Source organism: Microbulbifer elongatus (assembly GCF_021165935.1).
Lineage (GTDB): Bacteria > Pseudomonadota > Gammaproteobacteria > Pseudomonadales > Cellvibrionaceae > Microbulbifer > Microbulbifer elongatus.
Map to the genome: position 1 here is coordinate 3,685,514 of NZ_CP088953.1, position 57,671 is coordinate 3,743,184.

General features: G+C 57.9%; 41 protein-coding genes and 3 tRNA genes (2 of these 44 running past the window's edge). 18 read left to right on the top strand and 26 right to left on the bottom strand.

Annotation, left to right across the window (positions count from 1 at the left end):
* On the top strand, window positions 1–261 hold the end of the coding sequence (locus tag LRR79_RS15220) for a succinylglutamate desuccinylase/aspartoacylase domain-containing protein (RefSeq protein WP_231758022.1). Its footprint begins 1,242 nt before the window's first position; only the last 261 of its 1,503 coding nucleotides appear in the window; its start codon lies off the left edge, out of view; the stop codon is at window positions 259–261.
* Window positions 262–300: 39 nt separating this feature from the next.
* Here LRR79_RS15220 and LRR79_RS15225 read toward each other — a convergent pair whose 3' ends face one another.
* Window positions 301–1,173, bottom strand: a complete 873-nt coding sequence (locus LRR79_RS15225) for a cation diffusion facilitator family transporter (RefSeq protein WP_231758023.1) — start codon at window positions 1,171–1,173, stop codon at window positions 301–303.
* A gap of 185 nt (window positions 1,174–1,358) precedes the next feature.
* Between LRR79_RS15225 and LRR79_RS15230 the strand changes: the two genes are divergently transcribed.
* Both LRR79_RS15230 and LRR79_RS15235 read left to right on the top strand, forming a co-directional pair.
* Window positions 1,359–1,898 (top strand): RNA polymerase sigma factor, encoded by a 540-nt coding sequence (locus LRR79_RS15230; protein WP_231758024.1) that lies wholly within the window; start codon window positions 1,359–1,361, stop codon window positions 1,896–1,898.
* Between the two features lie 32 nt (window positions 1,899–1,930).
* Window positions 1,931–2,920, top strand: coding sequence for a FecR family protein (locus tag LRR79_RS15235; RefSeq protein ID WP_231758025.1), 990 nt, complete (start codon window positions 1,931–1,933; stop codon window positions 2,918–2,920).
* A 7-nt stretch (window positions 2,921–2,927) separates the two neighbouring features.
* Here LRR79_RS15235 and LRR79_RS15240 read toward each other — a convergent pair whose 3' ends face one another.
* From LRR79_RS15240 to hemA, 8 genes are all read right to left on the bottom strand, one after another.
* Entirely contained in the window at window positions 2,928–5,783 is a 2,856-nt protein-coding gene (locus tag LRR79_RS15240) for a TonB-dependent receptor domain-containing protein (protein ID WP_231758026.1), read from the bottom strand.
* A 245-nt stretch (window positions 5,784–6,028) separates the two neighbouring features.
* Window positions 6,029–6,592 carry a hypothetical protein gene (locus LRR79_RS15245; RefSeq protein ID WP_231758027.1) on the bottom strand — a complete coding sequence of 188 codons (564 nt, stop codon included), beginning with the start codon at window positions 6,590–6,592 and terminating at the stop codon, window positions 6,029–6,031.
* Window positions 6,593–6,787: 195 nt separating this feature from the next.
* Window positions 6,788–8,044 (bottom strand): hypothetical protein, encoded by a 1,257-nt coding sequence (locus LRR79_RS15250; protein ID WP_231758028.1) that lies wholly within the window; start codon window positions 8,042–8,044, stop codon window positions 6,788–6,790.
* A gap of 391 nt (window positions 8,045–8,435) precedes the next feature.
* Complete coding sequence (locus LRR79_RS15255) at window positions 8,436–12,818, bottom strand: P-loop NTPase family protein (protein ID WP_231758029.1); 4,383 nt, start codon at window positions 12,816–12,818, stop codon at window positions 8,436–8,438.
* Window positions 12,819–12,889: 71 nt separating this feature from the next.
* Window positions 12,890–16,171, bottom strand: a complete 3,282-nt coding sequence (locus tag LRR79_RS15260) for a TonB-dependent receptor (RefSeq protein WP_231758030.1) — start codon at window positions 16,169–16,171, stop codon at window positions 12,890–12,892.
* A gap of 310 nt (window positions 16,172–16,481) precedes the next feature.
* Window positions 16,482–17,306 carry a peptide chain release factor N(5)-glutamine methyltransferase gene (gene prmC, locus LRR79_RS15265; RefSeq protein ID WP_231758031.1) on the bottom strand — a complete coding sequence of 275 codons (825 nt, stop codon included), beginning with the start codon at window positions 17,304–17,306 and terminating at the stop codon, window positions 16,482–16,484.
* Between the two features lie 5 nt (window positions 17,307–17,311).
* The gene (gene prfA, locus LRR79_RS15270) at window positions 17,312–18,397 is read right to left on the bottom strand and encodes a peptide chain release factor 1 (protein ID WP_231758032.1); all 1,086 of its coding nucleotides are present in this window, start codon (window positions 18,395–18,397) and stop codon (window positions 17,312–17,314) included.
* A complete protein-coding gene (gene hemA, locus LRR79_RS15275) occupies window positions 18,397–19,701 on the bottom strand; it encodes a glutamyl-tRNA reductase (RefSeq protein WP_231758033.1) in 1,305 nt (434 codons plus the stop codon). Before hemA ends, prfA begins: the two co-directional genes overlap by 1 nt.
* A gap of 421 nt (window positions 19,702–20,122) precedes the next feature.
* Between hemA and LRR79_RS15280 the strand changes: the two genes are divergently transcribed.
* From LRR79_RS15280 to LRR79_RS15330, 11 genes are all read left to right on the top strand, one after another.
* Entirely contained in the window at window positions 20,123–22,012 is a 1,890-nt protein-coding gene (locus tag LRR79_RS15280; RefSeq protein ID WP_231758034.1) for a tetratricopeptide repeat protein, read from the top strand.
* A complete protein-coding gene (gene lolB / locus LRR79_RS15285; RefSeq protein ID WP_231758035.1) occupies window positions 21,996–22,667 on the top strand; it encodes a lipoprotein insertase outer membrane protein LolB in 672 nt (223 codons plus the stop codon). Before LRR79_RS15280 ends, lolB begins: the two co-directional genes overlap by 17 nt.
* A gap of 139 nt (window positions 22,668–22,806) precedes the next feature.
* Complete coding sequence (gene ispE, locus LRR79_RS15290) at window positions 22,807–23,649, top strand: 4-(cytidine 5'-diphospho)-2-C-methyl-D-erythritol kinase (RefSeq protein ID WP_231758036.1); 843 nt, start codon at window positions 22,807–22,809, stop codon at window positions 23,647–23,649.
* A 21-nt stretch (window positions 23,650–23,670) separates the two neighbouring features.
* A tRNA-Gln gene (locus LRR79_RS15295) sits at window positions 23,671–23,745 on the top strand.
* Window positions 23,746–23,955: 210 nt separating this feature from the next.
* Complete coding sequence (locus LRR79_RS15300; protein ID WP_269455117.1) at window positions 23,956–24,888, top strand: ribose-phosphate pyrophosphokinase; 933 nt, start codon at window positions 23,956–23,958, stop codon at window positions 24,886–24,888.
* A 270-nt stretch (window positions 24,889–25,158) separates the two neighbouring features.
* Window positions 25,159–25,788, top strand: a complete 630-nt coding sequence (locus tag LRR79_RS15305) for a 50S ribosomal protein L25/general stress protein Ctc (protein ID WP_231758038.1) — start codon at window positions 25,159–25,161, stop codon at window positions 25,786–25,788.
* Window positions 25,789–25,820: 32 nt separating this feature from the next.
* Window positions 25,821–26,438, top strand: coding sequence for an aminoacyl-tRNA hydrolase (gene pth / locus LRR79_RS15310; protein ID WP_231758039.1), 618 nt, complete (start codon window positions 25,821–25,823; stop codon window positions 26,436–26,438).
* A gap of 68 nt (window positions 26,439–26,506) precedes the next feature.
* A complete protein-coding gene (gene ychF, locus LRR79_RS15315; RefSeq protein ID WP_231758040.1) occupies window positions 26,507–27,598 on the top strand; it encodes a redox-regulated ATPase YchF in 1,092 nt (363 codons plus the stop codon).
* 117 nt (window positions 27,599–27,715) lie between these two features.
* The gene (locus LRR79_RS15320) at window positions 27,716–28,630 is read left to right on the top strand and encodes a DMT family transporter (RefSeq protein ID WP_231758041.1); all 915 of its coding nucleotides are present in this window, start codon (window positions 27,716–27,718) and stop codon (window positions 28,628–28,630) included.
* Between the two features lie 127 nt (window positions 28,631–28,757).
* Window positions 28,758–28,834, top strand: a tRNA-Met gene (locus tag LRR79_RS15325).
* A 39-nt stretch (window positions 28,835–28,873) separates the two neighbouring features.
* Window positions 28,874–28,948: transfer RNA gene (locus LRR79_RS15330), tRNA-Gln, on the top strand.
* A gap of 74 nt (window positions 28,949–29,022) precedes the next feature.
* Here LRR79_RS15330 and LRR79_RS15335 read toward each other — a convergent pair.
* The 11 genes from LRR79_RS15335 to pgi all read right to left on the bottom strand — a co-directional run bounded on the left by LRR79_RS15335 (window position 29,023) and on the right by pgi (window position 44,480).
* Entirely contained in the window at window positions 29,023–30,060 is a 1,038-nt protein-coding gene (locus tag LRR79_RS15335; protein WP_231758042.1) for a sulfite exporter TauE/SafE family protein, read from the bottom strand.
* Window positions 30,061–30,157: 97 nt separating this feature from the next.
* Complete coding sequence (locus LRR79_RS15340) at window positions 30,158–30,874, bottom strand: SapC family protein (protein WP_231758043.1); 717 nt, start codon at window positions 30,872–30,874, stop codon at window positions 30,158–30,160.
* A 145-nt stretch (window positions 30,875–31,019) separates the two neighbouring features.
* On the bottom strand, window positions 31,020–32,054 hold the full coding sequence (locus LRR79_RS15345; RefSeq protein ID WP_231758044.1) for a cupin-like domain-containing protein: 1,035 nt from the start codon (window positions 32,052–32,054) through the stop codon (window positions 31,020–31,022).
* A gap of 157 nt (window positions 32,055–32,211) precedes the next feature.
* Complete coding sequence (locus tag LRR79_RS15350; protein WP_231758045.1) at window positions 32,212–34,839, bottom strand: TonB-dependent receptor; 2,628 nt, start codon at window positions 34,837–34,839, stop codon at window positions 32,212–32,214.
* Window positions 34,840–35,227: 388 nt separating this feature from the next.
* On the bottom strand, window positions 35,228–36,664 hold the full coding sequence (gene pyk / locus LRR79_RS15355; RefSeq protein WP_231758046.1) for a pyruvate kinase: 1,437 nt from the start codon (window positions 36,662–36,664) through the stop codon (window positions 35,228–35,230).
* Between the two features lie 177 nt (window positions 36,665–36,841).
* The gene (gene gap / locus LRR79_RS15360; protein WP_231758047.1) at window positions 36,842–37,855 is read right to left on the bottom strand and encodes a type I glyceraldehyde-3-phosphate dehydrogenase; all 1,014 of its coding nucleotides are present in this window, start codon (window positions 37,853–37,855) and stop codon (window positions 36,842–36,844) included.
* Between the two features lie 117 nt (window positions 37,856–37,972).
* Window positions 37,973–38,602 carry a bifunctional 4-hydroxy-2-oxoglutarate aldolase/2-dehydro-3-deoxy-phosphogluconate aldolase gene (gene eda, locus LRR79_RS15365; RefSeq protein WP_231758048.1) on the bottom strand — a complete coding sequence of 210 codons (630 nt, stop codon included), beginning with the start codon at window positions 38,600–38,602 and terminating at the stop codon, window positions 37,973–37,975.
* 63 nt (window positions 38,603–38,665) lie between these two features.
* Window positions 38,666–39,376, bottom strand: a complete 711-nt coding sequence (gene pgl / locus LRR79_RS15370; protein WP_231758049.1) for a 6-phosphogluconolactonase — start codon at window positions 39,374–39,376, stop codon at window positions 38,666–38,668.
* A gap of 46 nt (window positions 39,377–39,422) precedes the next feature.
* Entirely contained in the window at window positions 39,423–40,880 is a 1,458-nt protein-coding gene (gene zwf, locus LRR79_RS15375; RefSeq protein WP_231758050.1) for a glucose-6-phosphate dehydrogenase, read from the bottom strand.
* 60 nt (window positions 40,881–40,940) lie between these two features.
* A complete protein-coding gene (gene edd, locus LRR79_RS15380) occupies window positions 40,941–42,773 on the bottom strand; it encodes a phosphogluconate dehydratase (RefSeq protein ID WP_231758051.1) in 1,833 nt (610 codons plus the stop codon).
* A 54-nt stretch (window positions 42,774–42,827) separates the two neighbouring features.
* Window positions 42,828–44,480 carry a glucose-6-phosphate isomerase gene (gene pgi / locus LRR79_RS15385; RefSeq protein WP_231758052.1) on the bottom strand — a complete coding sequence of 551 codons (1,653 nt, stop codon included), beginning with the start codon at window positions 44,478–44,480 and terminating at the stop codon, window positions 42,828–42,830.
* Between the two features lie 447 nt (window positions 44,481–44,927).
* On the opposite strand from pgi, the gene LRR79_RS15390 reads away from it, so the two are divergent.
* A complete protein-coding gene (locus tag LRR79_RS15390; protein ID WP_231758053.1) occupies window positions 44,928–45,974 on the top strand; it encodes a LacI family DNA-binding transcriptional regulator in 1,047 nt (348 codons plus the stop codon).
* 273 nt (window positions 45,975–46,247) lie between these two features.
* On the opposite strand, the gene LRR79_RS15395 is transcribed toward LRR79_RS15390, so the two are convergent.
* From LRR79_RS15395 to nagK, 4 genes are all read right to left on the bottom strand, one after another.
* Window positions 46,248–47,579, bottom strand: a complete 1,332-nt coding sequence (locus tag LRR79_RS15395; protein ID WP_231758054.1) for a sugar MFS transporter — start codon at window positions 47,577–47,579, stop codon at window positions 46,248–46,250.
* Between the two features lie 69 nt (window positions 47,580–47,648).
* Window positions 47,649–48,776 (bottom strand): N-acetylglucosamine-6-phosphate deacetylase, encoded by a 1,128-nt coding sequence (gene nagA / locus LRR79_RS15400; protein ID WP_231758055.1) that lies wholly within the window; start codon window positions 48,774–48,776, stop codon window positions 47,649–47,651.
* 21 nt (window positions 48,777–48,797) lie between these two features.
* On the bottom strand, window positions 48,798–49,841 hold the full coding sequence (gene nagB-II, locus LRR79_RS15405) for a glucosamine-6-phosphate deaminase NagB-II (protein WP_231758056.1): 1,044 nt from the start codon (window positions 49,839–49,841) through the stop codon (window positions 48,798–48,800).
* Window positions 49,842–49,935: 94 nt separating this feature from the next.
* On the bottom strand, window positions 49,936–50,886 hold the full coding sequence (nagK, locus tag LRR79_RS15410; RefSeq protein ID WP_231758057.1) for an N-acetylglucosamine kinase: 951 nt from the start codon (window positions 50,884–50,886) through the stop codon (window positions 49,936–49,938).
* Window positions 50,887–51,342: 456 nt separating this feature from the next.
* Here nagK and LRR79_RS15415 point away from each other — a divergent pair, with 456 nt between their 5' ends.
* From LRR79_RS15415 to LRR79_RS15425, 3 genes are all read left to right on the top strand, one after another.
* Window positions 51,343–52,707 carry a substrate-binding domain-containing protein gene (locus tag LRR79_RS15415; RefSeq protein WP_231758058.1) on the top strand — a complete coding sequence of 455 codons (1,365 nt, stop codon included), beginning with the start codon at window positions 51,343–51,345 and terminating at the stop codon, window positions 52,705–52,707.
* 69 nt (window positions 52,708–52,776) lie between these two features.
* The gene (locus tag LRR79_RS15420; protein ID WP_231758059.1) at window positions 52,777–53,646 is read left to right on the top strand and encodes a DUF6279 family lipoprotein; all 870 of its coding nucleotides are present in this window, start codon (window positions 52,777–52,779) and stop codon (window positions 53,644–53,646) included.
* Window positions 53,647–53,885: 239 nt separating this feature from the next.
* Entirely contained in the window at window positions 53,886–55,163 is a 1,278-nt protein-coding gene (locus LRR79_RS15425; protein WP_231758060.1) for an aminotransferase class I/II-fold pyridoxal phosphate-dependent enzyme, read from the top strand.
* Window positions 55,164–55,235: 72 nt separating this feature from the next.
* On the opposite strand, the gene LRR79_RS15430 is transcribed toward LRR79_RS15425, so the two are convergent.
* Complete coding sequence (locus LRR79_RS15430; protein WP_231758061.1) at window positions 55,236–56,252, bottom strand: aspartate carbamoyltransferase; 1,017 nt, start codon at window positions 56,250–56,252, stop codon at window positions 55,236–55,238.
* Window positions 56,253–56,467: 215 nt separating this feature from the next.
* Window positions 56,468–57,671: the 3' portion of an exodeoxyribonuclease I gene (gene sbcB / locus LRR79_RS15435; protein WP_231758062.1), read on the bottom strand. It continues 236 nt past the right edge of the window; only the last 1,204 of its 1,440 coding nucleotides appear in the window; its start codon lies off the right edge, out of view; the stop codon is at window positions 56,468–56,470.

Consider the following 57,671-nt stretch of genomic DNA (forward strand, 5'->3'; position numbering starts at 1 on the left):
GGTATGGCAATGAATCAGGTGGTGCAACCGGGCTTTGCCGCCTACCACATCGGTATTCAGGCACCGGAAGAACAGATTCCGGCGCCGGAGGAAGTGACTGCAGAAGCAGAGCCGGCACCGGTGGAGGCGGACAACACCACCACCGGCGAAAGCCCCATGGAAGAAGTGAATGAAAACGCGGGTGAAAGCCACGATGAAACACCGCTGAATAGTGGTGACGAGCCTTCAACAGATTACGATGAGGACCGCGAGGAGGACTGAGTTTTACTCTTTGCCCCGGCTCACCCGATCAACAACTGGTCAAGCGTCAGCATGTAACGGCTCCGGCTGCAGTGTGATGTGGTGAACGGCAAACCGTTGCTCCAACATGCCCTGCAACCGCTTCAACACCCGAGGCCAGGTCGCGAGGTCGTCGACGACGATATGTGCCGACAGATAGATCATGCTGCTGTCCAGACGCCAGATATGCAGGTCGTGCACGGAGCGGACCCCCTCCTCTACCGCCATGGCTTCGCCGACCACCGGCAGGCTCAGTTCTCGCGGCACTCGCTGCATCAATACATCGACCGCATCGCGCAGCAACTTCACGCTGGCAAACAGGATCAACAGACAGATCAATATCGACAGCAATGGATCGATGGGCGTCCAGCCGGTGAAATAGATGACCGCGCCGGCAACCAGTGCCGCCACCGACCCCAGTAAATCCCCCATCACATGCAGCATGGCGCCGCGGATATTCAGGGTCTGTTCGCCCCGGTGCAATACCCAGGCCACGGCGATATTGACCATCAGCCCGATGGCCGCAATCACCATCACCATGCCACCCTGCACCGGCTGCGGGTCCCGCAGCCGATCAAATGCGGCGAGCGAAATACCAATAACAATCAACAGCATCAACACCGCATTGGCCAGCGCGGCGAGCACTTCCGCACGCCCCCAGCCAAACGACATCTCCCGGCTGGCGGGTTTCTGTGCGAGCAGTGCGGCACCCGCACCCAGGGCCAGCGAAAACGAATCGGTAAGCATATGCCCGGCGTCACCGAGCAGGGCGAGTGAGCCTGAAAGCCAGCCGCCGATGGCTTCCACCAGCGCGAAAACCAGAGTGACAACAAGCCCCCAGACCAGGGGTCTGACAGAACTACCAGTGTGACAATGATGGGCGTGATCGTGCATGGAGTCCTTTCCGGGTGACGGAGAAATTCATATGGTCGGCATCCATAGCGGGGTTCAACAAGTTGTCACTTTTCCCCGGTACTCTGTCCTGTACAAGAATATTAGTAGACTCGCATGCAGGGTTGTTTTGCTTACCCATGGCTACCAAATAAATTGCGAGCGCCTCACCGGGGACAACAGGGCAGATGGAGCGTGGATCGGCACTTTTAGGGGGAACAGCCTCAGCAGCACAGGATGAGACCTTCAGCGACCTGCTGGCAGAAAAGCCCAGCCTGCTCGCGTTTATCCGCAGGCGCACGCGAAATGTGTGTGAGGCCGAAGATATCTACCAGGAAGCCATGATCCGAGTAACCCGCAAACTGCAGAATGGCGCAGTGCCGGAAAACCCGCTCGGCTACCTGTACCGGGTAACCGCCAATCTGATCAACGATATCCAGCGTCAGAAAACACAGCCCACCGAGGCACTGGACGATGTGGCTGACAGCCTGTATTGCCAGCAGCCACAGCCGGACCAGCAACTGCATGACCAGCAACACCTGGCACTATTCGTCAAACAACTGAACGAACTGCCGATGGCACTCAGAACCATGATCGTGATGAACAAGGTTCATGGCGTCACCATCAAGCAGATTGCCCAGCAATTCGGTCTCACCACCAAAGCGGCGGAAAAGCAGATCAATCGGGCCATTAAAAATATCGAAGCGAGAATGCACCAACAGTTTTAGCGCAAGCCCTGAACCAGACACCAGTGACACCCATGAACAGAGAACGCCCGCTCAGCGAGCAGGAAGAACAGAGAATTTACCGCTGGATCGTACACGGCGGCGCCGACCAGGCCGACGCCGAAGCATACCTGCAGCACCAGAATTGGCTGCAGGAGAATCCGGCCCGCCAGCGCAAAGCCAGCCAGGTGGATGGCGTCTGGAACCACCCGGACTTCGAGAAAGCCGTGCGCCTGGTTGCCAGCAGCACCCCCGCCGAGGCCATGCTCGCCGCGCCAGCGGCCCGGCGAGCAGGCCGTCGCTGGCCCCTCACTGCCGCCGCGGGGTTCCTGATTGCCATTTCCATCACCGCCCTGCTGCAGCCCTTCGGCACCGGGCAGGATCCCGACACTCAGGTTTACGCTACCGAGCGCCAGCAGACCCGCCACACCGCGCTGGCCGATGGCAGCACCCTCGATCTCAGCGCTCAATCCCGGGTGGCGGTGGATTACAGCGAGCGCAAGCGCCATATCCGTCTGTACGACGGCGAGGCACGCTTTACCGTGGCCAAAGACAGAGAGCGTCCCTTCGTAGTGGAATCTCTTCAGGCATCGATCAAGGCACTGGGGACCATATTCAACGTAGACCAGCGCGGTGATGTCACCGAACTCACGGTGCTGGAGGGACTGGTGTCGGTACACCCGCACAATCAACCGGGCAACACTCGCCATGTAGCCGCCGGCGAACGCGTGCGCATCGCCGGCGACGCCATCGGCCGCGTGCAGAAATTCGACCTGCATAACTACCGGGATTGGCTGCAGGGGCTGGTTCAGGTGGAGGACATACGGCTGGAAGAATTACTGGTGGAGTTCAACCGCTACGCGGATACGCCCGTGACCGCGGCCGATTCCCGCACCCGCAACCTGCGCGTCGGCGGCACCTTCGATCTGCAGGATATGCACAGCAACCTGCAGATCCTCGCTACCCTGCACGAACTGGAAATCGCGGAAACCGGGAGCGGAATCGTTTTGCGCAGCGGGCCCTAGCGGCCCGCTAAAACTCCACCCCCAACCGCAACTGATACCGGCGCCCGGATTGATACGCCATAAACGTCTCCTCGCCCTGGGAGTAACGCCGCGTGTCATCCAGCAAATTCTCCACCGACAAGGTCGCGTGCATGCCATCCAATACGGGTGTGTTGACGATCAGCGCGAGGCTGTCGTACGGATCGCGGTACACATCCGGCACATTCCGATTGTTACTTACAATCTCCAGTTCCCGGCCCGCGCGCTTGTACAACAGCGATACTCCGCGCTCGGTGCTCAGGTGACGGTATTGCAGCTGCAGGCTGCCCAGATACGCGGGCTGCCCCTGCAGCGGGCGGCTTCGGCCTTCGCGCCAGTGGCCCGAGGGAATCGTCACATCCGAGACCATGCTCGCATAGCTGGACTGCAGCACCAGCCGGTGGCTGTCGGCAAAATCCCGCTGATAATCCAGCTCCCATTCCACACCGTATAACCGCGCCGAGCTGGAGTTGGCATAGCTGTAAATATTGAACGCGTGGCTGTTGTTGATAACAGGATCGAAAAATACACCTTCGATCGGATTGTCGATGGTTTTGTAGAAGCCGAGCAGTTTCATATCCAGGCCCAGAAGGTCATTGCGGTACCGCCAGCGCAGGTCCCAGTTTTGCGCCGCGGCCATCTGCAGATTGGGATTGCCGGAAATTTCGATACGCAGATCGGTGTCTTCGTAACGCCGCGGCATCAGCTCATTGACCCCGGGCCACACCGCCGTTTCACTGTACCCCAGGTGCAGCTCCTGCTGCGCAGGTGAGTCAGGCACATACCCCAGCGCAGCGGAATACAGACTCTGCGCACCGTCCATCAGCGGTACCCACGCCTGTGGCTGCGCATCCCAGAAATCCGCATCCACCCCATCCCGCTCGCGCCGAACCCCCAACACGAGCTGCCAACGTTCGTCGAAGCGCGTGTCCGCCAGTACGTAGCTCGCCTGGTTGCGATGTTGTGCCGCGTAAAAACTGCCATCCAGTTCCGGGGGGCTCACAATCAGTTTCAGGTCGTCATCCAGCAGGAAACCGTCGCCACCGGGTGCGCCGAGAATCATTTCCGGTGTCAGAATATCCATGGGGTTGGTCTGCGCCATCCGTTCCCGGTCCTGTTCGATATTCCCCTTGGCGATAAAGGTGTACTCCAGCAGATAGCCGTCCTGACGCGCTTTCAGCCACTCCAGCCCGGATTTCAGTTCTCCGCTCCAGTTCTCTCCCCATTCCCACAGGTAAGCACCGCTTACACCGGCACTCAGGGTTTCCTCACGCATTTCTTCCCAGGACACCTCAAACTGGTTGTAGCCTGGCTCGAAATAATAGGAATCGAAAAGACTGTTGCGCCGGTAGCGGTAGCGCACATCAAAGGGACGGGTATAACGAGATTGCGCGGAGGTCAGGTGCCAGTTCAGCGCGATGCGCTCTTCCGGGCCGATAAAGTGATGCCCGTAAAACTGCCACAGCGCCATCTGGGTTTCGGTCCAGTTGGACAGGCTGCGCAAGCTGCCACTGCCGGCATAGTCGCCGAAGCCGTCGCGCTCGCGGGTTTCGATCTGCTCGGCGCGGTTCACACTCTGGCGCAGCAACAGGAAATTACTGCCCAGTTGATGCCGCTCATCCAGCCCATAGCCCAGTGCCAGCAGCGCATTCAGATTGATGACATTTTCCAGCCGGCGGTGGTGGCCTTCTTCCGTGGCGTAAAGGCTACCGGCACCGCCTTCACCCTCGCCGGCGGCTACGGAGAAACGGTTCAGCACCTGAGACAAGAGTGCCCGCTGCTGCCACGTATTCTGGTAGCCAAGAGACCCGGTCAGCCCCCAGTGGTGACGCCCGCGCTGCCAGGCGCGACCACCGCTCAGGCTCAGCAACCCGTCCGCTCCGGCAGTGCCGTGGTAAATACCTGGATTGCGAGCACCATCCGCGCTGTTCAGAATCGCCTCTCCTGCCGCCTTGCGCTGCGCCGCCTCCCAATCGTCCGGGCTGCCCAGCCGCGCGTTCTGCGCCAGCACCTTTGGCAGTGCGCGGCCGCCGTCGTCGTAACCCAGCCAGTCATGCCCACCGGTGTAACCGCGGATCACCGGCGAGCCCGTTGTGCCGCTGCGGTAGCCGCCGCCGGAAACCAGTGAGAGGTAGGGGGTTTCGGGAATACGCCGGGTTTCGATATTCACCACACCCGCGCTGGCATTGCCCGGTGCATCCGCAAATACCGATTTGCGCAGATCCACCTGATTCAGAATATTCACCGGAAACACATCCAGTGGCACCCGCTGGCCGGAGGGCTCAAGGCTCGGAATGGTGGCACCGTTCAACCGCACCGACTGGTAGCGCCCTTTCATACCGCGAATCACCGCATAGCGCTCCTGCTCCAGTTTTACCCCGGAGATCAGCTCCAGTGCAGAGGCGAGATCGGTAATGCCGAGGGAGTGAATGCGCTCATAGTCCAACACCGCGTCGGCGCTGCCCTGGTAGCGGCCAAACTGGTTGCCGCTGCCTGTGGTCGGCTGCGCCATATACGGGCTGGCCTCCACGCTCACTTCGGCAATCGAGGGGGGTGGTACTGGCGCTGGCGGGGCGGTTTTTGTCTGAGTGGGTTCAGCCCGGTATACCACCAGGGTATCGTTGATCACCCGGTACGCCAGGTCGTTGGGCGCCAGCAGCTGGCTCGCCATTTTTTCCAGTGAGGGGGTTGGGGATGAGCAATCCGGCTGCCACACCACCCGCTCGCCCTTTACAAGCTCGGGTATGGTGACGAGATGGTAGCCGGTTGCCTTCGCCAGTGCCTCGAGCGCCGATAGCAGGCTGCGCTCCTGATCCGCGGCACGGGTATCACAGGGCTGCCCCACCGCCAGCGGGGAAACGAGGGGCCCTAGACATACACAGCACAGAGCCAGCGGACGCAGTGCACAGGGAATAAACAGAAAAACTCCGGGAACCGCAAAGTTAGGGGGACTTTACAACGTTGGCTCCCGGATAGTCGCAAATGGCTGTTGCGGAAAAATGACAAATTGACGGACACCCTGTATCTCGGGTTACCAAGCCACAGGGTCACAGCCCATGCCTCACACACCAATTCCGCGCAGCCCTGACATCAGAATTCTGAATCTGACGTCTTATCGACAAAAATCTGCACACCGCTGAACGAGAAGGTGCCTAAGGGTTCAATACCCAGCAGACAGCTCAGGGTGGATACCGGCTCTTTGTTGAACAGAGTAGTAATGACCTGATTGTTGATGAACTCACCGATCAGCACATCGCCTTTGTAGGCACCGAGGGGGGCGCGCTCGCTCACCGCGGGCTGCAGGGTAACAAAATCGAACCCGCCATAATTCCAGGTCACAGACTGAAACAGGGAGAAGCTCTGCAGGGCGCAATTCGCAATGCCGCCACCAGAAATGACAACTTGCGCTTCCGCACCATCCACCGGGCCATTCTCGTCCACACAGGCAGAGATAGCGGCCTCACCGTAAACCTCATGCCACGCGTCTTCCTTTTCCAGCGGCGCCTGAAAAGACAGAAAGCCGGAAATGGCACACATACGGCCACTGACTTCCTGCGCCTGTACCGATCCAGCGGAAAACAGGGAAACCCCCAATACCACCGCAACAACGCCCAGCAATTTGGACAAGGCCAAATTGGCAATTACCTTTTTCATAACGAACTCCATAATGGAATCAAACCGTTTATTGATTATTTAGGGCAACGCTAAAAATCGTCATTCCCGCGAGGGCGGGAATCCAGAAACCGCGTGGTTACTGAACCCCCCGCGTGAGCTTCGCTGCTCTAGCGAATCGCGGGGGGGGGGGGACGGGAACTTAATTTTTAGAGCTTCCCTGCCATCAAATTCAGATTATGGGCAAGACGGTGCCGCCGCCCAGAAGGTGCTGGCGGTAAAACCGGTTGCGCTGCTATTGGACGCCGGCAGGTTCCAGGCAGTGGGACCTGCATGAGTAGCATCACAGCCGTACTCGATCACACTCCAGTGCGAACCACCGGTAACTGCGGAATCGGTGCGCATGCACTTCACCGGGCTGTCGTAACCAGCGCCGATCACCACGTTGGTGAACATACCGTCGGTACCCTGCTTCAGGTCAAAGGGAATACCGGAAGCCGCGGGCGCGGTGCTGCCGACAAAATCAATGCTCATGTTCGACACGATACCTTTGGAGCGCGGCAGGGCATTGGCATTGTCCGGGTTATTGGCCAGCTCAAGACCGTAGCCGGCACCGTCATTCTGCTTGATGTTCACATTGGACAGAACACCCTGGTACCCCAGGTCCCAATCCACGCTGTCGTCTTCGTTGCAGGCCATCCACATATTGCTGATGCCAACGTTGCCACCAAAGAACTCGACGCCGTCATCCGCGTTGCCCTGCACGTGGATGTTGTTGATGGTGGTCGTGCTGCTGACCGCATACAGCGTCAGACCATTGATCTCGTTACCATCAGAAATCACGTGACCGCCCTCGGCGATAACCACATATTCCAAGGTACCGCTGCTCATGGCATTCGGCGCAGACAGGTGGCCACTGCCGAAGTAAGCCGCACTGGCAACACCTTCCATGGTGCAGACATCACCCATCTGGCCACCGCTAATGGCGCCGCTCGGGCAGGCGTTGCTCTCGCCGAAACCGGCCACTACCAGACCGCCCCACTCACCGGAGCCGTCATAGCCAGCATCGAGAGAGGAGAAAATGATCGGGTCGTTGGCGGTACCCTGTGCATCAATCTGTGCACCGCGGGAAATGATCAGTGCGGATGCGCTATCGACGGCACCGGCGATCTGGGCACCGGCTTCGATCTGCAGCACGGTATTGTCAACGGTGCTCGGATCGGCGTTCTGGATATTGCCATTACCGACGACCACGATACCCGGCAGCGTCCAGATGATCTGCTCACCTTCGTAGTCGCCATCCGCTACTTCTTTTGCCAGCACAACGGTATCGTCTTCAACGATAGACAGCGGCAGCTCACACAGAACCGGCCCCTCGGAAACCTGATCCCAGGTACCGTTAAAGTTACACTCTTCGTCAAGAGCGAGATCGGTAACGGCGTGTGACATTGAAGCCAGCGCCATCAGGCTGACAGACAGAATTGTCTTTTTCATAACCAACTCCTTTCAAGTTTATGCAACAGCTTTCAGAAATTAAAAATGTATCCCATAGAAAACTGGACAATTATTTACAAAAGTACCTCACCGGAGAAAACCCAACCAAATATGATTGAGTAAACCCATATTAAAAAAAACACATTAACCTCTCGTTTCATATCCATATTAAATTCCACTAACCACCGACGACTCTTGTTTTTTAAATTATTAAAAACTGCCTATAGACGAATAAAATACGCAAATGCGACATTAATTTTTTAATTAAAAAAAATTACATAGCGAAGAGAAGATAATTAAAAATTCTCGTATAAATCCTCTACAACTCCCTCACAAAAAACACCCAAAAAAAAGGCCGGATCAAATCCGGCCTTCTAGAGCGCTATAAAGTCTACAATCTATCATCCGCGATGGTTTCACCAACATTGATCGGGATAAAGTAATCCGCCACACCGAAATAATTGCTATCGGCGATAAATTCTTTATCCACGGTCAGCGAGGAGGAATAGTCCAGTGGCGCCTGCCCCAAATTGATCACATCGGCCGCGGGGTAGTCGCTGCCCCAGTCGCTGAAAATCGTGGCCTCAGAAGAATCGAATCGACTTTCACCGTAATATCCAGAAACCACCCAGTCCAGCTCATATATATCCGCAGTTGCCTGTGTCGGACTGGGGATAGTCGCCGAATTACTGGCGTTGCCCGACATATTAACGATCTCGCGGGTAACAAAGCTTTGCCGGACCGCGCTGGCAAATGTGGTGTTATTGGACAAGACACTGCAGCCAAGCGCCAACTGGTTGAACGCGATCTCTTTGCCCACCAGTGCCCGGGTACTGTCGTCGGTTTTGAAACAGTAATCCACCACTTCCCCGTAACCGGGCTCGTAGGGATTCGGGGTGCGATCCTCAATGGTGAAATCGTCGTAATTGCTACCAATCACACTGTTGTACAGAAAGGCACCGGAACCGCTGGCCAGCTCGATAGCGGCCCCGTAGGCGTCATCAAAATCCTGCGGATCCCACTCGGATACATTTAAAGTCATATTGGCGATGGTGGGCATGGAGCGCGGCAGGTCGTTTTCGTGCCCGGGCGCACCATTTAGCCCCTGAATCACGGGGTAGAACCAGGTACTTCCATCACTGCCCTGCACCAGTGCCTCGTACTCCGGAATATCGTCGTCATCGTCCTGCTCCGTGCGCCAGTCCAGCCACAGGTCCTGCATGGTGCCCTGGTAACCGTGGTTCCAGCGGATATGACTGCTCCAGGCGGGTTCAGGATCGTCGATATACAGGTTGCGCAGATTGACCGCGCCGCCGTCGATATCAATGACCGGTGCACCGTAGTTTTTTGCGGCGAGAAATTCCCAGTCGCCATCGTGATACAGGTTGTGGATCTCGCCGCGGCCCACGCTGTTCAACTGGATACGACCGCCGAGCATATGCAGGTTCTCGATCCGCAGATTTTTATGGCTGTTGTCGTAACCGCCGTGGTAGCCGTACTCGCCCTGAATATTGCACACGCGGGTGCCGGGCTCGGCTGTGGCGGCATCGGGGCACTGGTTGTTGCGACCGAAACCGTCGACGATCAAGCCATCCCAGGCAAGGATATCGACATCCGCCGGCTGCCCCGTTTCCAAGTCATGCTGCAAGTACAACTGATCAATCACGCCGATCAGGTTTACCGGCCCCGCCGCATCCGTATCCCCTTCGACAAAGCTCTCTGCACCCACAATCTCGAGCGCGCCGCCGCGGGTAATATGCAGGCCACCGCCGGCAGACACCATCACAGTCGCAGAGGCCTCAATACCCAGGGTTACCGGGTCCGCCTTCATGGCTTCCACCTGCGCCGGATCGGTGAGCTCCAGGTGGCCCTCGCCGATGCGCACCAGGCCATTGATCAGCCACAGGGTGGGCAGTGGATCGTAGGCCACGGAAAATTCGCGCTCTACCAATTCGCCATCGACAAATACGGTGTGCTTGACCATATCCACAACCTGCCCGCCATTCTCCACGGCCAGCCTGTCGGCACCGGTATAAGCATTCAGCAGGAAATCCTCGGTAATAGTGCCGCGCAGCCCGCAGACCTTGTACCGCGGAGTATAGAATCCCCAGGTCGTGCCGGTTTCGTCACGGATAGCAATTTCGTCCCCAAGGTATTCATAGTCATCTTCCAGCACGGCTTTGAAGTCGCACTCCGCCGCCAGCAGCACGCCGACGGAATCGCTCCAGCCCAGATACCAGTCGTCGATGGAATCGCGTACGGAGCCCATGAAGTTCACGTTCGCGTTCAGATAGTTCGCAACCGCGCCAGCGAGGGTAAAGTCGATACTGGATTCGATGCCGGGAATATCGCTGCCACTCGGGACGAAGTTGCTGTCCAGCACTGCAGACACCTGATACACGCCGCTCAGCCCCTGGGTGCTGGCGGCGTAGTCCATTCCCGCCTCTTCGTCTTCTTCTGCAATAGTGGCTTCGCAATCCAGCACTACATTGTCGAAAAAGATTTCAGCCGGGTCACTGGTCTGCAGGCTGGCGGTGGCCGGGTCGTCGATATCCAGGCAGGTGTTGAAGTCCGCTACGACCGAGTTGTACAGCAGCAGGCCGGAGCCCTGTTCCAGCAGTATGGCGGTATCCGCCTGTTCTGCGCCTTTTACGGTGATATTCGCCATCACCGGGCGCGAGCGCGGTGCGGCATCGTGATCGTCGGCGTTATTGCGGCCGTGCAGGGCGTGGCCGACGCTTTCGGCTCCGGATTGCAGAATGGCGTACTGCAGGCTGCCGCGGTAGCCGGTGGCCCATTGCACCTGGTTGCCCACCACATCGGAGACCAGCAGGTTGTCGATATTTACCGCACCGCCATTCAGTGACAGGCCTGTGCTGGCAGAATCGGCAATGTCCAGGTAGTTGATCTGACCCGCAGCGCTGACTTCATTCAGGGTCAGTGCCGGCTGGCCATTGCCCGCATTCAGCACACGCAGGTAGTCGATTTCCACAAACTGCTGCTGCGCCAGTGCGCAAAGCTCGGCGCTACTGCAGCTGTCTGCCAGGCCGTTGATGGTGATACCGCCCCAGCCCGCCTGTGCATCCAGCGCCTGCAGCTCGACCGGGTCTGCCGCGGTGCCAGTGATGGTCAGCGCCACGCCGGGGTTTACCGTCAGCGTTGCACCGGTAGCCACCTGGACGACGGAGGTGTGATCCAGAATGACTTTTTGCGGCCTGGCTAGTAATGCCTGTTGTTGTGCGGCATCCAGTCCGCTGAAGCCTGTGCCCAGGGTGACGTTTCCGCTCAGGCGCCACAACACCAGTTCGCCGTTGATATCGTTGTCGAAATAGAGGTTATCGGCAATCTCACCGGTCAGTTCGCATACGCGGTAATTACTGGTGCCGATACTGACGGTTTCCTCCAGCAATGCGCCGGCACCGTAACAGGGCGCGTAAACCAGACCCAGCTCGTAGCCGTAGACTAGGGTACTGCCGCTCAGTAGGGCCGCGTTGATACCGGAGATCTCGGTGTTGTCAATTTCCAGCCGGTTGGTGAGATCCGGATTCAAGGTGTAGAAATTTTCCGCGTTGGCCAGTGCCTGGGCGGCGTAGTCGCTGCCGTCGTCCGCCGCTGCGGTGGTTTCACTGCAATAAAAAGCGCTATTGGAAATCGCCACACTGGTGTTGCCGTCGGCAATATTCAGGCAGGAGCCAAAGCCCTGCACCACCATATTGGCAATGCCGATATTGCCGCCGCCGGCGAGCGCCAGTGCGGCGCCGGCGTTGAGGGATTGATCCACCAGCGTCAGGCCATCGATGGATACGCCATGGTCACCGCTGCCACTGCTCTCGCCTTTGATGGCGGCGAGATCGGACCGGTGGTGAATGATACTGTTCGCCACCTTGCCGCCAAAACCGCTGCGCCAGTACAGCGCATGCCCCTGGTTGCCCAGGGCTTTGAGATCGAAAATGCTCAGCGCGCCGCCATTTAGTTCCAGGCCATTGGTCGCACTGTAAAAAACGCCGTGGGGAACATAACTCTGGCCCATGTGCGGCGCATTGATGGTGATGGCCGCGGAGAGCCGACCACCGCCATCCAGCTCACCGCCGGCTTCTGCGGCGTAACCCGTAAAGCCGTTGCGTCCGCCGCCAAACAGTATGGTGTTTTCACGGGTTTCCTGCTGCGACAGGCCACCGTAGTAACCCCACTCACCCTGCACATTGCAGAAATTGTCCGCACCGCCGGTAGTGCCGCAGTCCGGGTGGTAGCCGATGCCGTTTACCACCACACCGCCCCACTCGCCGCCGCCGATATTATCGTCGTCGATAGATTCAATATCCGGTGCGAAGCTGCCGTTGCGGTGCACCACCACCACGGTGCCGGGCTTGGCATACACTTTTGACGCGAAGCCACCAACACCGTGGAGCGTATCTGCCTGCAGTTCCGCCAGAGTTGCGTAGCTCTTGCTCTCGCCGATTTCATAGACGCCGTCCAGCACCCACACCAGCGGCTCGAAATTGTGGCTGCTCTTGAGGCGGACATCTCCCTGCTGGCCGGCATCCGTGTTGAGCACGCAGGCCTGGGTTTCCACGCCGTCGATCACTACCGGGTCTGTGGGGGTTCCCACTACACCACCGACAGCCACCTCACACTGCTTCAGGCGGATCTCCAGGGAATCCTCCTGCGCGATATCGTCTGATATGTCCCCCTCACAGGCGGCGAGCAGCAGGGCGCTGGTGGCCAGCGCCAGCCCGCGGCACAACGACGGGAATTTTGGTTTTACTGTAAACATGGATTCACCCATTTATATCTGGTCTTGAAAATACATTTGATCTTTTAACACTGGCCTATGAATTTTCCGGCTCAGAATTCGTAACTGGCGGAGAGCTTGAAGCGGCGCCCGGATTGGTAGCTCAGGTAGGGCACGTTGAACTTCACATATTCCAGGTTGCGCTCTTCATCCAGCAGGTTGTCTGCCGAGGCGGCAAGCGAGAGGCCATTCATAAAATTTTTCTTGTAGATCAGCCGCAGGTCACTGTAGGACTGCCGGTACACGTCACCCAAAAGAGCGGAGTTCGCCGTCGCACCGTTGGTAATGGCCAGTTCCTCCCCAGTCTGGTTAAACACCAGGGTCACTTCCTGGCCGCTGTCGACGTGGTCGTAACCCAGTTGCAGGTTGGCGATATAGTCCGGCTGGCCCTGTAGCGGGCGGGTGACTTCGCGCACACCAACTCCAGAACCCTCGGTGACATCCACCGAGGACTCAATATGGGTGTAATTGAATTGCACAAACAGTTCGTGGCCGCGGTTGGGGCCGAGCACAAATTCCTTGCGCAAGTCCAGCTCCACCCCTTCCACTTCCGCCTGCTCGGCATTGTCGAAGGTGTAGTAGTCGTACACATTGCCAGTTTTGTCGAAGCGGTTTTCGATGGCGTTGGTGAGATCTTTCTGGAACAGGGCGAGGGTGATGGACTCGGTATCCGACGGATACCACTCCAGACGCAGGTCGAGGTTTTCGATATCCGCCGGTTTCAGGTCCGGGTTGCCGGTGTAGACCTCCAGGGTTTCGATGTCGTTAAACTTGCGCGGGAAAATCTCGAACACTTCCGGCCAGTTGACGGTTTCCGACCAGGCGGCGCGCAGCTGCCAGGCGTCGTTGAACATCCAGGTAAGGCCGAGGGACGGGTTGGTGCGCTCCTTGTCCATCACATTGCGGAGTGGCTCCGGGGTGTAGGCGTATACCTCCCCTTCCAGAGTGAAGGTCTCTCTGCGTGCCCCCAGGTTGACCTTGAGTTTCTCGCGGATATTGGCCTCCACCAGTGCGTATTCCGCGGTGGTGCTGAGCTCGCTGAGGTAGTCGTCTCCTTCCCAGCCCACATCGTTTTCCGGCGGAATGCTGACGATGCCGATGGAGAGCAGCGTGCCACTCGAACCAATGGTGCCAAGGATGTTTTCGGACACAAAGTGCTTACGTGGATCGGGGATACCGCCGTCACCCACGGTGTAACCGCTTCCCTGGAGACGCCAGTTGTAGTTGGTGACATCGCCCTCCCGGTCCCGCTGTAGCGACTCCGCACCGGCCTTCAACAACAGGGAGACGCCACTGATCTCGTCGATGGGCAACTCCAGATCCAGGCGGTAGCCTTCGTTGTCCTCCCGCATGGTTTCCCAGAGGTTGTAGTGGGCGGTCGGCTCATCGCTGAGTTGAAATGGCTGGATGAGTCCGCCTTCATAGGTGTACTGAGTGGCGTTGGGTCGGTCGTAGTCGGTGTTGGCGGTCATGGCCTGCCACTTTACGCCGAGGTCCCCCAGATAGAGGGACCAGCCGCTGTCGGCGGAGATATCCAGACTGTGGGAGCCCCACAACTGATGACTGACCAGCTGTTCCTCGACCCAGTCGACCCGTTGACGCCAGAAAATATGTGCATCCGGAGAACTTTTCGCACCGCTGTCTTCACCGTTGCGCAGGCGTTCGGTGATTTCTCCTGTCGCATCGTAAATCTCGTATTTCGTTTCCAGCTCGCTGGAATTAGTGGTGTGGCGCAGGGCGATATTGTTGAGGCCCAGCTGGTGATTGTCGGCGATATCCCACTGCAGGTTCACCATGGCGCTGAGGTCGATCACATTGTTGGTGTCGAGGGTTTCCGCTTCGCTGTCGAGAAAGATCTTGTTTGCGTCGTTCTGGGTTCCCCTAAAGCGGGTGTTTTCCTTGGTGTTGCTGCTCCACTTGTTGGCGTAGCGCACCGCGCCGATCACACCCAGACGCTGCTCACCCAGCTCCCAGCTGTTGCCGCCGTTGAAGCTGAGGCTGGTATCCGCCTGCGCCTCGCCGTAGACGATGGCATTGTGGGGAATGGACTCGCCCATGGCTTTAAAGAAGGCGGCATCGAAGCCGGCGTCGACACCGTTTTTGATATTCACGTACTGATCCACCGAGGGCTTGAGGATATCCGGCAGATCGCGGTTGCCATCGTCCATGCCCAGCCAGTCCCGGTTGCCCTGGGTGCTGGACATCAGCAGGTCGTCACCGTGCATATCGCCGTGGCTGACGGAGGAGGAGATTTTAAAAAAGCCCTCGTCGGGAATATGCCGGGTGCGCATGCTGATATGGCCGGCGGTTGCGCCGAGGGGGACATCCGCGGTGGCGCTCTTCTGCAGGCTGAGGCCCTGCATGATGCCGGCGGGGAAAATGTCGAACGGCAGATCGCGGCGCGCCGGGTCGGTACTCGGCAGGGTGGCACCGTTCAGGTCGGTGGACTGGTAGCGGCCTTTCATACCGCGCACGATGGCAAAGCGGTCGTCTTCCATGGACACACCCACCACGCGCTTGAGCGCGCTGCTTACCATGGAATCGTCGAAGCGGGCGATCTGGGTGAAGTCGATACTGTCTACCACCGAGGAGGAGATGCGCTCGATCTCGATCGGGTTGCCCGGCAGGTAGCGGCCGAGCACCTGCACTTCTTCCACCACCGGTGCGTCGCCATCGGCAAATGCATCTTTCGGCGCGAGCTGCACATCTACCGCCAGGTTCATTTTGGACAGCACACGCTGGTCGCGCAGGCGGCTGGCCTGGTACTCCGGGTGCTGCAGTTCCAGCTGGTAGACGCCCTGGGGCAGCTCCAGCTCGAAGGCGCCGAAGCGATCGGTAACCGTACTTTGATTGCTGCCCACCACCGTGACAGCGACATTGCGCAGCGGCAGGTTTTCACCGGCACTCACCACCTTGCCCTGAATCAGGCCTGGCAGCAGGCTTTCGCCACCGCTTCCGGCAAGCCCTTCGCCGTCCGCACTGGCGGAATCAAACGCGGACAGTGCAAGGCGCTGCAACGATTTGATGGCGCGGTCGCTGGCGGAGTCACTGTTGACGATAATCACTGCGGCCTCGTCGGCACCGATGGTGAATTCGTAAGGGATCAAGCGCTCGCCGATGCGCAGCTGCAATTGATGGCCGCCACCGGGCAGGTCGTCATACCAGAAACTTTCCCCCGCCGCACTGCTGCCGATGGCCTTGCCATCCAGCAGTACTTCGGTCACCGCCGCCGGCTCACCGTCAACAAACGCATCCAGCTTGATGGCCGCCGCCTGTCCCTGGCTGGCCACCACCATGCCAATCGCGCTGCACAGCAGCCGCTTTGAAGCACTCAATCCCATGTTGTCCCCCGCTCTTAAAGCTAAAGAAAAGAAAATAAAAGTAATAAGAACCATCCTGTGCGGCGGCATCCCCCCCGCGAACGCCGGGCCCGGTTCAGGATTCACACAACCACAGAGATCCCCGGATTTTTCCAAGCCCGATGTATACAACGACGGAAAAACGAGACGCAGGCGACAAAAATTGAATGAAACTTTCGTGAAGGTTTTTTGGCGGAGGTGTCACAAAGGGTTGTGCATGGAGGGCCGGGAAAGGGTGTGCAAGGGGGAGGAAGGGCTGGCGGGGGACCGGAGGAAAGTGGGAAGCTTACCTCGCCAGGGTAATCCGGTCTCGACCGGCGTAGTCCACACGGGTTTCCACTTCCGTGTAACCCGCGGCAGCGAAAATCTGACGCACCGCTGTGCCCTGCTCCCACCCGTGCTCCACGGCGAGCAGACCGCCCGGTGCGAGGTGACGGCGGGCATCATTGGCGATTTTCCGGATATCCGACAGCCCGTGATCGTCGGCCACCAGAGCGGATAGCGGTTCAAAACGCACATCGCCCTCGCGCAGGTGGGGATCCTGCGTATCGATATAGGGCGGGTTGCTGACGATCACATCGAACTGCTGTTGGGCCAGTGCGGAAAACCAGTCGCTCTGCAGGACTTGCACATTGGAGAAACCAAGCCGCTGGCGGTTCTCTTCCGCAAGGGCGACGGCTGCGGGCATGGTATCAACGGCGGTAATTGCCCAGCGCTTTTTCTCGCTGGCCAGTGCGAGGGCGATGGCACCGGTACCGGTGCCCAGGTCGAGAACGTTTGCCTCGGTCTGTGGGCAGCGCTCCAGTACCACCTCCACCAGCACCTCGGTATCCGGGCGTGGAATCAGGGTGGAGCGATTGACCTTGAGGGGGAGAGACCAGAATTCGCGACTGCCGGTGAGGTGGGCCACCGGCTCGCCGGCGATACGCCGTTTTACCAACGCGTCGAAGCGCGACTGCTGTTCCGGATCCAGTTGGTGTTCGGGCCAGGTGTAGAGCCAGGCGCGGGACTTGCCCAGCAGATGACAGAGCAGCACTTCCAGATCCAGACGCGGGCTATCGCTCTCTGCCAGCTCTGCTGCGCGCTGCAGGTTTTCCTTCACCGTGGCCATGGGAATCAGCTCTGCCCAAGCGCCGCCAGCTGGTCGGCCTGATATTCGGTGCGCAGTGGGCCGATCACTTCATCCACGGCACCCTGCATCACTTCATCCAGCTTGTACAAGGTCAGGCTGATGCGGTGATCGGTGACCCGCCCCTGGGGAAAGTTGTAGGTGCGGATACGCTCAGAGCGGTCGCCACTGCCCACCAGGTTTCTGCGCGCGTCGGAAATCTCCTGTGCCGCGGCGGATTCCTGTGCGCTGTTCAGTTTAGCCTGCAGCAATGCCATGGCTTTGGCCCGGTTCTTGTGCTGTGAGCGCTCGTCCTGACACTCCACCACAATACCGGTGGGGATATGGGTAAGGCGCACGGCGGAGTCGGTTTTGTTGACGTGCTGACCACCGGCACCGGAGGCACGATAGGTGTCCACACGCAGGTCGGCCTTGTTGATCTCGATCGCGTCGCGCTCGTCCGGTTCCGGCATGACCGCCACGGTGCAGGCCGAGGTGTGAATACGCCCCTGGGATTCGGTTTCCGGCACCCGTTGCACCCGGTGCGCGCCGGATTCGAATTTGAGTTTTGCGTAGACGTCTTCGCCGGCAACCCGGGTGATGATTTCTTTATAGCCACCGTGCTCGCCGGGGTTTTCACTGATCACCTCAACCCGCCAGCCCTGCTTTTCCGCGTAGCGGGAATACATGCGGAACAGGTCACCGGAGAAGATCGCCGCTTCGTCGCCGCCGGTGCCGGCGCGAATTTCCAGGTAGACGTTTTTGCGATCGTTGGGGTCGCGGGGCAGCAACAGGGTTTGCAGTTCTTTTTCCAACGGTTCCAGTTGCGCTTCCGCTTCACGCAATTCTTCCTGGGCCATTTCGCGCATGTCCGCATCGCTCTCTTCGAGCATTTCGCGGGCCGCGGCCATATCGTCCTGCAAGGTTTTGTAGCGGCTGTAGCAGCTGACCACTTCTTCCAGCTCGGAGTATTCCCGGGAAAGGTCGCGGAATTTGTCCTGATCGCTGATGATTTCCGCATCCCCCAGCAGGGCGGACACTTCTTCGTGGCGCTCTACCAGGTTATCGAGTTTCTGTTGTACAGAAGCTTTCATTACTTGAGTTTCTTCTTCTCCGGCCCGGGGGCCGAGTGGTCGGTAGGCTGGCTGCGGTCTTCGTCAGCCAGGCCAATAATTTCCCGCACCAGCCGCAGGCGATCCAGGTCGCCGTCGGCGGTCGCCTGGCGCAGGGCCACGGTGGGCGCATGAATCAACTTGTTGGTCAGGGACCGGGCCAGCTGCTCGAGAAGCTGTTCCGGGTCACCGCCGGTGCGCAGCTGGATCAGCGCCTTTTCCAGTTCATCCTTGCTGATCCCCTGCGCCTGGCGGCGGTAACTGCGAATGGAGTCCACCGCACGCAGGCTGCGGTGCTCGCGCATAAAGGCAGAAGCAGCCACATTTACAATTTCGTCCGCGGCCTCGGCGGCCTGTTCCCGCAGCCGCTTGCCTTCGTCGATCACACCGCGCAGGTCATCCACGGTATAGAGGTAAATGTCATCCAGCTTGCCCACCTGCGGCTCAATATCACGGGGCACCGCGATATCCACCATAAACATGGGGCGATGGCGGCGCTGCTTGAGGGCGGTCTCCACCGCGCCCTTGCCGAGTATCGGCAACTGGCTGGCGGTGGAACTGATGACGATATCCGCACGGGGCAGGTATTCGGGGATATCCGCCAGCAGGATTGCCTCGGCGCCGAAGTCCTCCGCCAGTGCCTGGGCGCGGTTGAGGGTGCGGTTGGCGACGATCAGCTGCTTCACGCCCTTGTCGAGTAAATGCCGGGCCACCAGCTCAATGGTTTCCCCGGCGCCAATCAACAGTGCGGTCTGCTCCCGCAGATCGGTAAAAATGCGCGATGCCAGGGAGACTGCGGCGAAGGCCACAGATACGGGGTTCTCGCCAATCGCGGTCTCGGTGCGCACCTTTTTCGCCACCGAAAAGACCTGCTGGAATACATTGTGCAGGGTAGAACCGACACTGCCAGACTCCCGCGCTACGGCATAAGCCGATTTCATCTGCCCGAGAATCTGAGGCTCGCCGAGCACCAGCGAGTCAAGCCCACAGGCCACGCGCATCATATGGCGCACTGCGGACTCGTCGGTGAACTGGTAGTGACAGCTGGTCAGCTCGTCCAGGGGCACGCTGTGGTACTCGGCGATCCAGGCGAGGACGGACTCCGCAGTCGCTTCGCCGTAGATTTCGGTGCGGTTACAGGTGGAGAGGATGGCCAATTCCGGGCACTCGAGGGCAATCCGCGCCTCGGCGAGGGCGCTGGGCATCACTTCCGGGGCGAAAGCCACCCGCTCACGCACCGCCACCGGTGCGCTATCGTGATTGATTCCCAGAGCAAGGATTGGCATAAGTTCTCGTCATCTCTTCCAGATACTGCGACGCACCTGGCACAAAAAGGCCGCACATTGTCCGGGCCCATTGCGGCTGGTGCAAGTGGATTACGGCTATGTGCCTGATAGCACCTCTCAGTTAGAACCTCTCAGTCCGATCTGGCTCTACCCGGTATAAATAGATGCTGACTTTGCCGCTGAATCTGGCCCTGGGGCAACAGGTGGGCAAATTCAGAACTAGAATTATACGGCGATAACCCGGAAAAATACGCCAAAAGGCGTCTCCTCTGCCGGATTGGCATCGCTTCCAGCGCGCCCGGGACACACCCCGGCCCACTGGAGTTCACAGGAGACGCGAACGTACGGACACGTTTCTATGCAGCTTTTCTTTCCCTTCTTATATGCCCGGAATCACTCACGCTCACGGTTGAGTACAGCCATGGAAACGGGCGGTCCCACGCGGCACCACCGCCCGCTGCGCTTCGCGGCCACCGCGGCGTCCATCGCCATATTGTGCGCCTGTAGCCAGCAGCCACACCAGTCGAGCGAATCAGGCCAGGCGGACTGGCAGTCCGCCTGGGAGGCTGAAGCCTCGACCGCACCCGCTCCAGCGCCAGCCAAATCAGCAGAAGAAGGCAATCCTGCAGGGCCCAGGGCACAAGACACTGCCAGTGAAACATCACCGAAGGCCGAAGAAGCGGTGGCCGACAACAAATCCAAGCCATTCCCCATCGAGACCTTTTACACCCTTCTGGTTGCGGAAGTGGCGGGCAACAGAGAGCAATACGACCTGGCACTTGCCAACTATTACTTTCAGGCCGAGCGCACCAAAGATGCCGGGGTTGCCGCACGGGCCACCCGCATAGCCCGCTACCTGAATGCTCGCCGCGCCGCTCTGCGCTCGGCGGTGCTCTGGGTCGAACTCGAACCGGAAAGTGCCGAAGCCCAGCTGGCCGCCACAGCGGAGCTGACGCTCGCCGGCAAACTGGATGAAGCACTGCACCACGCGGAACGCGCGCTCGAACTGGGTGGTGATGCGCCACTCCAGTCCGTTGCCGCCACTGCCGTTGACAACGAAGAGCTGGCAGCAAAAGTGCTGCCGGAATTCCAGCGCCTTTCGCAAAAGTATCCAGGCAATTCTGAAGTTTCCCTGGCCCTTGCCATGGTGCTACGTGCCAATAACCGCTCGGAAGAAGCACTTCAGGTAACCCGCCAGGTACAGGAACGCGACCCGGCCAACCTGGACGCCCCGCTACTGGAATCCCACGCACTGATCGATATGGGGCGTGAACGGGAAGCGCAACGCCTGCTGGAAAACCTGGTGGAGCTGTATCCCAAAGAGAGCCGTCTGCGACTGCAGTATGCGCGATTGCTGATACGCCAGGACCTCGAGCTGGCTGAAGCGCAGTTCGCAGAACTGGTAAAGCAGCGCCCCAATGACAGCAATCTGATTCTGTCCCTGGCTCTGATCCATTACGAAACAAAACAGTTCGACGACGCAAAGCCTCTGCTGGAAACCTTACTGGCTCAGGAAGAGCACGAATCCGCCGCACACTTTTATCTGGCCGGAATCGCGGAGCAGTCTGCTGACCCGCAGCAGGCTGTCACCCATTACCGTATGGTGCGACCGGGCAGCGACTATGTGCAGGCAATCACCCGCGGCACCAGCCTGCTCGCTGCACAGGGGCAAACCGAAGCGGTAAACCAGTGGTTTGCAGAACTGCGACAACGCCACCCAACACAGGTGGAACAGTTCTATCTGCTGGAGACCGAACTGCTGACCAAACACGGATACCTGCCGGAGGCACAGACACTTCTGGGCAATGCCATTGCAGAAAACGAGGACAGCAACCGCCTGATTTATGCACACGCGATGACCAGTGAACAACTGGGAGATTTGGCAAAATTTGAACAGGGTTTACGCAAGCTGTTGTCTCGTGACCCGGATAATGCGAATCTCCTGAATACGTTGGGTTACAAACTGCTCTCTTACGACGACCGCCTGGAAGAAGCGCTGGAATTAATCACCAGAGCCCTGGAGATCAGCCCCGATGATCCCGCGATCATCGATAGCATGGGCTGGGCGCACCATCGCCTGGGTAATCACTCCGAAGCGGTGCAATACCTGCAGAAAGCCCTGAGCCTGTTACAGGATCCAGAAATCGCTGCGCATCTGGGTGAAGCGCTTTGGGCACAGGGCGATCGCCAGCAGGCGATGCAGGTATGGGAGCAGGGATTGCAGAAACACCCGGAAAGTAAACTTATCCCAGAAGCCATGCAGCGGCTGCAGGACCAACAAAGACTGGAACAGCATGTTACGGAAAGCTGACGTTCTCACTCCTTTATATCGTTCAACCCATCAGCCACAGGGCGCACATCGCGCCCTGAAATTTGTCGGTGCAGTATTGCTGCTGACACTTGCTGCGTGCAGCGCGCAAAAACCACAGCCTCAGCAACCGAGCGAACCGGCCGCTCATCAGCCGTCTTCCGCTGCGGCGCTGCAGCGCTGGGAAGCCAAAGGCAAAATGGGCGTGCGTTCGCCGAAAGAAAGTGGCAGTGCCAACCTGGTCTGGCAGCAGGCTGACAGGGCCAATTACCGCATTCACTTGAGCGGTCCCCTCGGCGCCGGCGCAACATCAATCAGCGGCTCCCCGGGCGGCGTCAGCCTGCAGCGGGGCAACGACCCGGCGGTTTTCGCCTCAGACCCCGCGCAGTTAACAGAGCAGATCATGGGATGGCCGCTGCCAGTCTCCGAAATGTTTTACTGGGTGCGCGGCCTGGCAGCCCCCGGCGCGGTGAGCGGCCAGCGCAAGAACGCCCAGGGGTTGATGCAGAGCCTGCAACAGTCGGGGTGGGCCCTGGAATTTACGGGCTACCAGTCTGTTGGCCCCTATAAATTGCCCGGCAAAATCAAGGCATCCACCACTAATGCCGCGGGCCCGGTCAGCGTCACCCTGGTGATCAAGGAGTGGAGCCCGCGATAACGCACCTTGAGCACATCGCCCTGCGCGACAAGACTCACAAATGAACGGGCGGCTGCTAAACTGGCCGCCCGTTTTTTATGAATCCTCTTAAATGGCCACCCAGACGCTCACCCTTACCGCCCCAGCCAAACTCAATCTGATGCTGCGTATCCTCGGACGCCGCGCCGATGGCTATCACGAATTGCAAACGGTTTTCCAATTGCTGGATTTTGGTGACAGCCTGGTTTTTCGCGCCAGCGATGACCATCGGATCCACCTCCACTGCCCCGGGGTCGACGTATCGCCTGAACAGAACCTGGTGTATCGGGCGGCCGCCCTCCTTCGACAGGCCAGCGGTAATACGGCTCTTGGGGCGCATATTTCCGTTGAAAAACGCCTGCCCGCCGGCGGCGGAATCGGCGGCGGCAGCAGCGACGCAGCGACCACCCTGTTGGGGTTGAATCATCTGTGGCAGTGCGGATATGACCTGAATGCACTGGCTGAACTGGGCCGCCAACTGGGTGCGGACGTTCCGGTGTTTGTGCGCGGCCGCTCGGCATTTGCCGAAGGCGTCGGCGAACAATTGACCACTGTATCCATAGAGCCCCGCTGGTATCTGGTGCTGACACCCGCGTGCCATGTAAGCACGGTAACGCTTTTTTCCGATCCGCGTTTGACAAGAGATTCCGCCGCAATTACATTAGCGGCCCTTCGCGACAGGCGGCTGAACACACACTGGCTCGATACCTATGCCGGTAACGATTTTCAGCCATTAGTAGAAGACCTCTACCCCGAGGTGCGGCAGGCCAGAGAGTGGCTTGCGCAACATGCCAAGGCATTTCTGACAGGGACCGGCGCTTGTGTATTCGCCGGATTCGAATCAGAAAGCGCGGCGCAGGCAGTATTTAATGCACGGCCTGAAGGGTGGAAAGGTTTTGTTGCCAAAGGAGTGGATGAATCACTCGCTCACCGGCAACTCGCGAAATTTGCAGCAACGGTCTAGATTGACTATCTGCAACATTGCTGGGGTGTAGCCAAGCGGTAAGGCAGCGGGTTTTGATCCCGTCATGCGAAGGTTCGAATCCTTCCACCCCAGCCACATTTCCTTTTTTATAGGTATCCCAACCTCGCGGATACAGACGGAGCCTCCGGCCCTGCCGGAACACGCCTTAACCAGATACTTGCACCAATGGTCGCCCAATGAAACGGCATCACACTACCCTGCAAGCAGTTCTCGCTCCGAAACTCACCTGAATTTCACTACTATCCTCTACTCCCAACGAAAAAGGTACTCGCAGTGGCTGACTTAATGGTCTTCACCGGCAACGCAAACCCGGAACTGGCACAAAAGGTTGTTGAGCATATGGCGATACCGCTGGGAGAGGCGGTGGTCAAGCGCTTTTCCGACGGTGAGATCGCCGTGGAAATCACCGACAATGTGCGCGGCCGCGATGTCTTCGTGGTGCAGTCCACCTGCCAGCCCACCAACCGCAACATCATGGAACTGATCCTGCTGGTGGACGCCCTGCGCCGTGCCTCCGCCGGCCGTATCACCGCGGTAGTGCCTTACTTCGGCTACGCCCGCCAGGATCGCCGTGTACGCTCCCAGCGTGTACCGATTTCCGCCAAGGTTGTGGCCGACATGATGGTGAGCGTGGGCATCGACCGCGTTCTGACCGTCGACCTCCACGCCGAGCAGATCCAGGGCTTTTTCGACGTACCTGTGGATAACGTCTACGGCTCCTCCGTACTGCTGGACGACATCGAGCGCCAGGGTTACGAAGATCTGGTGGTAGTTTCCCCGGACATCGGCGGTGTTGTGCGCGCCCGCGCTGTGGCCAAGAGCCTCGATTGTGACCTGGCGATTATCGACAAACGTCGCCCGGCCGCCAATGTGGCGGAAGTGATGAATATCATCGGTGAAGTCAGCGGCCGCACCTGCCTGCTGGTGGACGATATGGTGGACACCGCCGGCACCCTGTGCAACGCCGCCGCAGCGCTGAAGGATCACGGCGCCAAGAAAGTGGTCGCCTACTGTACCCACCCGGTACTGTCCGGCAAGGCCATCGATAATCTGAACAATTCGGTAATGGATGAACTGGTAGTCACTGATTCCATCCCCCTGGGCGACAAAATGGAGAAGGCACCGAAGATCCGTCAGCTGACCCTTTCCGCGATGCTGGCCGAGTCCATGCGTCGCATCAGTAACGAGGAATCCCTGTCGGCGATGTTCCGCTCTTAACCCCCCGGTGGATGCGCTGCGCTTATCCACCCTACGGTATGTCGATATATTTTCGTAGGGTGGATAAGCGCAGCGCATCCACCAGCTTGCCAGGTCGCCACACCGCGACATTCCACTGGTATTCCCCAGCGCTTCCCCTTAGAATACGCGCCCGCCCGGCACTGCCGGGCGTTTACTATTGGGCGTTTCAATAGATTCTGCCCAGCTTATAGCAACGCCAGAGGGTACCGGTCGCAGGTCCTTCTGGACAGACAACCTGAGGTTTACCCCATGTCTGATTTTAAATTGAATGCCAACGTCCGCAGCGACGAAGGGAAAGGTGCGAGCCGCCGCCTGCGTCGTGAGGAAGCCAAGGTTCCTGCTGTCATTTACGGCGGCGAAGCGGAACCCCAATCCATCGCTCTGCTGCAGAAAGATCTGTTCAAAGCATTGGAAAGCGAAGCCTTCTTCTCTTCTGTCATCACCCTGAGCGTTGACGGTAAAGACGAGACCGTGATCCTGCGCGACCTGCAGCGTCACCCGGCTAAAGCCATCCTGCTGCACGCGGACTTCCAGCGTGTATCTGCCGACACCAAAGTACACGTGAAAGTGCCTCTGCACTTCCTGAACGAAGACACCTGTAAAGGCGTTAAAGCCGGCGGTATCGTTTCTCACACTCTGAACGAGCTGGACATCAACGCACCGGCCTCCAAGCTGCCCGAGTTCATCGAAGTGGACCTGGCGGACCTGGAGCTGGACGGCACCATCCACATCTCCGACATCAAGCTGCCGGAAGGCGTTGAGTCTGCAGACCTGGCACACGGTGAAGACCACGACCTGGTTGTTGCCTCTGTACACAAGCCGCGCGGCGCCGTTGAAGCCGACGCTGAAGCAGAAGGCGAAGAGTCCGGCGAAGAATAAGCCGACTCCTCTCCAGGTAAGGTAACAGTACCTTGAGCAAGGCTCCGGACACGCCCATCCAGTTGATTGTGGGCCTGGGTAATCCAGGCCCCGAATACGACCGGACGCGACATAATGCCGGGGCCGACTTTGTCTCCGAGCTGGCCCGTATCCACGGTGCCCAGCTCGCGCCAGACAGCAAGTACCACGGTCACACCGGCCGGGTACGAATCGGCGGGCAGGATATCCGCCTGCTGATTCCCACCACCTATATGAATCGCAGTGGCCAGGCAGTGGGCCCACTGGCGAACTTCTTCAAGATTCCCGCCGAAGCCATACTGGTCGCTCACGATGAGCTGGACCTGCCCTGCGGCACCGCACGCCTGAAGAAAGGTGGCGGGCACGGGGGCCATAACGGCCTGCGCGACATCATCAGCGCCCTGGGGAACAATCGCGAATTCATGCGCCTGCGCCTCGGCATCGACCATCCGGGCAACGCCCGCGACGTCGCCAACTACGTACTGCAGCGCGCCCCCCGTAACGAACAGGACCAGCTGGCAGACGCCATCGACCGCGCCGTGGATGTATTACCCACCGCCGCCGCGGGTGACTGGAACGGGGCCATGAAAGCACTGCATACCAGCGCAAAAAACGGCGCAAAGTCCAAATAGCAGTCAGTTAATTTTTACGGTGCGCCTCGCGCCCGAACCACTACGAACACATTAACAGGATTCAGACCATGGGTTTTACTTGCGGCATTGTCGGCCTGCCCAACGTGGGCAAATCCACATTGTTTAATGCCCTGACCAAAGCGGGCATCGATGCGGAAAACTTCCCCTTCTGCACCATTGAGCCGAACGCGGGTATCGTACCGGTACCGGATGCGCGTCTCGACAAACTGGCGGAAATCGTCAAGCCGCAGAAGCTGATACCCACCACCATGGAATTCACCGATATTGCAGGCCTGGTCGCCGGCGCCTCCAAGGGTGAGGGTCTGGGCAACAAGTTCCTCGCCAATATCCGCGAGACCGACGCTATCGCCCACGTGGTGCGCTGCTTCGAAAACGACAACGTCATCCACGTAGCCAACCAGGTAGACCCGGTGGCAGATATTGAAGTGATCAACACCGAACTGGCCCTGGCCGACCTGGATACCGTGGAAAAGGCGCTACTGCGCTACACCCGCGCCGCCAAGGGTCAGGACAAGCACGCTATCAAAATGAAAGCGCTGCTGGAGAAGATCCAACCGCATCTGGACGAAGCCAAACCTTTGCGCTCCTTCGGCCTCTCCGACGATGAACTGGAAGGTCTGCGCGAGCTGAGCCTGCTCACCGTCAAGCCCACCATGTATATCGCCAACGTGGATGAAGACGGCTTCGAGAACAACCCGCATCTGGATGCAGTCGCCGCCATCGCCGCGGAAGAAAACGCAGTACTGGTCCCCATCTGCAACAAGCTGGAATCCGAAATCGCCGAACTCGACGACGATGAGAAACAGGAATTCCTCGAAGAACTGGGCATGGACGAGCCTGGCCTGAACCGCGTTATTCGCGCCGGCTACGAACTGCTGGGCCTGCACACCTACTTCACCGCCGGTGTAAAAGAAGTGCGCGCCTGGACCATCCCCCTGGGGGCCACCGCGCCGCAGGCAGCGGGCAAGATCCACACCGACTTCGAGAAGGGCTTTATCCGTGCGGAGGTGGTGGGCTACGACGACTTCGTCAGCAACAACGGCGAAGCCGGGGCCAAAGAAGCCGGTAAATGGCGACTGGAAGGTAAAGACTACATCGTTGCCGATGGCGACGTGGTGCACTTCCGCTTTAACGTATAACGCCCACCTCCCCCGGCTAACCAGTTAGCCTGCCGGCGGGAGCGCCACAAGCGCTTCCGCCGATTCCGATCCGCTACCCGCGATCTCCCTACAGCACCACTTTTACCAAAGGTTGCCATGTACCAATCCAACTGGAGAGTCGGCCTGCCCCTCGCCCTGACCACAGCCTTTCTGTGGGCACTGCTGCCCATTGCCATGAAAGGGCTCATCGAGGATATGGATTCCACCACCGTCACCTGGTTTCGCTTTTTTGGCGCGGCGGTATTTGCCGGTGCCTGGTACGGCTGGCGGCGGGAACTGGAGCTGAAAAAGCTGCTCAGTGGTCGCCTGCTGCCCTATACCCTGCTTGCCGTAGGTGGCCTGCTCGGCAACTATATCGCCTACGCCACCGGCCTCAACTACATCACCCCCGGTGCCCTGCAGGTACTGATCCAGCTGGCACCGCTGCTACTGCTGATCTTCAGCGTGTTCTGGCTGGGTGAACGCTTCTCGGTACGGCAATGGATGGGCGTGGCACTGGTGTGCATTGGCCTTCCACTGTTCTTCAATCTTCGCATCAGCGAATTACTCGATGGTCAGGATCCGCAATACCTTATCGGCGTGGGCCTGGTGGTGATCGCCGCAGTGACCTGGGCTGTGTACGGACTCTTTCAGAAAAAGATCGTCGCTGAATCCCGCCCTCAGAATCTGTTGATGATGATCTATATGGCAGGCAGCCTGTGCTTCCTCCCCGTTTCCCACCCGTCCAGCGCATTGCAGCTGGACGGGCTGGGCTGGGCGCTGCTGTTGTTCCTCACCGCCAACACCCTGATCGCTTACGGCGCCTTCGCCAAAGCCATGGCCGCCTGGGAAGCCTCCCGGGTAAGCGCCACCCTCGCCCTGGTACCACTGATGACCCTGGCGCTGAGCGCCGCTATAAGCGCCTTCTGGCCCAATTACATTGAATCTGAGCCGATGAACTGGATCAGCTGGGTTGGCGCGTTTACCGTCGTCCTGGGTTCCCTGCTGGCGGCCATTGGCCGCGGCCGCTGAACCCTTGGGCAATTTGATGGCGAATTGGGCGTCGCACGTAACTTACTGATTAATTTACTAAAAAAGTGTTGACAGCCCTTCGAGGTCGCCCGATAATGCGCGCCCTCGGTTAGCCGAGACTTTCAGTGGCAAGGTAGCTCAGCTGGTTAGAGCGCAGCACTCATAATGCTGAGGTCGGGAGTTCAAGTCTCCCCCTTGCTACCATTTTCCCTCTGTGAGAAACCAGACTCACAGAACCTCTACTGGGGTGTAGCCAAGCGGTAAGGCAGCGGGTTTTGATCCCGTCATGCGAAGGTTCGAATCCTTCCACCCCAGCCATATATAAAAAAGGCGACTTCGGAAGAAGTCGCCTTTTTTATTGCGCCACGATAAAGACGAGTAAGCTCAGTTTGCTATGCGACTGACTCCCGGATCGCAGTTGCAGAAAGATCTGGACCAGACTGCACGCGATCTCTCCCTGTGTCCGTATTGCCCAGCCGACGCAACCACTCAAAGCCCAGCAGGCACACCAGCACCGCAGCAGCAAATATCGCCATTCCCCAGAGACCCAGTGTCTCGCGCTCGGTATAGCCGGTCCACAGATACTGCCCAATGCACAGCACGGCCACCACAAGCAGCGTCGGTTTGCGGCCGATCAGCCCCACCACAAAGACCCCGAGCGGCGCGCCCAGCGCCACGACCGGCGCGGCGGCCAGCCAGTTGCCCAGCACTCCGGGCTGCCAGGTACCGGTGGCGGTTTTTACTGCCACACCCACCAGAGAAGTAAACGCCATGATGATCACCGAGGTGGGGATTGCCACCTTCAGGTCCACCCGGCACAGCAATACCAGCAGTGCGTAGATCACCATATCGATCCCCACCCCGGTAATCGCCGCCGCCATACCACCAGCGCAAAAACCGGCCGCAAGGCCCAGGCGGAAATCCCGCGCTGAAGCACTGCGGCCGAGCCCACTGTGAGAAGTAATCTCCCGCAGGCGGTACAGGTGCAGCAGGCCAAAGCTTCCCCAGATCACCGCAAACGCCAGTTTTATCCACAACTCCGGGATCAGTGGGGACAAATACAGGATACCCAGGGGTGTACCCACCAGCGCACCGATCATGGCGCCCCGCAACATACTCCAGGCGAGCGCCTGTCGGCGACAGAGAATAAAGATACTGGCACTGACCATGCCGATAGACTGCACCGCAAAGCTGAAGTCACGGCCAAGACTGGCGGGCATATCAAACAGCAACACAAGCACCGGGAAGCCCACAGTACCGCCCCCCATTGGGGTAGAGCCGGCGGCGTAGCTGCCGATGGCCATGGAGAGGGCCATGGGCCAGTGTTCGGTAACTAGGGGCCAGAGGTTTTGGGACAGCACCACAAAGCCCCAAAGAGCGTAAAACAGCCCGAGGAAGGCGAACCAGGGGGAATAGTGCTTGAAAGACATAACAGGAAGGAAAATTGGGGCCTCGGCGATGAGGCCCCGGAAGCCGGGAGGCGACTAAGACGCCCTGCCCGGCTCGCAGCCTGATTTAGATCCTAAATTAGGCGCCGGCCTGCATCTTGGCCAGACGGGAGAACTGATGCATGGAACCCAGCTGCGCATACAGCGGCGGCAGGAAGCCACGCTTGCGGAAGTCGGCAAAGTCTTCTTCGCTCAGCTCACTCAGTTTCTTCTCATCGACCATGTAGATACCGGTCAGGTTGATCTTCTCGCCACCAGCGTTGACCGCAACATTCTGAGTGGTCAGCAGGTCTTTCTCCGCCAGGATAGTGATGAACGCTTTGGTCATCTGGTCACTTTCCAGGTAGCCCACCAGAGACTCTTTCTTGGCCTTCAGGTACTCGGACTCTTCACCGGATTCGTTGAACAGGGCATTCCCCTCTTCTTCACCAACAACCGGGCTGTTCTCAACCAGACCAACCATCAGCTTCTCTTTATCGTCGCCAGCAGGAGCCAGAACGAAAGGATGATTGCGCACAGCACCGGGAACGAAAACGCCTTTCCACTTTTCACCGTCTACAAACAGGTTTTCGCCTACTTTCAGGCTCAGCAATGCAACAGACTGGAACTGGTCGGTATCGGAGTTCTTGACGAAGACGATCGGGTATTCCGCACCCAGGCGGGCGAATTCGTGAGCAGTCACCGGCACCATGTGGGCGTTTTTAACGTGCTCAAAGGTCCCCAACTCACGGACTTTCAGCTTACCGTGAACGTCGCTGCGCAGAGGTACGATTTTTGGGGCTTCTACAGTGGCCATACAACACCTTATTGAAATTTGAAGTTATTCTACAAAACCCGGACAGTATATTTTTTATACTCAAAAAGGGAAGCAAAAAGTTACACCAGACCAGCTCAAGTTGCCAGCAAAACAAGCGTTAATTCCCCCTTTCAGGGCAGCCGGGTCAGCTTTCAGCCAACTGCCTCTGCAACCAGGCCCGAATCTGCTTTATCCGCTCGGAGCCGTCTTTTCCAAGGAACCCTTTTACCCCCTCAGGAATATGCCCGGAAACCTCTTCATCATCAGCAAACACGTAAAAATCGAAGAACGCCTTCCAAGCCTTACGGTCTGCCGCTGACCGATCCCGCAAAGTAGCCATTGCAAGTAGAAGAGCATCAAGAGGCATGACGCCCTCAGCGCCACCTATCGCACCACCCTGCCAGTAATTCATCAACACATTCACATCGCTCATGGACTCAACATGGTGCCACCACAACGAAGGAATATATATCGCATCACCCGGGCCCAACTCAGCCATCAGCGCATGCTCCAACGCCTGCTCAAGCTTTGGAAATCGCCCAAAGTCAGGCTCAGTCAGCGAGGCCATACTTACTGGCGCTCCTGAGGGAGTCTTATCAATGGGCCCAATATACAAGTTGGATATTTGGTCAGGTGGAAACAGAACAAAACGTCGCTTTCCCGCAGCAACACAGGCTAAATTTTCAGCATCGTCATAATGAGTGGCCACACAGGTTCTCCCCCCAATCCAAATTCTCGGACGAACAACATCTCCCATCAATCGCATAGGGTTTTTTAAATGCACATCTGTAAAGTGCTCGTCACAATAGGCGCTCTGCATCGAAATCACTGGTGCGCCCTCACTTCCGACCTGCCTCAGTAAACGCTCGGAAAACTCGTAAAACGTCGTTTTTATGCGCCGAAAATTAAAGTCCTGAAGATCCGGAGAATAGAAATAGCGCCCCCTCGATTCCGGTGGTGCCTCAACAGATTTCACTGGCCCGAGAATGGCTTTTTTCTGCAAGTATGATATTAGCGAGCGATTCGACTCCTTGGCGCGCCCGACCAACTCCCAGTCGCTAATCAATCCTCGCAAAACAACCGGTTCATGCTTTCTAATCAGGTTATCCTGAAAAAAGCCCTGACTTACCGCACCAACTTCAGGAATCTCGGGCAGTCGATTAAAAATATTATCTGCCATACAAATATCTCCCTCTATGGCCAACAGTTTCTCACGCAAACCCATACCGCTGGCGGTGCCCTCCCCTAAAGGCGACTAGGGCAAGACAATTTACATTTATTGCAGGCATAAAAAAAGCCGGGTCAAAGACCCGGCTTTTTCCAAGACAGCTGAGCTATCAGAAGGTCATGCGAGCGCCCACTACGAAACGGCGGCCATTTTCGTAAGCAGACATCAGGCGATTGCCATCCGTGTTGTATTCAACAAGCTCTTCGTCAGTCAGGTTAACGGCTTCAAAGATGATATCGATATTATCAGTTACAGACGCACTTACACTTGCGTCCCACTGACCATAAGAATCATTCCAAAGTTCGTCACCATTAAAGTGCAGACCCTTGTACCACTCTGTACGATAGTTGTACATCAGGCGAGCGCCCATCCAGTCATTTTCGTAATAACCAGTGAGGTTGTACATGTGCTCGGAAGCACCCTCCACCAGACCAGAGCCAATCAGCTCAAGGTCACGCTCCTGATCAGACTTCGCATCGGTGTAGGTATAGTTAGCCTGGACACCAAAACCGTCGAAATCATGCTGCCAGCTCAGCTCCAAACCATTGGTAGTACCACCTTCGCCATTGGTTGGTGTGGTAAACGCAACATCAACATTCTCGCCGGTTTGCTCATTGTAACGCGGCTCGATGTTGGTCACGCCAAAGGTGTAGCTATCAATATCTTTAAAGAAGTATGTCAGTGCAAGCAGAGAGGTATCGTCGTAGTACCACTCATAGGACGCATCAAACTGGTTCGCGAGCATTGGCTTCAGCTGAGGGTTACCCTTCTGGCCAGAAGGGTTCGCCTGATTCAGAGACCCGAAGGTTTCGAACGGAGACAGCTCACTTTGATTGCGTCGCGCCATTACACGGGCGGCCCCGAAACGAACAACCGTTTCATCACTCAGATCGTAAATGAAGTTGGCGCTCGGCAGAACTTCGGTGTAATCGTTATCGACAGTTACCCAGTTCAATTCGGCGGGAGCCAGCCAGTCACGATCAATTGTGTAGAAACCCCAAGAAGGGTTATTTGGATCGTCGTTCCACTGGTAGCCACTGGACGCCTGCTTGGTTTGCACATAGCGAACCCCCACATTACCGCGGAACTGATCGCCTTCGAAGTCACCCTGAACATAAAGCGCAGTAATATCTTCGGCAACCGCCCAGTTTTGAGCCAGCTCCAAAGAACGTGCATAGTCCGCATCAACGCCGTTGATACCATTGAACGCGATATCTTCCATCACGTCACGATTCTGCTCGATCTGCTCTGTCAGGTTACCGGAGACCGGGGCGTCAATTGATACATTGCCTTTTCCGTTCAGACCACAGGTAGCCAGGGTCGGACAGTTATCGAAAATGGTACCGAGGTAATCCCCAGCGTGCCAGCTATATACCGTGCGCTCTTGCGCACGTTCGGCATCACGAACTTTCAAGCCGGTTTTGATGCTGGTAAAAGCAGCGAACTCAACAGGAATGTCGAGGTCGATCTGAGCGTAAGTTTCCTCGTCAATAGTAGGACGCTCACCACCCCAGATCCAGCCAGCACCGAACGCAGCAGCGTCAGTAGTAGAGGGATCAGTATCCACTACACGCTTATTCAGGTCATAGGTGTAGTTCGCTTCGCTAGTTACGTACTCCCAGGAGGTTTCACGGTAGGTACCACCTTCCGCAGCAGTTTTACCTACCACACCAGTCAGGCTGAATGCGTCAGTTTCATACTCAGCAGACAGATCAAAAGACTCAGTCTCAGTGCGGGAAACACGGTTGATAAAGTCGATAAAGATTGCGCCGGTTCCATCAGTCACAGCAGAAGACGTAACGTTGCCACCGCTTAAACCGCTATTCGCAGCGATCTGATCACGACTGTTATTCGGCAAGATCAGGAAGTTCTGATTCTGGTTATTGGAATCCATTTCGGAGGTGAGGGCATTGAACGTAAAGGTCAGCTCTTCAGTCGGTGCAGCTTGCGCAGACAGGAAGAAAGTTTGACGCTCACGATCCTGCTCAAACTTCGCAACACCGATATGGCTCGGAATACTGTACGCGTCGCCGTCAGACTCGTTCCAGCCGAGGATTTCCATACCTTCACGCTGCACTGTGCGATCTTGCTTGACCGCAGACACCAATACACCGAATGTTTCAGAATCATTTTTCCAGGAGTACTGGGCAGCAATTTGCGGATCATTTTCCCCAGACTTGTCTGAGTACTGGCTTTCCACCGCAATGTTCACCGCGTTCGCTTCCAGGTCCAACGGACGACGGGTATTTACAATGACAGTACCGCCGATAGAACCTTCATCAATGGATGCCATTGGCGATTTATAAACTTCCAGACCGGAAATCAAAGTGGACGGCAACAGTGTGTAGTTAAAGCTCCGCGCGGGATCATCGAGGATGAACCAGTCAGCAGTCGCCACTGTCTGACCGTTCAGCAGGGTACGGTTCAGATCAGGGCCGGCACCGCGAATACTGATTTTTTCCCCTTCACCGAATTCTCGGCTTACCGCCAGACCCGGGACACGGGACAGTGATTCCGCGACGTTTTTATCTGGAAATTTGCCTACGTCTTCTGCAGAGATTGCATCAACGATAGCGTTTGCATCACGTTTGGTGCTGAGAGCGTCTTGCAGAGATGCACGAATACCAGTAACGGTAATCTCTTCAAGAGCTTCTTGAGCAACTGCCAGCGGAGCCATCAGGCCACCACTCAGTACAGCTGCGCTGATCGAGAGAGCGAGTTTGTTGCGCTTAAGCATCGATTTCCCCTTCCTTTTTTATAGATATAAAGGTTTGGTTAGAAACTTTTATTCACCTTGTACCGCCAAATGATAGCGCTGTCATTCGTTTTTATGATAGCGCTGTCATTCTCACGATCGACAATACACAGAATGAAATAAAAAAGCTACAGGCCTGCGAGGAATTTATCTGGTTAATTTGCAGTTTTTTGTAACAGCTGCCTGTCATTTGTGACAGTTGAGAGTGATTTTACATGCGAGTCGGGGTGCAGACAGGATATTTTTTGTACACAGGGCGTGACCAACCGGTCTGTCTCGCTGTTGGATGATATGCAGGGGGAAGGCAATCAGGGCGGGAAGGCGAAGCTCCCGGCCTGAAGCCGGGAGTTCGCGAGAGATCGGTGGTGTCTCACTCGATCTCTTTGATTCGCATGGAGCTGGTACCACCACCCATGTTCAGGCGTTCGCCCTGAGTAATCAGGATGCGCTGACCTTTTTCCAGGTCAATACGGGAACCCAGAACCTCGACGATGGCATCGGCCAGGTGACCGAGGGGCACGGAGGCCGGATCGAACTCAATGGGCTCGACGCCGCGCAGCAATACCAGCTGGCGGGCAACCCGGGAATGGCGGGTCAGCGCGTAGATCGGCAGGCGGCTGGTGGCCCGGGACATGATGCGCGGGGTGCGGCCGGATTCAGTAAGCGCGGCAACGGCGCACAGGTTTTCGACGCGGGCGGCCGATTCGATCGCAGCCTGCGCGATCACGGTATCAATCGCTTCAGAGGCAGAGCGATCAGCCGCCGGACGGGAGGTGGTGCCCAGATACTGCTCGGCGCCGACCACAACTTCCGCCATGGACTCGACGGCGGCTACCGGGAAGTCACCGGCGGCAGTTTCCGCAGATAGCATCACGGCATCGGTGCCATCCAGCACGGCGTTGGCCACATCCATCACCTCGGCGCGGGTGGGCGTCGGGCTGGTGATCATGGATTCCATCATCTGGGTAGCGGTAATCACACCGCGATTGAGCGCATTGGCACGGTTGATCAGCTTCTTCTGCACGCCCACCAGGGCTGAATCACCGATTTCAACACCCAGGTCACCACGCGCGACCATGATGACATCGGAAGCGAGAATAATGTCATCCATTTGCTGGTCGTTGTACACGGCTTCGGCACGCTCGACCTTGGCGACAATCGCGGCATTACTACCGGCTTCTCGCATGGCTTTGCGGGCGATATCCAGATCTTCGCCGCTGCGCGGGAAGCTCACGGCAAGGAAGTCGACACCCAACTCGGCAGCGAGCTTGATGTCCTGGTAATCCTTCTCTGTCAGCGCCGGCGCAGACAGACCACCACCTAACAGGTTGATGCCTTTGTTGTTGGACAGCTTTCCGCCCTGCAGCACGCGACAGAACAGCTTCGTATTGGTGCCACCGGTCACTTCCAGACGGATCTTACCGTCGTCCAGCAACAGGATATTGCCCGGTTTGCAGTCGGCAATCAGGGACGGGTAATCCACGCCCACCTTCTGCTGGTTACCGCCCTCTTTCGGGCAGTCGGCATCCAGGGTGAATTCCGCGTTGTTCTCGAGGAAGATACTGCCTTCAGCGAAACGGGCGATGCGGATTTTCGGGCCCTGCAGGTCACCCAGCACGGCGACCAGTTTATTCTGCTCTGCAGCGGCACGGCGCACTTCTTCCACACGTTTGCGGTGGTCGTCGGCACTGCCGTGGGAGAAGTTCAGGCGTACAACGTTGACGCCGGCGCGGATAATCTCGTCAATAACACGCGGCTTGTCTGTGCCTGGGCCGAGTGTGGCAACAATTTTTGTATGGCGAATCATAGTGATGGTTTTGTAATTAAATTAGGAGTGAAACGTTTTTTGTTGATCGTTTTTAGCAACTATTTTTTGCAGTCGCCGTTGACTGCGAACAATGCGGCCGGGGCAGGTATTGCACCCACCCCGGCCGGATAACGAAACGTTATCAGACTGTAATGACAGTCAATTGATCAGGCTCGCTTACAGGCCTTGCGCCTTCGCCATCGCCAAGCTGGTGTCGAGCATACGGTGGGAGAAGCCCCACTCGTTGTCGTACCAGGACATGACTTTCACCAGGTTGCCGTTCACACGCGTGTGATTCGCATCGAAGTGGCTGGACGCTGCAGTGTGGTTAAAGTCCACGGAAACCAGTGGTTGATCACAGTAGGACAGGACACCACCCTTCATGCTGCCGGCGGCGTCTTGCAGGATTGCGTTGATTTCGTCGGCAGTGGTTTCGCGACTGGCGATAAACTGGCAGTCCACCAGAGATACGTTGTTTACCGGTACACGTACAGCCATGCCGTCCAGCTTGCCCTGCAGTTCCGGCAGAACCAGACCAACGGCAGCCGCAGCACCGGTTTTGGTCGGGATCATATTGTCGGCCGCGGCGCGCGCACGGTAGATATCCTTGTGCACGGCGTCCTGGGTGTTCTGGTCATTGGTATAGGCGTGCACGGTGGTCATAAAGCCGCGCTCGATACCGATGGACTCGTTCAGAACCTTGGCCACCGGGGCCAGACAGTTGGTGGTACAGGACGCGTTGGAGACAACTTTGTGCTCCGCTGTGAGCTTGTCGTCATTCACACCGTAAACCACGGTCAGGTCGGCATCTTTAGACGGCGCGGAAATCAGTACCGCTTTAGCACCGGCTTCCATGTGCTTGGAAGCGGACGCTTTATCGGTGAACAGGCCGGTACATTCCAGCACCAGGTCCACCTTCAGTTCTGCCCAAGGCAGTGCCGCAGGGTCACGCTCCTGACATACTTTTACAGTGTCACCACCGATCACCAGGTTTTCGCCGTCGACGGCAACTTCGGTATTGAAGCGACCGTGTACGGTATCAAAACGGGTCAGGTGGGCATTGGCTTCAACCGGTGCCAGATCGTTGATGGCAACCAGTTGGATGCGGTCGTTGTAGCCGGACTCGTAGATAGCACGAGTTACGTTGCGTCCGATGCGTCCATATCCGTTGATAGCAATTCTGAGTTTCATATCGCTACACCCTCTGTGATTTAACGTTTGAAATTTTTGTTGTTCGTGCCGGGCGATATGTTCCCCCCCAGCACAGCTCTACTACTTGAAACTGTCTAAAAGCACAGCGAAAAGGCGTTACCCTTTCAGCTGAGAAGCCTCCTTGGCCAGGCGGGTAATCTCCGCCCAATTTTTCTCGGCAACCAATTTCGGTGCTGCCATCCAGGACCCACCAACGCACACGACATTGGACAGAGCGAGGTAATCGCTGGCATTTTGCGGGCTGACGCCGCCAGTGGGACAGAACTTCACTTTCGCCAGCGGGCCGCCAATGGATTTCAGCATGGGAATGCCGCCCGCCGCTTCTGTAGGGAAAAACTTCTGATAGCCGTATCCACGCTCAAACAGACGCATGACTTCAGACGGGTTAGCGGCACCGGGCAACAGTGGCACAGAAACATTGTCGGCCGCATCCAACAGTGCTTCGGTAGCACCGGGGCTCACCATAAAGGTTGCACCGGCATCCACTGACCGCTGGATGTCACCGGCGTTCAACACGGTGCCGGTACCCACGTGAGCGTCTGGCAGATGCTTGGCAATTTCTTCCACCGCCGCCAGCGCCGCTTCAGTACGCAGGGTTACCTCCAGCACATTCAGCCCGCCTTCAACCAGGGCCTGAGCCAGTGGCAGCGCGTCGCTGACATTTTCCACAACAATAACCGGCACTACGCCAGCCTGTTCCAATACGGGTACGAGAGTCTGTTGCATCGTCACTTCCTAAAACTCGTCAATTCGTTGTTATTTCATTGGCCCAGGATCTGGGCGAATTCCTTAAGGCGCCCAGTAAACGGTGACCGGCTTCTGCCCCTGCTTGAGGATACTGCGCACCGGCATCTCTGCCGTGTCATCTCCGAGCAGCGCCTGGCGATACACCTTGAGTTTTTCCTCACCGGTAATCAGCAATTTGATTTCTTTCGCCTGCAAAATTGCAGCGAGAGTTAGCGTCATACGCTCGGTGTGCGCACCCGTCACCGCGCTTTGTTTGGCAGTAATGGCTTTACACAATTTCTCACTCTTCGCGTCGAGTGCCTCATCCAGCCCTTCTGCGTAAGGGAAAAATGACGCGGTATGACCATCGTTCCCCATGCCGAGCACGCAGACATCAAACGGGCGCGGCAGCTCTTGAAAAGCGCGTTCGCAATCCGCTTCACCTTCAGCCGGTGTCGCCGCGGCATTTTTCATCCCCAGGCAAGGTGCTTTGGCGGCTTCGTTTTGTAGCAGGCTGTTGGTGATAAACGCCAGGTTGCTGCCGGCCTCATCTTTTTCCACCCAGCGCTCATCCACCAGCGCCACATTGACCTGCTCCCAGGGCAGCGGGCGACGGGAAAGCTCGCGATAAACCGGCTCGGGCGAGCTGCCGCCACTCACCAGAAAAGTCGCCTGACCGTTGGCTTTGATTCCGGCGTGCAGCGCCGCTGCGCACTCGTTTGCCAGCGCCAGCGTGAGCCTTTCCCTATCTGCAAAAAACTTTTCTTCAACCATGTCGTTTTGACCTTTGCGTATTTTTGCCGGTGGCTGTTGCGTTCTTTTACGGGTTAAACCAATGGTGACCGTTTTCGGCCAGCAGCTGATTGGAGGCCTGTGGACCCCAGGTTCCCGCGCGATACAGTTGTGGCTGATTCGCGGTATCGCGCCAGTGATCAATGATCGGATCGACCCAGGCCCAGGCCGCGGCTACTTCTTCGCGGTGGATAAACAGCGCGGAATTGTTTGCGGCGGCGTCCAGCATAAGACGCTTATAAGCGTCACTTTTAAAGCTGTCGTAGGTGTCCGACAGCGTCAGGTTCAGTTCTACCGGTTGCAGCTCCATGGTGAGGCTGTCCATCTTTTTGGCCATCAGCACCATTTTGATGCTTTCTTCCGGCTGCAGACGAATTACAAGGCGGTTTGGCAATACTTTACCGGCCTCCGGCTGATACACACTGTGAGAAACGTTTTTGTACTGAATCACAATCTCCGCACAGCGTTTTTCCATGCGTTTACCGGTACGCAGATAGAAAGGCACACCGGTCCAGCGCCAGTTGTCGATATGCGCGCGAATAGCGACAAAGGTTTCCGTGGTGCTGTTCGCGGCTTTCAACTCTTCCAGGTAGCCGGGAACCAGCTCTTTACCCAGACCACCGGCTACGTACTGGCCACGCACGATGTTGTTATCCACACTGTCACCAGTCAACGGGCGCAGAGCCTCCAGCACTTTGATTTTTTCTGAGCGAATATTGCGCGCAGACATGCTGTTGGGGGACTCCATCGCAATCAGGCACAGCAGCTGTAACAGGTGGTTCTGCACCATATCGCGCATTGCACCAGTGTCATCGTAGAAACCGGCGCGCCCTTCGAGGCCCACAGTTTCAGAGATACTGATCTGGATATGGTCGATGGTCTTCGCATCCCACAGGTGCTCGAACAGCACATTACTGAAACGCAGGGCCAGCAGGTTCTGTACGGTTTCTTTACCCAGGTAGTGGTCAATGCGGAAAATGCTGTCTTCCGGGAAGTACTCGGCGATCTTGCTGTTGATCTCGTCGGAGGTCTTGGCGTTGTAGCCCAGGGGCTTTTCCACAACCACGCGGGAGTTTTCGTGAATCAAACCTTTTATGGAAAGGTTTTCACAGCAGGGACCAAACACTGCCGGCGGAATCGCCAGATAAAACAGGCGGGTGCGCTTGGTGTCTTTACCCAGAATATCGACCAGCCCATCCCACTGCTCATCGGGCTTGGCGATATCCAGATATACGGCGCGCAACAGGCCGCTGAACTCTTTCCAGTTTTTATCGCTGTACTCACCATCGCGCAGATGAGTTTTCAGGGCCTGCTGTGCGGTTTTGATATAGGAGTCCGCGTCTTCCTGACGGCGAACCACGGGCAGGATGCGGGTGTCCTTGTTCAGGCCGCCTTCAATGTAAGCGCGATACAACGCAGGAATCAGTTTGCGCAGGGACAGATCGCCACCGCCGCCAAACAGTACCATGTCGAATGAATTTGCCATTTCGTTGCTCTCAAACAGTTGCGCGGGCCCAATGTGCTATCGGTGCCCGCGCGAATTCAGTTAAAAAAGAATGCTACCGCCAGTTTCTGCGCCGCTCGCCAGCTTGCGCATATTGACAAACAGGTCCCGTCCCATGCCGCTGTTGTTGGCAGACAGGTCGCATTCCGCTGGCGCGCGTGCGGCCAGCTCTTCATCACTTACATCTACTTTGAGAACGCCGGCTTCCGCGTCCAGCTCTACGATATCTCCATCCTGGATTTTTGCGATTGCGCCACCTTCCAGTGCTTCCGGGGAAAGGTGAATGGCCGCCGGCACTTTACCGGAGGCGCCGGACATACGGCCGTCGGTGACCAGCGCCACCTTGAAACCACGATCCTGCAGCACCCCGAGAGACGGCGTCAGTTTGTGCAGCTCCGGCATACCGTTGGCCTGCGGGCCCTGGAATCGCACCACGGCCACAAAATCTTTTTCCAACTTGCCCGCTTTGAACGCGTCCAGCATGTCGTCCTGACTGTTGAATACGACTGCCGGTGCTTTCACTTTCAGCTGCGGGGTTTTCAGTGCAGATACTTTGATCACGCTGTTGCCCAGATTGCCCTTCAGCAATTGCAGGCCGCCGTGGCTAGAGAACGGATCCGCTGCGGGGCGAATGATGTCGGGGTTGCCGGATTCTTCTGCGGTCGGGCGCCACACGAGACCGTCCTTGTCTTCGTTCAGGAACGGATCGTAGGTGTAAGGCTCCATGCCGGAATCGCCGAGTACGGTGGCCACATCGTTGTGCAGCAGACCCGCCCCGAGCAATTCGCGAATCAGATATTGCATACCGCCGGCGGCGGCGAAGTGGTTAATGTCGGCGGTACCGTTCGGGTACACGTGGCACAGCAGAGGTACGACTTCGGACAGTTCTGCCATATCCTGCCAGGTGATCTGAATGCCGGCGGCGCGCGCCATGGCGATCAGGTGCATGGTGTGGTTGGTAGAACCGCCGGTAGCGTGCAGACCAACAATGCCGTTTACGAACGCTTTTTCGGTAAGAATCTTGGCGATGGGCGTGTAGTTGCTGGGCTCGGAATTCTGTACCAGCTGTTTGACCGCCGCTCTATTCATGGCGTCGCGCAACTCGGTGCCCGGATTGATAAACGAGCTGCCCGGCAACTGCAGGCCCATGATTTCCACCAGCATCTGGTTGCTGTTGGCAGTACCGTAAAAGGTACAGGTACCCGCGCTGTGATAGGAAGCGCTCTCCGCTTCCAGCAATTCTTTGCGGCCCACCTTGCCTTCCGCGTACAGCTGGCGAACACGTACTTTTTCCGCGTTGGGGAGACCGGTTGGCATGGGACCTGCAGGTACAAACATTGCAGGCAAATGCCCAAATGACAGTGCGCCAATCACCAGACCGGGTACGATCTTGTCACAGATGCCCAGATACATACCGCCGTCAAACATATCGTGTGACAGGGAGATGGCGGTGGCCATGGCGATCACATCGCGGGAAAACAGTGACAGCTCCATACCCGGCTGCCCCTGGGTAACGCCATCACACATGGCGGGCACACCGCCGGCAACCTGCGCGGTTGCGCCGTTGCGCAGGGCCTCTGCCTTGAGCATTTCCGGGTAGGTGCCGTAGGGCTGATGCGCCGACAACATATCATTGTAGGCAGTAACGATCGCCAGGTTGGGGCCATGCCCGGAAGCGATCAGGTTTTTGTCATGATCGCTGGATGCCGCCATGGCGTGCGCCAGGTTGCCACAGGAGAGCTTGTGCCGTGCTCTGCCTTTTCCCTGCGCGCGCTCCACCTGGGCCAGATAGCTGGCTCGGGTTTCTTCACTGCGGCGAATGATCCTGTCGGTCACCGCCTGTATGCGACTGTGTACCACTGTTTGGTTTGCCATTTTTGATCAACTCTTCGTTTTTTATCAGTCCGAACCACGTTATTGCTTGCGCAGTTAAGCCTGTTCTCCAGCAGGCTCAGCCACCTCAACTACAGGCGACTCCGTGGACGTAACCGTGCCGTTTATCCGGCGGTAGTATTCGATCAGTTGGGCCGTTGAACCGTCTTCGTCTGCCAGGTCGCCAGAGGCCAGTTTCGGCTCCAGTTTGCTGGCGAGACCCTTACCCAGTTCCACTCCCCACTGATCAAAAGAAAAAATTTGCAGAATCACGCCCTGAACAAAAATCTTGTGCTCGTAGAGTGCGATCAGCGCTCCCAGTGATCGGGGGTCCAACTCTTTCAAGAGTATTGTGTTACTTGGCTTTCCACCCCTGTGGACCTTGAACGGGGTGAGCCTTTTTATTTCTTCTTGTGACAGCCCCTTGGCTGCCAGTTCACGACTGACGGACTCCGCATCCACCCCGTTCATCAGCGCCTGACTCTGGGCAAACATGTTTGCCAGCAGAATCTCGTGGTGACCGTCCAGGTCGTGTCCCGGGGTCACACTGCCGATAAAGTCGGCGGGAACCACTTCCGGGCTCTGGTGCAGATACTGGTAAAACGCGTGCTGCCCATTGATGCCCGTCTGCCCCCATATTAGAGGGCCGGTGGTGTAGTCCACCTCCACCCCTGCGCGGGTGGTAGATTTGCCGTTGCTCTCCATATCCGCCTGCTGCAGATAGGAAGGCAACATGTGCAGCGACTGCTCGTAGGGCAACACCGCGTGCGCCGGGTAACCCATAAAAGTGCAATACCACACACTCAGCAGCGCCATGATGACCGGCGCATTGGCGTCCAGTGGCGCCTCGCGGAAGTGCTTGTCCATACTGGCCGCGCCATCCAGCAGTGCGCGGAAATTGTCGAACCCACAGGCAATGGCAATGGGTAGACCGATGGACGACCACAGCGAGAAGCGCCCGCCGACCCAGTCCCAGAAGCGGAAGATCCGCTCCGGCAGCACACCAAACTGCTGTGCCTTGTCCGGGCTCGAGGTCACTGCCACAAAATGCTGCTGTAACAGCGCCTGGGGATCGGCCTCCGGCATCGCCTGTTGCAGCCACTTCAGGCCGCTCCCGGCATTGGTCATCGTCTCGCTGGTCGTGAAGGTCTTGGACGAGACAATGAATAAGGTCGAATCGGCATCCAGGCCGGCCAGCACGTCCGTGAGCTGGGTTCCATCCACATTGGATACAAAATGCACTGCGACATCGCCCTTCCGGTGGGCACGCAGTGCTTCGATGGTGGTTTGCGGCCCGAGATGGGAGCCGCCGACCCCAAGATTGACTACATCGGTAATTCGTTTACCCCGGTAGCCAGTCAGGGCCCCATTATGTAGTAAAACTACAAACTCTTTCAAGCGCTCCAACTCGGCCTCGACCTGAGCGGTGACGGATACCCCATCGATCTCGACATCTTCCGCCAGACCACCACGTAGCGCGGGATGCAGCACCGGCCGCCCCTCTGTGGCATTGATGGGTTTACCGGCAAAAAAGTCCCCACGCCACTGCGCCAAGTCCGCGGCTTCCGCCAAGCGTAATAAATTTACAAAAATGTCCTGATCCAGCTGATTTTTTGAGTAATCCAGCAGAAATTCCGGCAGCTCCAGGGAGAAACGCTCCGCGCGCTGCGGATCTGCGGCAAACAGCGCCTTCAGGGACCGCCCTTTCACTTCCGCCGCCTGCGCTTGCAGCGCCTGCCAGACAGGGGAACGGGAAAGAGGTTGGGAATGGGTTTGAGAGTGAGTCGAGTGAGAGTGTGCACTGCACATAGCGAGCCCCCTGAAAGCGGCGCCCACCGTGGTGTTGCAGGCACCGGTTATTGTTATCTAGCCGATTACCCGGCAACTGACCCCCGCTCCGGGCGCCAATGCCAGTCTGTTTGACCTCAAAATGACAACGCTGTCAATTTGGCGCCAGAGTCACATAGTTGGCAAAGGGTGTCAATTGGGTTTGTAGTTTTATTTCAGGCAGACGAAGACCACGCCAATCCCGTGACTCTCAAGCCATCGTCGTTCGCAGCAGAACCGGTTAAACTTACCGACTGGGCAACTGGAATCATTCCAACAAGGACCTCTCCAAGGGCCTCACAAAGGACCTATCAAGGATCACAGCCAACAATGAAGAGCACCATCAACGACGTGGCGGCAAGAGCCGGGGTATCGATCAAGACTGTTTCCCGGGTGATCAATAACGAGCCGTCTGTGCGCCCCGCCACCCGCCAGAAAGTGATGGATGCGGTAGAAGCGCTGCACTACCAGCCCAACCTCGCGGCGCGCAACCTTGCGGGCACCCGCAGCTACACCATCGCCCTGATTTACGATAATCCCAACGCCTATTATGTGATCGATATGCAGAACGGCATTCTCGAAGCGTGCAAGGCGCGGGGGTATGAGCTGCTGATTCACCCGAGCAACTCAAAATCCGCCAACGTCAACGACGAGTTGCGCGCGCTGGTGGAGCACTCCAAGGTCGCCGGGCTGGTGCTCACCCCCCCCTTTTCCGAGACCCAGTCTGTTATTGATGAAGTGAAAAAGCTGGGGCTCGACTATGTGCGCATCGTGTCCAGTGGCGCAGCGGAGGGCGATGAAGACAACTGTATCCAGGTAGACGATACTGCAGCCGCCTACGACATCACCAAACATTTGATTGAAAACGGCCACAACCGTATCGGATTTCTCGCGGGTGGCGAGGAGCACGTGTCCACCCACGGGCGACTGGAGGGCTATAAGGAAGCGTTGCAGCAGGCGGGCATCACCATCGACCCGGATCTGATTATCCCTGGCGAATACTCTTTCGACTCCGGCGTATCCGGGGCCAAGGCGCTACTGGAAAAAGACAACCCGCCTACCGCCATTTTTGCCAGTAATGACGAAATGGCGGCCGGCGCACTCTTCGCCGCCCGGCTGATGCATATCGAAATTCCCGAGCAGCTGTCCATCGTCGGTTTCGAGGACAGCCCCTTCTCCCGCCAGACCTGGCCCAAGCTCACCACCGCGCACCAGCCCAACAGTGAAATCGCCAAGTGCGCCGCGGCCCTGGTACTCAACAAAGCCCGCAGCAAAAGCGCCACCGAAAGCGCATCAACCAACAAAGATGCCGGCATCACCAAAAAATTCGTCCCCGAACTCCTGGTCCGCGACTCCACCGGCCAATCCCCGAATTAAAAACAATAGAATTCACCCCACAACCCGAGGATCGCCGAAGAGCGTAGCGAGCACTTGCCTGGTGGTGGCCGCCGGAGCGGAAGGAACGGAATGTATGTTAATACATGAGTATCCTGAGCACCGCCGGACGCCGCCAGGCATGTGCGCAGTAGCTTTTCGGTGATTCCCCTCTAAAAAAAGCCCTCACTAGGAGGGCAAAGATGACGAGAACCAAAGAGAGAAACTTTAAAAAGAAACTTTGACTGACTGTGACGCCAGCTGGATAACCCGAGGTTATTTCCAGCTGCGCATCTTGTGCCCTTTCAGAGCGTAAAACAGGATAAACAGGTAGGCCGGGATGGAAATCACGTAGGCCAGCTGACCGTCGCCGGTATCAGCGAAATGACCGTACAGGGGCGGCAGTACCGCGCCGCCAGAGATCCCCATGATCAGCAGGGCGGCACCTTTGGAGGTGAACTTGCCCAGACCTTCCAGCGCCAGCGGCCAGATTGCCGGCCAGCACATGGCGTTGGCAAAGCCCAGCAGGGCAACAAAGTAAACAGCGTTGGGAATTTCCGGCAGACCGAACAGGGCCAGGGTCGCAGAGGACATGACGGTGCTTTCCATAGAGCCGGTCATTACCGCAACGGTGAACAGGATACCGAGCACCGCTGAGATCAGCAGCGCAGTCTGCTGGCTAATAAAGCGCGGAATGGCGATCGTGCCCCAGATATAACCCAGCACCATAAACACCATGGTGTAGGACGTCAGTACAGAGGCAACAGCAGTGTCCAGACCCGCCTGCTTGCCCAGCAGACCGATGGCGTCTCCGGCAATCACCTCTACACCCACATAGAAGAACAGTGCGATAGACCCCAGGATCAACTGTGGGAACTTCAGCAGTGCCGGCAGATTCACCGCCATATCTTCCTGACCTTCAACCACCTCATCTTCAATATCGGGCAGCGGTGCGAACATCATGGCAATCGCCAACACAAAGCCGAGCACCGCCATACCGATGTACGGGCTCACCATCTGACCGGCCAGCTCGTCCAGCTTGGCATCTTTGGCGGTGGCGGTCAGTGCAGACAGTTCTGCTTCAGAGATACCGCTGATGCCCGACATCACCAGCGCCGCGAACACCAGCGGCGCGACAATACCAGCACCTTTATTCAGCAGACCCATTACGCAGATGCGTACCGCAGCAGTTTCCGGAGAGCCGACGCGTACCACGTAGGGGTTGGACGCCGTCTGCAGAATGGTGAGACCGGAGCCCACCACAAACTGCGCCAGCAGGAAAACGCCGAACATACGGCTGTAAGCAGCGGGAATAAATATCAGTGCACCCACAGCCACCAGCGCCAGCCCCAGGGCCATGCCGGTCTTATAACCCGTGCGCTCGATAATGGCCGCCATAGGCAGCGCCATCACCGTGTAAGCGATATAGAAAGCGGAGGCCACGAGCATCGCCTGGAAGGCGCTGAGCTCACAGATGGTTTGCAGAAACGGGATCAGGGCCCCATTCAACCAGGTAACAAAACCAAAAATAAAAAACAGCAGACCGATGATGGTCATCGGCAGGATACTGCTGCGGGTTTCCCCCTGGCTAACAACTGCGGTATTCATAGGCTCACCTTTCATTATCGTTATTTAGCGTCGACTAAATTCGTCATCGGTTTTCTTGAATGCGCGGAATCACCCGGCTGTGAACACTTCCTGTCCGCCGATCCAGGTTTTCTGTACCTGTAAATCGTCGTTTACCAAAATCATATCGGCGGCAGCGCCTTCGGCAATGCGACCACCTTTCGAACCCAGAAACTCAGCCGGATAGAGTCCGGCCATGCGCAGGGCTTCATCCAGATCAACACTGCACCATTCGCGGATATTGCGCACTGCGCCGATCATATCCAGGTGTGAGCCAGCCAACTCGCCGGTGGTGGAAGTCAGCTTGTCACCGTGCCGGGTGACGGTGCGACTGAACAGCGGGAAGCTCCGCTCCTCGCTGCCCACCAGTGACATGGCATCGGTCACCAGCATGATCTTGCCGCGGGGCTTGGCCTTCAGCGCCAGAGTCATGGCCTCGGCACTCACATGGTGACCATCGGCAATCAGGCCACACCAGCAGTCGTCGCTGATCAGTGCGGTACCGACCATGCCGGGGTCGCGGGAATGCAGCGGCGACATGGCGTTGTACAGATGGGTAAAGCCGGTTGCGCCCGCGGCCACCGCCGCTGCGGCCGTCTTACCGTCGGCATTGGAGTGGCCGAGGCAGACTTTCACACCGAGAGACACCAGCCTGGCGATGTCTTCCGGGGAGACGTTTTCCGGCGCCAGGGTGACCATCTTCAGGCCGAGATCGTCCCGGGCATAAATCGCCAGCTCTTCTTCGCTGAGCGGTCGAATAAAACACTCTTCGTGGGTACCCTTTTTCGGCGCGCTCAGGTGCGGACCTTCAAAATGCACGCCAAGCACACCAGGCACACCTTCTTTCAAGGCAGCACTGACCGCGTCCGCAGCCTTCTGCATTACATCCACCTGATCGGTGATCAGGGTGGGCATAAAGCCGGTGGTACCAAAGCGGGCATGGGCAGCCGACATTTTGCCGAGAGCGTTGACGCTGGTGTCGTTGTTAAACAGCGCACCACCGCCACCGTTGACCTGCACATCAATCAGGCCCGGTGCCAACAGTCCCTGCAATCGCACAGCATCCGCCGCCGGTGTTCCACCGATGGAAACCACCTTGCCGCCGTCAACGATCAGCGCTACATCCTTGTGCAGCTGCTCACCGTCAAACAATTGCTGTGCGATAAATGCCTGTACCACGTCCTAGATCCTTATCCGCGATCAAACAGTCTGGGTAACTTTCTTCAGACCCGCCGGCTCATCCGGGTTGATACCCCGACTGACCGCCACGTGGGCAACGTCGATGTAAAAACGCTGCAGCAGTGGCAGTGGCGCAACGCGCGGATGCACGCCTTTGCTCGGCACATGCAGATTGATCAGGGTGCCACCACGACGAATGATGTCGGCAATCTGCTCGCTGTGAGCCTGATAGGATTCGTCTTCAATCGGCACATTCACCACGGTGAGCTTCTGCTCTACCAGCGTGACCGGGCCGTGCAGAAATTCCGCACTGGAGAAGGACTCGGCATGCACGCTGCACACTTCTTTCAGCTTCAGTGCCAGCTCACGGGTAATGCCGTACCCGGGCCCACGACCGAGAACCACCAGGTTCTTCACCGCCGCGAGATCTTCCGGGCGCAGTTGCACGTCGGATTCGATGGCGTCGGTGAGGGTTTGTGGCAGCATCTCTACGCCGGCTTTCAATTCTTCGTCCTGAGTCCAGTTGGCTACCAGCTGCAGCACCGCAGACAGGGTGCACAAATAGCTCTTGGTCGCGGCAACGGCCAGTTCAGGGCCCGCCTTCAGCGGTACCACCTGGTCGACGATGTCTTTGATCGGCGCAGCCTCATCGTTCACCAAGGCCACCGTGTAGGCACCGGCGTCTTTGGCCATCTGCGCCTGAGCGAGGATGTCCGGGCTGCGGCCAGACTGGGAAATAACAATGACCAGCGCGTCTTCGAGCTTCAGCTTTTTGCCGTAGACACTGGAAACGGACGGTGCCGCGGCAAAGGTCGGGGTGCCGGTCTCGATTTCGATCAGGTATTTGGCAAAAACGCCCGCGTGGTCGGAAGAACCACGGCCCACGATCATCACAAAGCGCGGCGGCTTGGCGCGCAGGCGCTCACCCAGCGCTTCCATGATCGGCGCGTTGTTCTGCAGTTGTTCGGCAATCCGGCTCGGGGCTTCGCGAGCCTCGGTTTCCATTACTGTCATCGCCATAGATGCTTCCACCTTGTTGGCCTCACCAGAGGTCACTGCGCTCATAAAATCTATCCGTAACTTGTTCTGACGTCGTCTTCCGACAACCTGTTTGTTCTAGCGATTTACCGCCTTCATCCAAAGAGGTGATCCGGGCCAGTCACCCATACAGCGCTTTGGCATCCGCCTCTTCCCGCGCTTTTGATTCGCTTTCCCCCAGCGCGGCCAGGGAGTGCTGGGCAAAGTAAACACAGCCCAGCTCCGGCGGATCCAGCGGATCGGACACCCGCTCTGCCACATGGGGCTTGAGCCAGGGTTTCAGGCGCGGTGCCAGACCGCCAATCATGGATAGGCGCGGCGGCTTACCCTCCATCAACTTGTCCGCGAGGTCACTGATATATGCAGCGCCATCACGCATGATCGATGCCGCTACCGGGCAGTTCGCCTCGGCACACTCCACCACCGGTACCGCCAGTTTGGCGTACTGGCTGGACGGCTTGCCCGCCATCATTTCAATCACATCGTAGGGATCATTGGTGCCCAGCGCGGACTGCAGCTCGTCTTTCAGGTCGGAGTCGCCCGCCAGGCCTTCCATCGCCATCAGCAGGTATTTCACCGCTTCCATTCCTAACCAGGCACCACTGCCTTTGTCGCCATGGGGGAAGCCGTGACCTCCGACGATGGCGCTGCGGCCGTTGACCCAGGAATACCCTACCGATCCAGTGCCAGCGATAATTACCGCACCATCACCCCCGCGGTGCGCACCCAGGCACGCGGAGTGCTGATCGGTGGTAAGAAACATTTGTTTGAAGGGATGTGCCCAGGCATTCATCTCGTTGTAGAGACGGGGCATGTTGACCCCGGCCAGCCCCACACCTGCAACCAGCTCTCCCAGCGTTTCCGCGGGCAGGCCGGCATCGGCCACCGCCAGTGCGGCAGAGCGCACAATGGAATCGATAGTCTGTGCATAGCCATGCAAGGGGTTCGCAGGTCCGGAGACACCGGTACCCAACAGGCGATTGCTGGCATCGAAAATGGATGCGCGACACTTACTGCCACCGCCATCGACGCCAATGAAAAGAATGTCCCTGCTGTCTCTCAAAGCAACCATCGAACCGGCCCCTAAGATTTTCTATTGTTATGTGTCCTTGCCGGATTCCCCACCGCATTCGCTGCGCCCCAGAGGATTCCGGCTGGGCGCCTGTGACGCCTCTGCCAATATGTGAGAAATACTACAAGACAAATGACAGCGTTGTCATGCCTTTTTTCAAAAAAACCCCGAAGATTTCTCTCATTATATGCTGGATTTACGTGCCAAATGGTGAAAAAAACGTCAATACACCCCATGAAAGCCAGTTCTACCGGACACGAATGCCGAAAAAACAGCCACACCTTCTTCAGTACTTTTTAATCTAACGGGCACACCGCCCTCCCCGGATATGTGGCACAGATCAACTTCGCTGCAATAAATCGGTCACACTTTTCTGCGATAAAGCGCGCGCCCGCGCCGGGTACTTACTAACGGCGCGCGTCTTTGGCAGGAACATCAGTAGTGACAGGGGGCAGAATGAAACGCGATCAATCGCGCCGGTGGACACATTTCGTACAGGGCTCTTCCACAGCACTACCGTGGCTGAGCCTGGCCACTGGCCTGTTGGTCAGCGGTCTCGCAAGTGCCGCCGACGACGACCGGGTTCTGTTTCGTCTGACCGGTTCCAATACGGTGGGGGCGGATCTGGCGCCGGCGCTGGTAAAAGGCTACCTGCAATCCCGCGGCGCAACGGCAATTCGTCAGCGCAGCGAAGGGGAGAAGCACTGGATTCACGCCGACCTCAACAGTGCCCCGGTGGTAGTCCCCATTATTGCGCTGGGCTCCAGCACCGGCTTTAAGGCCCTGGACAGCGATACCGCGGACATCGGCATGGCGTCACGGCGTATAAAAAGCAAGGAAGTCACTCTGCTATCGCGCTTCGGTGACTTCACCAGCCCAGAGGCAGAGCACGTCATCGGCCTCGATGCGCTGGTCATCACCGTGCACAAAGATAACCCCATCAACCGCCTTACGCTCACGCAACTGGCGCAGATCTACCGTGGTGAGATCCGCAACTGGTCCCAGCTCGGTGGAGCGGATCTGGCCATCCGTCCACTGCACCGGGATATCGAGTCCGGTACCCGCGCCACATTCGACAGCGAAGTGTTTGGTGGCAGCCGACCGGCCAAGCCTTTCGTTTACGAGGTCTCCGGTAACCACGAGACCCGCGAACTGGTAGAGCGGAATCCCGCCGCGATCGGCTATCTGCCCTTTGCAGACTCCGAGGGCATGCACAAGGTTGCCATCAAGTCCGGTGATCTGGCGGCGGTGGTGCCCGACCGCGGCATTATTGCCACAGAGGACTTTCCGCTCACACGCCGACTGTACCTGTACCGCAACCCCGGGCGTTACAACCCTCAGGTCGACGCTTTTTTGCACTTCGTGGAATCCCCTGCCGGACAGCAGATTGTGGAGAACGTCGGCTTTATCAACCTGACCCCGGTTGCTCTGCAAATGCCCCCCTATGCCAATGCACCCGATGGCTACCGAACCCTGATGGAAAACGGCTCGCGCCTGAGTATCTCCTTTCGCTTTGCCGATGGCAGCGCGGATCTGGATAACCGGGCCCTACGCGACCTCCACCGGCTGCAGGCGTTTATGGCTCAGGAGGAAAACCGTGACCTTTCCCTGACCCTGGTGGGGTTTTCCGATCGCAAATCCAACCAGAATATTTCCGACCTGATTTCGCGCTTCCGCGCGCTCAAGGTTCAGGGCGCGCTGTTGCGGGACCATAAAATGGGCGACAGCCAGATCATGGCGGTGGGTGCCTTTGCCCCACTCACCGTCGACAGTGAACAGGGACCGGTGAAAAACAGCCGCGTCGAAGTCTGGATCAATTGATCGGCCAGTCAGTAAAAGTAACGCGTAAAGAAACAGCGGTGGCGAGGCACAGCAACTATATTTAACGCCATGACCACCGCAATTGTGCCGCAGCCCTCTCGCCTTTCCCCGCGCACGACCATCCTCCTGATGGCCGTGATCACCTTACTGTTTTCCGCCTGTTCCAGTGTCCGCCTCGCGTACGGCCACCTGGACTGGTGGATGGACCGCACACTCAATAACTACCTGGACCTGGGCGGAGCACAAAAGGACCTGCTACAACAGCGTGTGGATGAGTTCCATCGCTGGCACCGCCAGACCCAGCTGCCCCGCTACGCCGACTATTTCGAAGCTCTGGCCGCCAAGGTGGACGACGCGGACACCACCCCGGCCCAGCTGGATGCCATCGAGACCCAGGTGGATGCGTTCTGGCACGCTTCCATCACCATGCTAAGCGACCTGATGCTGCCGATCGTCACGCAGCTGAATGCCGAGCAGATCGACCAGCTCGCCGAGAACATCCGTAAAGAACGGGAGAAGTCCCTGAAGAAGTGGAACAAGGCGCAGCGCAAACGGGAAAAGGAATTCCGCAAGCAGGCCGAGCGCTGGCTTGGGGATTTGACCGATGCGCAGGAGTCGATGATTGACCGGCAGGTGGCCACCACCACGTTCAACCCCAAGCGTCGGGATGCCCAGCGGCAACTGTGGGCAGAAACCTTTCTCGACATCCTGCGCAATAAACCCGACGGCTATGAAGCCCGGCTGCGCACCCTGTTGATCGACCCCCAAACCCTGTGGTCCGCCGACTACCGCAATATGCAGAATCAGCTGCGCACTCAGGCCAGAACCCTCGCCACGGAAATTCTCGAGAGCGCCACAGCGGAGCAACGGGCGCACCTGAAAAGCACATTGCTGGAATACGCCGCGGACTTTCGGCATCTGGCCACACAGAAACACTGACTGATCGGTGCGTGAGCGCGACCGATTCGGCGCAACCGGTACATTTTCCCCTTCGGTTTCAGTTGCAACAGTTTCCTGGCCACTTTTTCTACCGAAATTCCCTGTTTTTACCGGGTTTTCCAGCAAAAAAATGTCATAAAACATGACGCAATCCGCCCTCTGCTGATAAGCTCCCGTCCCGGCAACTTTCAGAGGAAGTTGCCTGTCAAGAGTTGTCCATCAAGAGAAGAGGATTTTCCGTGCGTATCGAGACCGCCCAACGCGAACAGCTGCAACAGTGGGAAAAAGAACTGGATCAGCAATATCAGCGCATTTGTCAGCATAACCTGAGCCTGGACATCACCCGCGGTAAACCGGCGGCGGACCAACTCTCTCTGTCCGATAGCCTCGACGGCATTCTGAATGGCGACTACCGTGCCCCGGATGGCACCGATACCCGCAACTACGGTGGCCTGGAAGGTATTGCCGCCGCCCGCGAACTGGGCGCCGATATCCTGCAGGTTCCGTTTGACGAAGTCCTCGCCGGCGGCAACAGCTCCCTGACCCTGATGTACCACGCGGTACTGACCGGCTATCTGTTCGGCTTTGCCGGCAACCAGCCGTGGAAAGACATGCGCGCGCCCAAATTCCTGTGCCCGGTCCCCGGTTACGACCGTCATTTCTCCATCTGCGAGCAACTCGGCATCGCCATGGACACGGTCCCGATGACCGCTACCGGCCCGGACATGGACGTACTCGAACAAAAAATCCGCGAAGACGATCAGGTGATTGGCCTGTGGTGTGTGCCCAAGTTCTCCAACCCCACCGGCGTCACCTACGATGCGGACACTGTCGACCGCCTGGCGCAGCTGGCGAAAATCGCCAACCCCGGATTCCGTATCTTCTGGGACAACGCCTACGCCATTCACGACCTCGACCACCAGGTAAAACTGCCGAATATCCGCGAAGCCGCCCTGGGTAATGAAACCGCAGACTCGGTTCTGCAGTTCGCCTCCACCTCCAAAGTGACCCATGCCGGCGCAGGCGTTGCCTTTGTCAGCGCAAGCCCCGCCAACCTGGCCTCCCTGAAGCAGCAGATGTCGGCCATGACCATCGGCCCGGACAAGGTCAACCAGCTGCGCCACGCGCGCCTGTTCCCGGAGCTGACCCAGCTGAAAGAACACATGCAAAAGCATGCAGAAATCCTGCGCCCGAAATTTGCCTGTGTGCTGGAGCACCTGGAGAAGAATTTTGCCGACACCGATCTGGGCGAATGGGAAAAACCTCAGGGCGGTTACTTCGTTTCCTTCAACACCCGCCCGGGCGTCGCCTCAGAGGTGATCCGGCTCTCCGCGGAAGCCGGGGTAAAACTCACCCCCGCCGGTGCCACCTTCCCTTACGGCAAGGACCCGGAGAACACCAATATCCGCATCGCACCGAGCTTCCCGCCTCTGGAAGAACTGGACACCGCCATGTCGGTGTTTGTACTGTGTGTGAAACTGGCGAGCGTGCGCAAAGCACTGGAACAAGCGGCCTGATCTTTGCCGCAGTCCCAAATAAAAAACCGGCAAAATTGCCGGTTTTTTTATGCCTGATGCTCTATACAAACATCAAATCTGATTCCGCCGCGTCTGCCAGGTAATCGGCCGCGCGTACTGATCCACCTTGTCTTCCACCCCCAGCAGCAGGGCAAACAGGGCCATACGCACCAGCAGTCCATTATCGGTCTGCCGGAAAATCGCCAGGCTGGGATGTTCGTTCAGATCGGAATCCAGCTCATTGGCCTCCGCGCGGGAATCTCGCGGCAGCGGATGCATGATGACCGTATTGGGTTCCGCGTGACGGGTGAAAATATCCCGATTCAGGCGGAAGCGACCACGGTAGCGGTCGGCATCCGCCTGGGAGGCAAAGCGCTCTTCCTGGATACGGGTGGAATAGACAATATCCACATGTTTGATCGATGGCTCCAGCTGATCGGTCACAACCACCTGATGCCCGGCCTCGCGCAGCTTCTCGACCACTGAGTCCGGCATTGCCAGCTCCTGGGGTGACACCAGCACCAGCTGTACATTCTTGAACAGGCACAGCAGTTTGCACAGGGAGTGTACGGTGCGGCCGTGCTTGAGGTCGCCAATCATGGCAATGCGGAACTGGTCCAGAGAGCCGCCCTTCCCCTCCAGTTCCTTGCGGATGGTGTACAGGTCGAGCAGCGCCTGGGTGGGGTGCTCATTGGCACCGTCACCACCATTCACGATGGGTACCCGGCTGGCCGCCGCGAACTCGGCCACGGAGCCAGACTGTGGGTGGCGCATGCAGATAATATCGGAGTATCCGGACAGGACCCGCGCGGTATCGTACAGAGATTCCCCTTTTGCCAGGGAGCTTGCGGACACGCCCACCGTCTCCCGCACGGTGCCCCCGAGCAGGTTGAAGGCACAGCCGAAACTTACCCGGGTGCGGGTGCTGGGCTCAAAAAACATGTTCCCGAGAATTGCGCCCTCGAGAACCCGGGTGACTTTTTCCCGGCGGGCGTACGGTACCATGGTGTCCGCCACGGCAAAAATTCGGTCGATGTCACCCCGTTCAAACTGGCTGACGGAAAGGATGTTGGCACCGATAAAGTCCATTGCTGCTCCACGTTAAGCACTGATCGCTACGAATAGCCCCTGCGACACGCCGGATCACCGGCGGCTGGGCGGCGGTATTCTACGCGGCGTTGCGCAAGGGGAACAGCCGCAAGTTGGTGGATGCGCAACGCTTATCCACCCTACACAGTGGCTCGATACGTAGCGACCAGTAGGGCAGTAGGGTGGATAAGCGCAGCGCATCCACCAACCCCCGTTCAACCAAGCAACGCATCACCCCAGGCTTCCAGTTGATCCAGCAGATCACTGCGCTCCGGAAACTCCTCCCGCAACCGCGCGATCTCCTCGAAATACGATTCCATAGTGATGCTCGCCCCGAAGGCCGGATCCGTCAGCCGCTGGTAACGCCACTCTTCCCAGCGCTCCTGCTCTTCTTCATTCAGGGTGTCCGGGAAGTTTCTGGCCCGCAGGCGAAAGAGTAGCTCCGACAGGCGCGAATCGGAAAACGGTGTCTGCCCCGCCAGTGCGGCCGGGCCCCGGCTGGCCAGGGCATTGTGCAACTGCCGGCACAGGTCGCGGTCGGCGTCGTTCAGAAAACCATCGTACAGCCGCGCTTCCACATCCCTGGCCGGGAACTCCCCATCGAGGAATACCTGATGCAGCTTTTCCGTCAGGTCCATCCCCTGCAGAGTCTGCCAGTTGGCTTCGCAGGCGGCCTTGTCGATCTGCAGGTCTGCGGCGCGCTGATCGGAAAGCATATTCGCCGGCGCCAGTACCGGGCAGCGGTTCATATGAATCAGTTTCAGCCCCGCCGGCAGCTCCCCTTCCCCCAGCTTGTCGCGGGCGGTATAGAGACGCTCGCGCAGAGCATCCGGGTCCAGCTCGAGTATCGGCTGCGGGTCCATGGCCAGGTTGGCGCAGATCACGGCATTGCGATTGACCGGGTGCATGGCCAGAGGCAACACATAGGTCAGGTGGCCATGGACCGCAGGCACCTTGCCGGAAATATGCAGCAATGGTTTGCGCTCTCGCGGATTCAGGATCTTTGCCACTTCCTGCTTGCGACGCAGCCTGTAGACATAGTCATACAGCTTGGGCTGCTGTTGCCGGATCAGGCGCGCCATATCAATGGTGGCGCGTACATCGGAAAGGGCATCGTGGGCGCCTTCGTGACTGATGCCATTGGCCGCAGTCAGCTCTTCCAGGCGGAAGGAAGGTACCGGTAAACCATCTGCAACTTCCCGCTGTGGCCATTCGATCCCTTCCGGGCGCAGCGCGTAGGTCAGCCGCACCATGTCGATGATGTCCCAGCGGCTGTTGCCGGACTTCCACTCGCGCTCGTAGGGGTCCAGCAGGTTGCGATAGAGGGTGTGACGAGTGACCTCATCATCGAAGCGCAGGCTGTTGTAACCCACACCGCAGGTCCCCGGCGCTCCCAGCTCACCGAGAATCCGCTGAATG

What these genes read in the sequence shown, in the direction of transcription:
- prfA (WP_231758032.1), bottom strand. Translation starts at nt 18,397, where the DNA reads ATGAAAGCTTCTGTACAACAGAAACTCGATAACCTGGTAGAGCGCCAC.
- LRR79_RS15255 (WP_231758029.1), bottom strand. Translation starts at nt 12,818, where the DNA reads ATGTTTACAGTAAAACCAAAATTCCCGTCGTTGTGCCGCGGGCTGGCG.
- prmC (WP_231758031.1), bottom strand. Translation starts at nt 17,306, where the DNA reads ATGGCCACGGTGAAGGAAAACCTGCAGCGCGCAGCAGAGCTGGCAGAG.
- LRR79_RS15340 (WP_231758043.1), bottom strand. Translation starts at nt 30,874, where the DNA reads ATGGCCACTGTAGAAGCCCCAAAAATCGTACCTCTGCGCAGCGACGTT.
- ychF (WP_231758040.1), top strand. Translation starts at nt 26,507, where the DNA reads ATGGGTTTTACTTGCGGCATTGTCGGCCTGCCCAACGTGGGCAAATCC.
- LRR79_RS15415 (WP_231758058.1), top strand. Translation starts at nt 51,343, where the DNA reads ATGAAACGCGATCAATCGCGCCGGTGGACACATTTCGTACAGGGCTCT.
- edd (WP_231758051.1), bottom strand. Translation starts at nt 42,773, where the DNA reads ATGGCAAACCAAACAGTGGTACACAGTCGCATACAGGCGGTGACCGAC.
- LRR79_RS15390 (WP_231758053.1), top strand. Translation starts at nt 44,928, where the DNA reads ATGAAGAGCACCATCAACGACGTGGCGGCAAGAGCCGGGGTATCGATC.
- LRR79_RS15250 (WP_231758028.1), bottom strand. Translation starts at nt 8,044, where the DNA reads ATGAAAAAGACAATTCTGTCTGTCAGCCTGATGGCGCTGGCTTCAATG.
- zwf (WP_231758050.1), bottom strand. Translation starts at nt 40,880, where the DNA reads ATGGCAAATTCATTCGACATGGTACTGTTTGGCGGCGGTGGCGATCTG.
- nagB-II (WP_231758056.1), bottom strand. Translation starts at nt 49,841, where the DNA reads ATGAGCGCAGTGACCTCTGGTGAGGCCAACAAGGTGGAAGCATCTATG.
- LRR79_RS15245 (WP_231758027.1), bottom strand. Translation starts at nt 6,592, where the DNA reads ATGAAAAAGGTAATTGCCAATTTGGCCTTGTCCAAATTGCTGGGCGTT.
- LRR79_RS15350 (WP_231758045.1), bottom strand. Translation starts at nt 34,839, where the DNA reads ATGCTTAAGCGCAACAAACTCGCTCTCTCGATCAGCGCAGCTGTACTG.
- LRR79_RS15320 (WP_231758041.1), top strand. Translation starts at nt 27,716, where the DNA reads ATGTACCAATCCAACTGGAGAGTCGGCCTGCCCCTCGCCCTGACCACA.
- LRR79_RS15335 (WP_231758042.1), bottom strand. Translation starts at nt 30,060, where the DNA reads ATGTCTTTCAAGCACTATTCCCCCTGGTTCGCCTTCCTCGGGCTGTTT.
- LRR79_RS15430 (WP_231758061.1), bottom strand. Translation starts at nt 56,252, where the DNA reads ATGGACTTTATCGGTGCCAACATCCTTTCCGTCAGCCAGTTTGAACGG.
- hemA (WP_231758033.1), bottom strand. Translation starts at nt 19,701, where the DNA reads ATGCCAATCCTTGCTCTGGGAATCAATCACGATAGCGCACCGGTGGCG.
- LRR79_RS15230 (WP_231758024.1), top strand. Translation starts at nt 1,359, where the DNA reads ATGGAGCGTGGATCGGCACTTTTAGGGGGAACAGCCTCAGCAGCACAG.
- LRR79_RS15305 (WP_231758038.1), top strand. Translation starts at nt 25,159, where the DNA reads ATGTCTGATTTTAAATTGAATGCCAACGTCCGCAGCGACGAAGGGAAA.
- ispE (WP_231758036.1), top strand. Translation starts at nt 22,807, where the DNA reads ATGCTGCGTATCCTCGGACGCCGCGCCGATGGCTATCACGAATTGCAA.
- lolB (WP_231758035.1), top strand. Translation starts at nt 21,996, where the DNA reads ATGTTACGGAAAGCTGACGTTCTCACTCCTTTATATCGTTCAACCCAT.
- nagK (WP_231758057.1), bottom strand. Translation starts at nt 50,886, where the DNA reads ATGGTTGCTTTGAGAGACAGCAGGGACATTCTTTTCATTGGCGTCGAT.
- eda (WP_231758048.1), bottom strand. Translation starts at nt 38,602, where the DNA reads ATGCAACAGACTCTCGTACCCGTATTGGAACAGGCTGGCGTAGTGCCG.
- LRR79_RS15420 (WP_231758059.1), top strand. Translation starts at nt 52,777, where the DNA reads ATGACCACCGCAATTGTGCCGCAGCCCTCTCGCCTTTCCCCGCGCACG.
- LRR79_RS15395 (WP_231758054.1), bottom strand. Translation starts at nt 47,579, where the DNA reads ATGAATACCGCAGTTGTTAGCCAGGGGGAAACCCGCAGCAGTATCCTG.
- LRR79_RS15235 (WP_231758025.1), top strand. Translation starts at nt 1,931, where the DNA reads ATGAACAGAGAACGCCCGCTCAGCGAGCAGGAAGAACAGAGAATTTAC.
- LRR79_RS15225 (WP_231758023.1), bottom strand. Translation starts at nt 1,173, where the DNA reads ATGCACGATCACGCCCATCATTGTCACACTGGTAGTTCTGTCAGACCC.
- LRR79_RS15345 (WP_231758044.1), bottom strand. Translation starts at nt 32,054, where the DNA reads ATGGCAGATAATATTTTTAATCGACTGCCCGAGATTCCTGAAGTTGGT.
- pgl (WP_231758049.1), bottom strand. Translation starts at nt 39,376, where the DNA reads ATGGTTGAAGAAAAGTTTTTTGCAGATAGGGAAAGGCTCACGCTGGCG.
- LRR79_RS15300 (WP_269455117.1), top strand. Translation starts at nt 23,956, where the DNA reads ATGGTCTTCACCGGCAACGCAAACCCGGAACTGGCACAAAAGGTTGTT.
- pyk (WP_231758046.1), bottom strand. Translation starts at nt 36,664, where the DNA reads ATGATTCGCCATACAAAAATTGTTGCCACACTCGGCCCAGGCACAGAC.
- LRR79_RS15280 (WP_231758034.1), top strand. Translation starts at nt 20,123, where the DNA reads ATGGAAACGGGCGGTCCCACGCGGCACCACCGCCCGCTGCGCTTCGCG.
- gap (WP_231758047.1), bottom strand. Translation starts at nt 37,855, where the DNA reads ATGAAACTCAGAATTGCTATCAACGGATATGGACGCATCGGACGCAAC.